Raw genomic sequence first — 46824 nt, 5'->3', positions numbered from 1 at the left:
AGTCGGTTCCGTACGGCCTAGCTGGCACTTAGTTCTAGGCCTAACTTCTGGCACTCAAATCGATATCCATAGTCCCCGAACATAGATCTCGACGCCGAGCGTCCCAGTACCTAGGAAGTGGGACGCACTTCCGAGGTCGATCAAGACTTCGATCACCTCGAGCCCGACTGCCCCGTCGAGCCGGATCGGACCGCGCTCTCGAGGCCGCCATTTTGCTCCGTCAGAACACCGCCACTTGTCGCTGCGGTTCACAGTCCGCATGTTTCCGCGGTTCGGGCTGTCTCGTAGCTATGTGCTTTATCCATGCCCCTAGAATCGGATACTCAACGTTAGTTGCGAGACAGATGAGGTGGACATGGGCAAGCTAATCGGGTATGCGCGAGTGTCGACGCGGCAGCAGGACGCGGACCGTCAAGTGTCTGATCTCCTGGCCGCCGGCGTGCGGCGCGATGACGTCTATGTCGACAGTGGAGTGTCGGGAGGTCGTGCATCACGTCCGGCCTTTGATAAGGCGGTGGCCGCGCTCGAGGAGGGTGACACGTTGGTGATCACCACGCTGGACCGGCTGGGGCGGTCGACGCAGAACATGCTGGCTTTCGCCGAAGCGCTGCGGGGGAGAGGCGCCGGTCTGCGGGTGCTGAACCTCGGTGGGGGAGACGTGGACACCGCGACCCCGATGGGGTCCATGGTCTTCACCGTGATGGCTGCTCTGGCGCAGATGGAGCTGGAGATTAAGCGGGAGCGGATCACCGACTCCGTGGCCAAGCGTCGGGCCGCCGGCAAAGATCTCGGCGGGCGCCGCCCGACTTTCACGGACAGCCAGATCCGCAGTGCGCTCCAACTCATCGAGGGTGGGGAGCCGGCCACTCAGGTGGCCCGGGATCTGGGCATGTCGCGGGCCACCTTGTACCGGCGCATCCGTGAGCTGCCCGTGCCGACCACCATCTGAGCAGATGCTGCCGACGGACGCACCATTAACCGTTCGGATGGTGTTCGCGGTCAGGGTTGGAGGCGTCATCGGCCCTGTCCTGTTGAGGACGAAGGTCGGAGGACTGGCGCACAAGACCTTCCGCCCTGGAGTGCGGTCAAAGGACTTGACTCGGAATGGAAGCCGAACCGATCAGGTCGGTCGTCGCTCCATCGGTGCATCACAGACCGCCCGCCCCCGAGCTTCTGACTGTGTTGGTCCTCGGTGTGGGGCGCATCGCTGCTGTCTTCGGCAGCAGGGTGCAACGCTGATCGAAGGGCTTTTTTGTCGGCTCCGGAGCCGAGCGTTGAGCTTAAGTAAAGGAAGTGTGTAGTTTCCATCAAGCATGGTCTTCAGCGGCTTCGAGGCCTATTTTTCGGGCTGGGGGCGACGTAGCTTTCCATTTGGGAACCCCCAGTTCTCATCGGCCGGTACCCCGAGGCAGTGCCTCGGGGTACCGCTGTGAGGGTGCCCTGGCGATCCCGTCACAGGGGTTGCTCTGGAGCGGCCGATTGGCCTTCACGGGTGATTTCCGGACAGCGAATACCGCAGCTATATCCGGGCTTGCTGATGTGAATTCTGCACTGGGGTCGTGTCCCGGTCCGACGGGCAGGGGGTCCGCCGGTGCAGCCCAGGGAGCAGAGCTCGTCATGACAGATTTTCACGAACGCCCGGCGCGCAGCGCCCCATGGACACGAAGCGGTCCACGGTCGGCCACCTCCGATGTCGCGGGCGAACCTGCGGCGAACGGTGCAAGCACCGCGGAGGCAGGCCCGCGCAAGCAGCGTCTGCTCGGGATCGACGCCGCCCGCGGGCTGGCGTTGATCGGGATGATCGCCGTCCACATCCTGCCCTCCTGGGACCCGGTGACCTTCGAGCCCACCGCGCAGTGGGCCGTCTTCGCCGGCCGTTCCGCGGCCCTGTTCGCCCTGCTGGCCGGGGTGGGCCTGGCCTTTTCCACCGGTGGCCGCACCCGGCACACCGGGCGGGCGATGACGGCTGACCGGGTAGGGGTGGCGGTGCGCGCGGTACTGATCGCGGGCCTGGGGCTGGCGATCAACGAAGCCCTCCCGGGGGAGAGTTTGGCCGAGGTCCCGGCGGTGAACATCTTGGTCTACTACGGGGTGTTCTTCCTGCTGGCGATCCCGTTCCTGTCCCTGTCCGCGCGGGCCCTGTTCGTCTGGGCGGGGTTCTTCGCTGTGGCCGGTCCGGTGTTGATGCACCTGCTGCGCGACGTCCTGCCCGCGATCGAGCGGTCCAACCCGACTTTCCTCGACCTGGTGGACAATCCCGGGGCCACGGCGACCCAGTTGGTGCTGACCGGGACCTTCCCCGCCCTGCCGTATCTGGCCTATTTGCTGGCCGGGTTGGCGATCGGCCGGCTGGATCTGGCCGACGTCCAGACCCAGACGTCGTTGTTGTTGCTGGGGGTGCTCTTGGCGGTGACGGCGTGGTTCGCTTATTGGGTCCTGATCCTCCAGGCCGGGGGCTACGCCCAGATGCTGGCCCGGACCCCCGCCCTGAACGAAGAACTGATCGACGACATCATCAATTTCGGCCCGGATCCCACCCTGCCCACCACGACCTGGTGGTGGCTGGCGATCACCGGCCCGTACACCAACACTCCGCTGGCCCTGCTGCTGGGCCTGGGCTCGGCGACGGCGGTGCTGGGGCTGTTCCTGCTGCTGGCCCGCGGGGCCGGGCGATGGTTGTTGCCGCTGTCGGCGATGGGCTCGATGACGCTGACCGTGTACTCCGCCCACCTGCTGGGCCTGTCCGCGGAGGTGCACTACGACCAGCCCCTGTGGTTCCTCATTCACGTCGGGGTCGCCCTGGTCTTCGCCCTGATCTGGCACCTGGTGTTCGGGCAGGGCCCCCTCGAGCGGGTCGTCGCCGGCATCGTGCGCGCCGTCCGCCGACTCGTGCTGGGCCGGCAAACTCAGACCTGAGCCCCGGTCCCGCACCCGCACCTTGGCTGTGTGCTCAGGGGCCGCCGCGGTCCGAGGCGGGGCTCACGGAGCCGTTGCCACCACGGTAGTGCTGGCGGGCAGGACGGGGTGCTCCGGTGGTGTCTGCTCGGCGGTGACGTGCAGATCCATCAGCATGGAACCGTCCAGCAACGTCAGCACCGTCCGTGTCAGCAGGGCCAGGGCCGCGCTGTAGGCGGCCTCCGGGGTCTTGGCTTCCAAGTGGAGCCGCACGGACACCCCGGGGACGCCCGTGCAGCGGGCCACCCCGTGACAGGAGGCGATGGACGCCCGCACCGCCGCGATCACGGACTCGTCCACCCGCTGGGTCGTCCGCACGGAGGCCTCCACGGCCCACCGGTTCGTTCCCCGGCCGCCGGCCCGACCCATGGTGAAATCGCTCATTGGTCCCCCAACCCCTGCCCTGTCAGGAGCGGACTGCTCCACCGGGTGCAACGGGCACCCTGTGGTCCCATCGTGAGGACCAGTGGTTCACGGAGCAATCTCTGGCCGTCCGAAAGATGCTTTTGCGGCCACTGTGACGCCCCGACAGGTGCTGGAGGGGCCCACCGGCGGAGAAATCCCGTCGGAATCTTGACGGAATCTTGAGGATCCCGCGAGGTGGGCGCCAAATGTGGACGAGACCCTGAAGTCAGATCGGCCCCGGACACCCCGGGGCCATGGACGCGGCCCTCACGGGTCGCACACTTCGCTGGCCCTGGAAGGGCCGGCACGATCAGGGGGAGTCATGAGCGCGATGTCACGAGCGGAGAGAACCGATCCAGGGGGACTCGACGATGCACTGATCCGGCCCACCCGCCGGCTGGTGGGGATCGACGCGGCGCGGGGCCTGGCGCTGATCGGGTTGATGGCCATCCACATCCTGCCGTCCTGGAACGAGGAGACCGGGGAGGCCAGCTTCACCTGGCGGGTGTTCTCCGGGGACTCCGCGGCCCTGTTCGCCCTGCTGGCCGGGGTCGGGCTGGCACTGACCTCCGGGGGCCGCCACCCGCACGAGGGCAAGACGATGACCGCCGACCGGATCGGGCTGGCCGTGCGTGCGCTGCTGATCGCGGTCGTGGGGCTGTGGATCGGCACCCTGATGCCCGAGGACCCGCCGGCTTACAGCATCCTGCTCTACTACGGGGTGTTCTTCCTGCTGGCGATCCCGTTCCTGCACGCCGGCCCGAAGATGCTGTTCATCTGTGCGGCGGTCTTCGGGCTCGTGGCCCCGCTGCTGATGCAGGGCCTGCTCGACCAGCTGCCCGCCTGGAGCTCCTACAACCCCACCCTCACCACCGTCCTCACCGAACCCGGCGCCACGGCCTCCCAGCTGCTGCTCACCGGGTCCTACCCGGCCCTGCCCTACATGACCTACCTGCTGGTCGGCATGGGGCTCGGACGGTTGAACCTGCGCAAGCAGGAGGTCCAGATCCGGCTGCTCGTCGTCGGCATCGGGATCGCGATCTTCGCCCAGGCCACCTCCTACTTCCTGCTCTACGCCTTCGGCGGCTACCAGCGGCTGCTGGAGGCCTCCTCGTTCGGTGAGGAGGAACTCGCCGAGGTCCTGATCTGGGGACCGGACTCGCTGCCGACCTCCACGGTGTGGTGGCTGGCGATCGCCACCCCGCACACCAACACCCCGCTGGCCATCGCGGCCAGTCTGGGGATCAGCCTGGCCGTGCTCGGAGCGCTGCTGCTGATTGCCCGCAAGGCCGAGGCCTGGCTGCTGCCGCTGGCCGCGATGGGGGTCATGACCCTGACCCTCTACACCGCCCACCTGGTGGCGCTGTCGTTTGAGGCCCACTACGACCAGCCCTACCTGTGGTACGTCATCCACCTGGTGGTCGCGGCACTGTTCGCGGTGGCCTGGCACCGGGCCCTGGGCCAGGGCCCGCTGGAACGGGTGATAGGGCTGTCCGTGAAGGGCACCCGCCGGGCCGTGCTCCACGGGAACTCCGGGTCCTCGCACGGGTAGCTGACGGTGCACCCCCTCACGGGCCGTGCCCGCCACCGCAGCCGAACAGCTGCGGTGGCGGGCACAGCCCGTCGTCGTTCCCAGACCTCGAGCTCGAGTGCTCCCTCGGGACTCAGTCGGTGGGCCGGGAGCGGGGCAGATGGATGCGGAAGCTGGCCCCGCGGCCGGGGCCGTCGCTGGTGGCCTCCAACGTTCCGCCCTGGGCCTCGACCAGGGCCTTGCTGATCGCCAGGCCCAGCCCGGAGCCTCCGCGGTGGGCCTCCCGGCCGGTGTTCGCGCGGTAGAAGCGCTCGAAGACGTGCGGAAGGTTCTCCGCGCTGATGCCTTCCCCGGAGTCGGTGACGGTGTAGGTGACCGCCTCCGGGGTGTGGTCGGTGCGCAAGATGATGGTGCCCCCGGGCGGGGTGTGCCGCAGGGCGTTCTCCAGCAGGTTGCTCAGCACCTGACCCATCCGCTCCGGATCCAAGGGGATCGGGGTGACCTCCATGCCGGTGCTCACCGAGGTGATCGACACGCCCTTGCCGATCGCGTCGGGCTCGATGGCCGCGACCGCCTGGTTCCCCAGGTGCTCGGGGTCCTGGGGGGTGAGCTGCAGCCGCGTCATGCCCTCCTCGGCGGTGGTGAGCTGGCGGATGTCGCGGGCCAGGCGCTCCAGTCGGGTGATCTGGGCGTTGAGGATCCCGGTGGTGTGCTCATCCAAGTCCACCACCCCGTCCTCGATGCCCTCCAGATAGCCTTTGAGACTGGCCAGCGGGGTGCGCATCTCGTGCGCGAGATCGGCCAGCATCTGGCGCCGGGTGGTGTCCACAGAGGCGAGCTTGGCGGCCATCTCGTTGAAAGAGGACGCCAGGGAGTCGAACTCCGGGCCCAGCTTCGCCGAGGTCACCCGCACCGCATAGTTGCCCGCGGCCACCTCACCGGCGGCGATGCTGAAAGCGGCCAGGGACCGTCTGATCGTGCGGTAGAGGTAGTAGGTGAGCATCCCGGCGATGTAGAGCGCCGGCAAACCGCCGATGGCCAGGGCGGTGAGGCTCACCGAGCGGAAGGCGTCCTCCAGGTGCACCAACCCGGTGGCCTCATCGGCGTGACCGGCGTCGATGAGCTCGTGGTAGAACATGTTCGGCCCGATCAGCACCGCGGTCACGACCACGATGAGCAACCCGATGGCCAGCACCGCGGTCTGGGCCATCATCAGCCGCACGGTCAGCGGCCCCCAGGCCCGGGTGCGGCCGGTGACGGCGGTGCTCATCGGCCGGTGCCCATCCGGTAGCCGACTCCGCGGATCGTGTGAATGAACCTCGGGCCGGCGGCCTCGTCGCCGAGCTTCTTGCGGATCCGCCCGATGTGCACGTCCACCAGGTGCGCGTCCCCGGTCCAGGCGGTGTCCCAGACCATCTCCACCAACTGCGCCCGCGAGAGCACCAGATTCGGATGGGCCGCCAAGGCGGCCAGCAGATCGAACTCGATCCGGGTCAACGCCACCGGCTCCCCGCCCAGGTGGACCTCCCGGGCGGCCTCGTCCACGACCAGGTCCCCGATCACCAGCCCCCGACCCTGACCCTGCCCCGCCAGCGGCGGGGTGGGTGTGGGCCGGGTGCGCGCCCGGCGCAGCATGGCCTGGACCCGGGCCACGAGTTCGCGCGGGCTGAACGGCTTGGTCACGTAGTCGTCGGCTCCCACCGACAGCCCCACGATCTTGTCGACCTCATCATCCCGGGCGGTGAGCATCAGCACGTGGCAGTCGGAGAAGGTCCGCACCTGACGGCACACCTCGATCCCGTCGATCCCCGGCAGCCCGAGATCGAGCACCAGCACGTCCGGGGTGAAGTCGCGCACCGCGGCAACCGCCTGGTTGCCGTCGTGGCGCACCGCGACCTCGAGTCCGGCCTTGCGCAGATATTCCGCGACCAGTTCCGCCAGGTCGACCTCGTCGTCGACCACCAGAACACGCCCGGTGAGCGGATCCGTCATCTGTTCTCCCTGTCCTGATCGCTGTGAGTGCTGTGGTGTGAGCCTCGGTGCCCCGGGTGGCCGTGTCGCAGGATCCGGGATGGCGGGCTAGTCGTGGACGGGTTCGCCGGTGAGCCGGTGGTCGGTGTGATTGACGATCTCGGTCACCAAGCGGTTCAAGTGACCGTCGGGCACGGAGTAGATCACGTGCCGGCCCTCCTTCCGCGAATCCACCAACCCGGACAACCGGAGCTTGGCCAGGTGCTGGGACACCACCGTGCGGGCGGCCCCGGTGGCCTCGACCAACTCGGTGACGGTGCGCGGCCCGTGGGCAAGCTGCCACAACAGGTGCAACCGGGTCGGTTCGGCCAGCATCCGCAGCGTGGCCGCCGCCGACTCCAGCAGCTCCGAGCCCGGGGCCACCGGGTGGACCAACGAGGGCGCCGCAAGGGCCGGGCCGGGGGTCTCAGGAGCGGTGTTCACGACACCCATCCTCTCCCACCACCCCCGCCGGCCGGAGCGACGCTGACCGGGCGCGGCCAGGACACCAAGGCCGCACCGGCGCCCACCACGGCGATCACGGTCAGAACAGTTGCGGCGGCCCCGAGTCCGGCCTGGGCCCCGACCCACCCGGCGACCGGGTAGGTGAGGATGAAGCAGGCGTGGGACAGCGAGAACTGGGCGGTGAACACGTAGGGGCGGGTGTCCTCGTCGGAGGCATCGCGCAGCACCCGCGCCGAAGGGGTGAGGATCGTCGAGGTCCCGGCCCCCAGCACCAGCCACAGGCCCAGCAGCGCTACCCACCCCGTACCGGGCCGGAAGGAGAACACGGTGGTAGCGACCATCGCCACCGGGAGCACGGCTGCTCCGGTGAGCATCACCGCCCGGGTCCCGAACCGCTCCAGCACCTTGGGGGCGGCCAGGGCCACGGCCATGGAGCCGATGCCGTAGGCGGCCAGGGCGATTGCCAGGTCCGTCCCGGGCCGGCCCAGCACGTCACGGACGTAGACCACCGTGTTCACCAGCACCAGAGCGGTGGGGGCGGCCACCACCAGATTCAGGGCCAGCACCGAGCGCAGCCGTGGGGTGGTGAAGAAGATCCGGGCACCGAGGGTGGTGCGGTGCCACACCGAACCCAGAGCCCCGCCCGCCGTGCGGGAGGCGGGCAGGACAGCGGTGGCCACCATCAACGCCGAGACCACGAACCCGGCCGCGGTGCCCAAGAACAACTCGTGGTAGCTGAGCACGCTCAGCGCCACCGCCGCTGCGGCCGGACTGACCAACGCCTCCAGGTCGTAGGCCAACCGGGACAGTGACAGCGCGTTCGTGTAGTCGCGCTCGGCCGGCAGCACGGAGGGGATCACCGACTGGAACGCCGGGGTGAAGGTCGCCGAGGCCGCCTGCAGCGCGAACACCACCAGGTAGATCTGCCACACCTGGTCGATGAACGGCAGGCACAACGCCATCGACGCCCGGAGCAGATCCGCTGCGATCAGCACCGGTTTCGGCGCGAGTCTGGCCACCACGGCGTTGACCACCGGGGCGAGCCCGACGTAGGCGAGCATCTTGATCGTCAGCGCCGTGCCCAGCACCGCCCCAGCGCCCGCCCCGGCCAGATCAAAGGCCAACAGCCCCAGGGCCACCGTCAGCAGACCGGTGCCCAGCAGCGCCACCACCTGGGCGGTGAACAGGTGCCGGTAGGTCCGGTTCCGCAAGACCGTGAGCATGCCCCACCCCTTCTAGTGCATAGGTGCGTAGATATGCACTTAAAAGATAGCGGGTGACACGCTAGTCGCCAAGCTCTGCACACAACGGAAAGTCCTGTGCACCCAGGGGGCGGGATCGCTCATGAGGGATCCCCTGGAAAGGAAGCGGGCGCCGGGGCCTGCGGTGTCCGAGGCGCAATGGCTACTGCCCGGGTCGCCGACGCCGACCATGCGAAGAGCGCGCATGAATCATGGTTTGCATGTGGCGGATTAAATGCCGGTCAAAGTAAGGGCCTTCCTGTGAGACGACGACAAACTAGTCATCACGTCGCTGGTCCGACGGGGGCTCACGCAGAAAGTGCTGGCCTCCGCCGCAGCGCTGGGGAGCAGAAACTGGGCGGGGTGTGTCGCCCCGGCCGGGGAGGCGTGGGCAAGCACCCCCTGATGCGTCGAGGAGCCGCACCGTTACGGCCGTCCTGGCAAAGGTGTAATTGAAGATCCAATGGGATCGGATGGCCAGCTCGGTGACCACACGCCGGACCGTCGGCAAGGATCTCGGCGGGCGGCGCCCTGCGTGCACCGACGGTCAGATCCGCAATGCGGTACGGCTGCTTGAAGCGGGCGAACCAGCCCACTCGCGTGGCACGAGATATAGGCGCGGCTAGGGCCATGCTCTGTCGGCGCATCCGGGGACTGCCGCCCTGAGCGTCTGATGGAATTTCCATGCGGTGCTGGCGCACCGCTGGCGGCACGCGCAGAGGGTCATACCGGCTATCCCCGGACTTTCCTTCGCCGGGGCCAGGCCCAATTGTTGAGCTTAAGTAAAGACGGGGTGTAGATACCATCAAGCCTAGTCAATACCGGCTTCAGCCCCTGTTCTCCGGGTTGAAGAAGACGTAGCTTTCAGCTTGAGAACCCCCAGTTCTCATCGGCCAATGACTCGGGCAGTCCCCTGGGTCAGTGGTGTGAGGGTGCCCTGCCTCGGCCTTCCCCGAAGTCAGGGCACCCTTTAGACCTGGTCTCATAACTCTTCTACCTGACGCAGTCGGCGGAAGTTGATGAGCGTGACGGCGAGCAAGAGCAGCGGGAGCAGCGTGGCTGCAGTGCGGTCGTAACGGATCCCGAGACGCTTGAACCGCAGGACCCAGGAGATGGTGCGCTCCACGACCCAGCGGTGCCGGCCCAGGTGGGTCTTGGCCTCGATTCCGCGCCGGGCGATCCGGACCTTGATGCCTCGCCGGTGCAGGTAGCGGCGGCACCTCGGGTAGTCGTAGCCCTTGTCCGCGTGCAGCTTCTCCGGCCGGCGGCGGGGCCGCCCCGGACGCCTTCGCCGGCCACGCACACTCGGGTTGGTCTCCAGCAACGGCTCGAAGAGTTTGCTGTCGTGGACGTTTGCGGCTGAGGCCAGCACATGCAGGGGCAGCCCGGCCGCGTCGGTGAGCAGGTGGTACTTCGTCCCCGGTTTCCCGCGGTCGGTGGGGTTCGGGCCGGTCAGCTCGCCCCCCTTTTGGCACGTACGGACACCGCGTCGATACTGGCCCGCGACCAGTCGAGGATCTCCTGCTCGGAGAGCTCCTCGAGCACTGCCCGGTGCAGCTTCTCCCACACCCCGGCCCCCTGCCACTGCCTGAGCCGGCGCCAGGCGGTGTGCCCGGACCCGCAGCCCAGGGCCGGGGGCAGGTCCCGCCAACGGCACCCGGTGTGCAGCACGAACAGGATCCCCTCCAGTGCCGCCCGGTCCTCGATCCGGGGTCGCCCACCGGGCCCTCGAGGTGGTGGCTGGGGTGGGATCAGCGGGGCGATCAGCTCCCACAGACGGTCATCGACCATCCACGACTGCGTCCTCGTCGTCATGCAGGCACTGTGGACCGTTCCCAGGCAGGTGGGCAACGACCGATCAGGTTTTGAGACCAGGTCTTAAAACTAGGCTGGCGCGACCTTGGAATGTTGTGGAACCAACAACCACCGGAGACGGCAGCAACGTGATGGGCCGTGCCCGCAACAGCGGGCACCTTGCCTCCAGCAAGCACAGTCCGCCGCCGTGGCACAACCACCTGGCGACAACGCCGGCGTCAGCCCGGGGACGTGTGACGCAGTAGGCGAATCCGGAAGCTGGTGCCGTGCCCGAGGCCGTCGCTGGTGGCCTCCAGGGTTCCGCCTTGGGCCTCGACCAGGGATTTGCTGATGGCCAGGCCCAGTCCAGAGCCAACGCGGCGGGCTTCTCGGCCGGCGTTGGCGCGGTAGAAGCGCTTGAACACGTGCGGAAGATGCTCGTCGCTGATGCCTTCCCCGGAATCGGTGACGGTGACAGTGACGGCTTCTGGGGCGTGGGCGGTGCGCACGGTGATGGACCCACCGGGTGGGGTGTGGCGCAGGGCGTTCTCCAGCAGGTTGCCCAGCACCTGTCCCATCCGCTCCCGATCCAGTAGCACCGGGATGACCTCCATGCCGGTGCTCACCGACGTGATCGACACGCCCTTGCCGATAGCGGCGGGTTCGATGGCCGCGGCCGCCTGGGCTGCCAGTCGGCCCGGGTCCTGGGGGGTCAGCTGCAGGTGGGTCATGCCCTCCTCGGCGGCAGTGAGCTGGTGGATGTCGCGGGCCAGGCGCTCCAGGCGGGCGATCTGGGCGTGCAGGATGCTGGTGGTCCGTTCATCCCACTCCACCACTCCGTCCTCGATGCCTTCCAGATGTCCTTTAAGGCTCGCCAGGGGGGTGCGCATCTCGTGGGCTAGATCGGCCAGCATCTGGCGCCGGGTGGTGTCCACGGCGTCGAGTTTGGCGGCCATGTTGTTGAAGGAGGAGGCCAGGGAGTCGAACTCCGGACCCAGCTTGGTGGAGGTGACGCGCACACCGTAGTTGCCCGCGGCCACCTCCTGGGCCGCGGTGCTGAAGGAGGCCAGGGACCGCCCGATCGCGCGGTAGAGGTAGAAGGTGAGCATCCCAGCGATGTAAAGAGCCGAAAGCCCTCCAATGGTCAGAGCGGTGAGACTCACCGAGCGGAAGGCGTGCTCGAGGTGCACCAGCCCGGAAGCTTCGTCGGCGTGGCCGGTCTCGACGAGCTCGTGGTAGAACATCTTCGGCCCGACCAGGACCGCAGTGACCACGACGATGATCAGTCCGACGGCCAGCACCGCAGTCTGGGCCAGCATCAACCGCGCCGTCAGCGGACTCCAGGACCAGCGTCGACCTGTCGCCGTGATGGTGCTCACCGCCCGGTGCCCATCCGGTAGCCGATCCCGCGGATGGTGTGGATGAACCGTGGGCTGGTGGCCTCGTCGCCGAGCTTTTTGCGGATCCGCCCGATGTGCACGTCCACCAGGTGCTCGTCCCCGGTCCAGTGCGTGTCCCAGACCATCTCCAGGAGCTGCCGGCGGGAGAGCACCAGGTGCGGCTTGGTTGCCAGGCGTAGGAGGAGGTCGAGCTCGATCCTCGTCAGCGCCACCGGCTCTCCGCCCAGATGCACCTGGCGGGAGTCCTTGTCCACCACCAGGTCTCCGATCACCAGCTTCTGCTCGCCGTGTTGTGAGATCGCAGCGGATTCGGTGCTTCGAGTCCGGGCCCGGCGCAGCATGGCCTGCACCCGGGCGACAAGCTCGCGTGGGCTGAAGGGCTTGGTCACGTAGTCGTCGGCTCCCACCGACAGGCCGACGATCTTGTTGGCCTCGTCGTCGCGGGCGGTGAGCATCAGGACGTGGCAGTCGGAGAAGGTCCGCACCTGACGGCACACCTCGATCCCGTCGATGCCGGGCAGCCCGAGGTCGAGCACCATCACATCCGGGGCGAAGTCGCTTACGGCGGTGACGGCCCCGACGCCCTCGTGGCGCACCGCCACCTCCAGCCCGGCCTGGCGCAGGTATCCCTCGATCAATTGCGCCAGATCGATCTCATCGTCGACCACCAGGATCCGTCCGGTCAGGGGCGGGGGCATGTGGGCTCCTTGTTCAGTGGCTGGGCTCCTACGTGCTGGCTGCGACACTGCACGACCGGTGATCGACCTGAAGCAGCAAAGCCGTGGTGAGAAGGCTGATGGGGGGAGTGTTTTGACGCCGTGCAGGTCAGTCGGTCATCGCCCACACGGCAGTGTCGACCAGACACGAGAGGGGGGCCGCCACCTGAGGAATCCTTTGCAAGTGTTTATCCATGCAAATAGTTGCACATTGGGGGACAGTCGAGCACGGAAGTGGGGGCATCCGGGGAAAGTCAAGGGTTGCTAACGTGAATACTGGCGAGTATTTGGGGGAACACGGGCTGGTGTCCCCAAATGCTGCGCCCACGGGACGGTGTCCCGTGCGCCAAACAGGATCTGGGGGATCCCACGGCGGGAGGCGAATGTGCCGACCGACAAACGATGAGGCAGCAACTGCCGAACCAGTGGGGGAACACATGCTTAAGTACCAGACTCAGACGGACAGGCTGAGCAAGATCGAGATCCCGGTCAGCGGCATCCAGGTGACACCGATGGACACCAATGAGCTGCACCGGTGGATTGCGGCCACGTGGGAGGAGCGGCGTAAGACCGTGATCCTCGGCCACAATCTGCACAGTCTCTACACATGGGAGGTCAACCCGACGTTCCGCGCCTTCTACGACAAGGCCGACGTGGTGCTGACGGACGGCTTTCCCATCCTGAAAATGGCCAAGTGGCAGTCCGGGCGCAAGCTCAGCGCCAGGCGGCACCGTATCGGCACCATGGACTGGCTGCCCGGTCTGATCCGGAGCACCCCGGTGCGGCGCGTGGCCGTCATCGGCGCGAGCCCCGAAAGCAACGCGCGCACGGTCGCCATGCTCCGTGCGCAGGACCCCGAGCGCACGGTCGAGGGCTGGCCCGGCGAAGGGTGGGGCCCCGCCCTCGAGGACCGCATCGTGCAGACCTTGCAGGAGTTCCGGCCGGACTTCGTCATCGTGGGCCTGGGCATGCCGCTGCAGGAGGAGTTCCTGAGCCGGCACTGGGAGGAGCTGCCCACGGCGATCTACGCCGCCGTCGGCGGGGTGATCGACCAATACTCCGGTATCCAGAAGTCAGCCCCGCGCTGGCTCGGGCCCATGGGCCTGGAATGGGCCTACCGGCTGGCCACCCAGCCGCGGCGGTTGGGCCACCGCTACCTCGTCGAGCCGTGGATCCTCGCCTATCTCCTGGCGGCCAAGGCCGCCCGGGCAGGCGCCACGGGGGCCAATGCCAGCTCGTGAGCCGGACGTGAGCGGCGGGGCCGGGACTTCCAGCCCGGGTCCACCGCCTTCTGCCGGCCCGCATCAACAACGCTGCGAGTCAGCGCAACCCGGCCGCGGACCGGAGCGGAAACCGGCCCCGGTCCGCGGTCGGCGCCTCTAAGGCGTCCAGCATCGCGTCCTCCTCGTCCTCCCACGTGGGGCGGGAACGCCGGCGCTGCGGCTTGGGACGCATGAGCGCCTTGAGGTGGGCCGGCATGTCGTCGGCCATCTCCATCTGCCGGACCACGAGTTCCTCGTCGCCCTCGCCGATGCAGTGACCGTCCTCGTCGTAGAACTGGGCCAGGTGGCGCTCCATTTCCTGGGCGAACTGGCGGTCCCAGGCGTCGTTGCGGGCCTGTTGGCGGGCGGCGTAGCCGTAGGCGACGAAGAACAGGGCCGCGAACGCGTACCACTGCAACGAGTAGGACAGATGCGGCCCGGAGTCGGTCTCCGGCTCCGGGGCCGGGGCCGGGGCTGCCGCGGGGGCCGGGTCCTCGGCGAAGACCTCGCCGTAGGCGCCCGTGCCGACCGGCCGGTTCCACCGCGCCTGCAGCTGCTCGAGTTCGATGGTGGCGATCTGCCCCTCGGGGGCGCCGCGGTCCACGGCCGGCTCCCCGGGCTGCAGGCGGGCCGAGACCGTCACGGTGCCCCCAGGCGGGGCCGGGACCTCGTCGGGCATGCCGTCGGAGGAGACACCCGTGGGAATCCAGCCGCGGTCCAGGACCACTACCTGCCCGGTGCCGGTGCGGAAGGGCACCAGGACCTCGTAGCCCACCCGTCCGCTCTGCGGCCGGTTGCGGACCAGAACCTGGTCTTCGGGCAGGTACTCGCCCGTGAGCTCGACGGGGCGCCAGGTGAGGGAGGGGTCGTGGGCGGCGAACTGCTCGACGGCGGCCACGCCGGTCAGGGGCTCGGCGCGGTAGTTCTGCGTGATCTTCGTGTTCTCGCCCACGAGATGGTCGTTACGGTCCATCTGTCAGCTGCCCAGGGACACGGAGACCGCGGCGGCGGCGCAGGCGAGGAGGAAAAAACCGAGCCACTTGCCGCTGAGCAGGAAACGGTAGGTACCCATGTCAGATCCCACCATCCGCCCGGCAGCCCTGGCAGGAAAGAAATGAGGAATCTGGCCCCGCCGGGGGAGCGGCGGCGCCGCGCGGTGACAGTGATCCGAGCAGGTCGAACTTCACAGCGGTCGTGCTCCTCAGGGTGTGCGGTGGGGCTTTCGGAACGGTCGGCGGCGGACCCAGGAGCACGGCTGTCGCCGCGCCCCTGGGATTTGTGCTGTAGAGCATCTGCCGGCCCGGCGTGGAGGATCAGCTCTTGCGGCGGCGACGGGACATCACGGCCAGGAGCCCGATCACGGCCAGGGCCACCACCACGGTGGCGGCGACGGCCCATCCGGTGAGACCCCCGGAGTTCTCCTGCGCGGCCGCATCCTGGGCTTGGGCGGAGCTGTCCGAGCTGTCGGCACCCTCACCGGCCGGGGCTACGGGCGGGGTGCTGCTGAGGCTGGGGGCCGTGGTGGTGGTGTCCGCGCCGTCGCCCACCTCGTAGGTGTAGGTGCCTTCGATGGGGTGACCGTCGCTGGAGACCACCCGCCAGACCACCTGGTAGGTCCCTTCCTCGGACCCGGCCTCGGCCAGGGGCTGGAGCACCTGGGAACCGTCGCGCTCGAGCGGGCCCTCGGTCACGGGTTGTCCGTCGGGGCCGGTCACCAGCACCTGGTGACCGATGTCCATGATCTCCCCGCTGTAGGAGAGCTCGATCTGTTCAGGGGCGCTCTCCAGCACGGCGCCCTGCTCGGGGGAGGTGCTCAGCACCTCGTCATGGGCTGCGGCGGGGGCCAGCCCCAGGGCGGTCAGGGCGCCTACCGCGCTCACGGTGGCGGCGGTACGGCGCAGAGCGGATGTGGTGGTCAGCATGGCAGAAGGGTCCCTTCGAGGGGCAATGAATGAGTGGGTCAGACAGAGCCGCCGAGCCGATGATCGGAGGCGGCTGTGAGGGAGTCGTCGAGCCTGCCGTCCGAACCCACGACCACGACCAACCCCGGCAGGGGTGGCGGTGTTCAGCCGGCGGGCAACCGGGTGAGCCCGGTCGGGAGCAAAAGATTCCGACGACGAGCTGCCGGCGGTCCGCGGTAGGAGCGCACCGGGCGCAGCAGCGACTGATCCGTCAGTGCGTACGGGCGCCCCTGCGGGACAGGTCGGGGTCGGTGCACCACGACCGGGGCGGACAGGACCCGCCACAGCCGGCGCACACGCAGTCGCAGGGCATCAAGCAGGCCTACGAGGGCCACCTCGCCGTGGCGCAGGAACCCGTAGGTGGCCGCGGCGGCCAGCACGTGGAAGACCAGCATGCCGGTGCCACCATGCACCGCGTGAGCCTGGGCCTGCAGCACCAGGGCCGGTCCGACGGGCGGTGAGCTCAGCGCCGCGTGGTGGGTGGCATCGACCACGGTCGTCACGGATCCGGTGACGGTGAAGAGCAGGTGGAAGATGCCCTGGCTGACCAGCACGCCGGCGAGCAACGAGGAGTGGGAGAGCACCCTCCCGGCCAGAGCCATGCACACCGGCCCGGACAGGGCCAGGGACAGCAACACCAACAGCACCGGAGGGACCTGGCCACCGGCGGCCAGGTGGGAGGCGGCGGCGAAGGCTGTGGCCATCGCGGCTCCGGCCCACCCGCGGGCAAGACGGTGCGCCCGTGTGCTCACGTCTCCACCACCTCAGTTCATCAGCCGCTCGAGGCGGCGATCCCATTATGTGCGGGCTCTCGAGAGCCCCACCAAATTGACTGGCCCTGGCGGCAGGTGCCGGTCGGGGCGACACCGCGGTGCGTCGTGTGTCCTCTGTTGTCAGGTCGCCGTGAAGGTCACGGCTTCCATACGTGGTCCTGGCTCAGGGGCGTCTCGTGGACTCGTCGCGCTCGGCGAGCCCGGCCATCATCTCGTTGTAGGCCTTGAGCTCGGCGTCGTCGGTGCGGTCGGCGGCCCGGTCCACGCGACGGTTCTCCTTCTTGCCTTCGATCGCCCACATGATCGCCACGACCACGGCGACGACGACGGTGGGGAACTCTCCGATTCCCCACATCAGCGCCCCGCCGAACTGCTGGTCCTCGATCGGACTACGGCCCCAATCCCGACCCATGTTCGCGAACCACCACGCCTGCAGCAGGGTGTCCGAGCCCATTAGGGCCACCCCGACGAAGGCGTGGTAGACCATCGTGGCCAGCAGCAGAATCAGGCGCATCATGTGGCCGGGACGGTACGGGATCGGGTCGATGCCGATCAGCACGAGCATGAACAGATACCCGGTGATCAAAAAGTGGGTGATCATGAACACGTGCCCCACGTGGTACTGCAGGGTGAACCCGAACAGTGGCGTGAAGTAGAAGATCACGATCGAGGCGGCGAAGTTCACCCCCGCGAAGATCGGATGCGTCACGATCTTGGAGAACGGGGAGTGCACCAGGGCCAGGATCCACTCGCGCGGCCCGCGGGAACCGTCCTGCCGGGGCTCCAGCGCCTTGAGCACCAGCGTCACCGGCGCACCCAGGACCAGGAAGATCGGCACCACCATGGTCAACATCATGTGCTCCACCATGTGCGCGGAGAACAGCACCAGGCCGTAGACGGCCACCCCACCGGAGGTGACGTAGAACAGCACCGCCAGCCCGATCAGCCAGGAAAGGCTGCGCAGCACCGACCAGGAGTCCCCGCGGCGGCGCACCTGTACGAACGCCCACAGGTAGACGGCGGCGAGGAAGACCACCAGCGCCAGCCACAGCGGATCCACCCGCCAGGTGGTGAACCAGGAGGCGGCGGTGGGCTCGGGGGGCAACGGGTACCAGGTGAGGATCTCGGCCGGGGTGGCATCCGGGGCGATCTCCTCGGGCACCGGTGGGGCGGTGCGGGACAGGGCTACGCCCACGCCCATGACCGCCCCCATCACCAGCACCTCCCCGGCCACCAGCTGCCACACCGCGCGCCGGGCGGCGAGACGGCCGGCCTCCACACCGGGGATCAACCAGCGGCGGTGGGCCAGCCCCGCCAGGCCCAGCCCCAGGGTCAGGGCGGCCTTGAGGAGCACCAACTGCCCGTAAGGGCTGAACAGCTGCTCCCAGGAGCCGATGCGCACCGCCGCATTGATGGTCCCGGAGAGGAACACCAACAAGAAGGCCCCGAAGGCGACCGCCGAGAAGCGGCGCAGCACCACCGCGGCCATCGGCACCCGGCCCCGGACGCCGGCGCCGCGGCCGGCCCCCGCGGGCAGCGTGCCGGTGCCCGCGTCAGACCCGCTCAGCTGCGGAGAGAGCCAGGCGAGCACCACCAGCCCACCGGTCCACAGGCACACGCCCAGCAGGTGCAGGCCCAAGGAGTTCACCGCCCCCATGTGGTCGGCGCCCCCGGCAGCGTGACCGGTGAGGGCCATCGCCACCAGGGCCGTGCACGCCAGGACAAAGGTGAGCAACAGCCCCATCAGGGCCCGGACGCCGAAGACCAGGGTGGTGACCACGGCAGCGGCCACCACGGTCGCCGCCTGAGACTGCCCCAGGGAAAGATCCGTGGCGTAGTACAGCAGCTGCTGCGCGTAGGCCTCGTCCCCGCCCACCGGCACCCCCGCCACATCGGAATAGGACAGCACCAGCACCACGACGGCAGCCACCGTCCACACCACCGACGCCACCTCGGCCAGACCCATGGTGGCCGTGAACAAGGGGTGCTCCGCTTCCTGGCCCCCGTTCCGCCCGTCTGTGCGGCGGCGGAGCCCGTCACGAGTTTTCGGTACGACGCCCAGAGCGAAGAGCAGGGAACCCATCACCACGACCAGGGCACTGTTGTGCACCACCTCGACCACGGGCAGACCCCAGCGCACCAGCGCCCCCGGGTCAGCCGCCAGACGAGCGGCCCCCGAGCCGCTGTAGAGCATCGCCAGAATCAACACCGCCAGAGCCACCACCAAGGCAGCAGCGAGCTGCCCCGGCCTCACCCTGTGACTACCGGGCTTCGCCTGCCCGGTGCGCGCCTGCCCGGTGTGCTCGGGCGTTCTCGTACTCATGAGTTGATCTCCTTCACCCGCCTCTGAAGGAGGGGACGGGTTGCCTCCATTGTCCTCGCCGGGCACCCCACCCCCGCCCCACATGATCGGCCGCGCCCCTCAGCAGATCTCAGCGACGGCCTCCTGGGCTGCGCCGGAACTCTCACCGCCCCGTACGCGGCGTCTGGGTGGCTCGGGGGTCAGTGGGGGTGGCCAGCAGCTTTTCCCTGTACTGGATCTCGGGCTGCTGGCTGATGAGGATCGACTGCGCCAAGAAGGTCACGGTCGGATCCTCCGTGCACCCCAGGATGGCGGCAACCATGCTGGGGCCGGCCTGGTGGTGGGGGATCATCAGCTACAGGTCCCATCTCCCCGGCCCCTGGCCCCTCAGCCTCCTCGAGTTTGGCGAGCTGCTGAGGAGATGCCCAGCATCGCCGCAACTTTTCGTGAGGCGGCCGGGGCGAACCCATGAGGCCCACCGTGGCCGCCGTCCTTATCCATCCATGCCACGACTGGCTGGATCGAGACTGAGGGTAGTTCCCACACCGAAAGCCACCCGTGCATCTGCCTGGCCTGTTGTTGGTGGGTGTCGGCAATAACGTACTGGACACACAAGAAGGGCATGCCCATCCACGAAAGGATGGTCACGCCCTCAGCTCAGGAACTCTCCGCCGCGCACAGTCTGCACTGCACACAGCGGTTTCCGCAGTGCCCCCTAGCTCCTGACATCGTCCCAGGTGGGGAGCAATGTCCATCGAGATGCTTCCCCGGTCCTTGGCGGGCCGAGCGCCAGTCTTGCCCCTCTATTTTACTTCTCCCTCCCGATCGCGAGCTAGGGCCATGCCCCTAACGGTTTGAACCGGCTCGTTCTAAAACCGACAGAGGTGGTTGCCACTCGGGTCTTCCGAATCCAAGGAAACTCGCATGACTCCACAGAACTTCGTACGCCAGCGTCAGGCCAACCACGCCTGGTGGTGCTGCGCCACGTGGAGGAGGTCTGGTCGGACGGAAGCCTGGACAAGCCCACACCGGACCCAGGGGGCTGAGACCGCGTCGCCAACCTGGTCGGTCCGTAAATTTCCTCGCGCCGTATGGCAGTCCTTCAGGTGGGTGCGGTGTGCACCCGTGGGTGTACCTGGGAAATCAACTCCGGGATGGATGCTGCGCAATGACCTGGCCGACATGCTTTAGATGTCGGCGCACCAAAAATTGCCTCCGCAACAGGGGTAGGGGCTCGGCAAAATAAATCCCCGCATCTCGCCAGGAGATCAAAATGTCATCCACACGCGCATTGTCCACGCATACCGCCAAGCCCAGCAGCCGGCGCTACTTCTCCAAGGCCGTATTGTCCATGGCCTCGCTCACTCTGGCCGCAGGCGGCCTCGCCACCCTCGGAGCACCGGCCCAAGCCGCGGCCACGCCGACCCCCCAGGTGCAGTCCGCCGCGGTGGAGACCCAGGGTCACCAGCAGCAGAAGGGCTGTGATGTGGATGCTTACAAGCCGCATTACAAGAAGTATCAGGGGAAGCATTACGCCGCGTTCCCCTTCAAGGTGAAGTGCGAGAAGGGCTACACCAAGGTGCAGGTGAAGCAGTACTACTACGCCGAGGACAAGTACGGGAATTCCCATGAGCACGGCAGCGACTACTACCAGTACAGCTTCAACCACCACGGCGGTGAAACCTGGGGCGGGGGGCAGTGGCGCCACTTCAATCACCACCAGGACAAGAAGGTGTACCACGTGGTCAAGTACCGCTACTGGGACGGTCACGGCTGGTCGGACTGGTACAAGGACGTGAGCCACAAGACCGGCCTCGGGCACTGATCGCACTTTGGTGGGGGCCAGCCAGCTTGTGGCTGGCCCCCACCCTTCGACATCGGTGAGGGCCCCATCCGCACGCCGTCGTGGCTGGTGACAGCACCCCGCAGCATTCCTCTTGCACCACTGGATGCAATTCTTGGGCAGCAGAACCGTGGCCTCCAGGTCCTCGACGGGGGCTCTCGACGTGCCGGGTATCGATGAACACTCCTCACTTGTCGCCCATCACCAAGACATTTCTGGGTGGGGCAGTGATCGGGTCGAACCAGGAACCCCAGATCGGACCGGGTCTGCTCCCCGGGATCACGGACCAGAAGGTCCGTGGGGGCGCTGTCATGAGAGGGTTGCAGCATGTCCCATCCTGCGTCCCCCGGCGTCTCCCTACCCGATGAACCCCGCAGCGCCCAGGGATCCTCCCCGGCCGGACCTGGGGCCGAGAACCTTCCCGCGAAGGCCGCCCCTGGGGCGGTCCTGTACGAGGAACGGTTGTCGGCCGCGTGGTGGATGTGGTTGCTCGTGCTCTTCGCGGGTCTGGTGGGTTTCATTGCCCTGGCCCCGATCAACATGTGGGCCGGGACGGCCGTCGGGGCCGTGGTCGCCGGCGGCACTGCGGTGGCGTTGATTGTTTCGAGCACCGGGATCGTGATCACCGGGGAGTCGTTGCAGGTGGGGCGGGCCCGTATCGAGCGTCGGTTTGTGGGCGAGGCCGAAGCGTTTCGCGGCAGCGCCGTGCAACGGGTGCGGGGCCCCGAGCTTGACGCCCGCGCCTACATGAACTTCCGCGTCTCCGTGGGCCCGGTGGTCCGCATCCAGATCACCGATCCCGTGGATCCCACCCCTTATTGGTTGACCTCGACCCGTCACCCGGAGCGCATCGTCGAGATCCTCTCCGCCGGCTGAGACCGGCGTCCTGTGAGGGGCTCGTCCGGTGACCAGCTCTCAGTGGCTCCGGAGAGTATTGAGGATGGGTGTGGGTGTCACCCAGATGGCCTCGGCTTCCACCGGTGCCAGATCGATCGCGGTGTGCTGGTTCCCCGGTACACCGGTGGTTCCGCTGGCTCCCTGGGCGATGACACGAAAAGGCCCGCCCGGCACGAGGCCGCAGGCGCGGAACCGGGTCAGGCGTTGCGGGTCGGCATCAGAGAGACGAACGATCTCGTATCGTCCCGGCCTCGCCCTGGTGAGCCGGGTGGTGTTGAGTGGGCGGCGGGTGCGTCCCTGCGCGGTGGGGATCGGGTCCCCGTGCGGATCGGCCGTAGGCTGTCCCAGCTGGGCGTCGATGCGCTCGATCATCGCGTCGGAGACGGCGTGCTCGAGACGTTCGGCCTCGTCGTGGACCTCCTCCCACGGATACCCCAGGGTGGTGACGAGGAAGGTCTCCAGCAGTCGGTGCCGGCGCACCATCGCGACCGCGTACGCGCGCCCCTGCGGGGTGAGGGTGACGGGTTTGTAGGGCTGGTACTCGACGAGCCCCTGGGCGGCCAGTCGCTTGACCGTGTCGGTGACGTTGGGGGCGGAGGTCCCCATCCGCGCCGCCAGGGCTGTGGTGGTGATCGGCGGGTCGCCCCATTCGGTGGCCGACCAGATCGCCTTGAGATAGTCCTGGGCGACCGGGGTGATCTCACTTAAGTCCATGGGATCCACGCTACCGAGTGCCGCGCCGGAGCTGCCGGGCCCACTCAATCGGCCCCGGTGGCGGTCAGGATGATCAGCGCCAGATTCAACGACACGATCAGGGCCACGACCACCCAGGCGGCGACAGTCAAGGCCACCTTGTTCACGAAGGCGCCCATCAGATCCCGGTTGCTGCTCAGTCGCACCAACGGGATCAGGGCGAAGGGGATACCCAGGCTCAGAAGCACCTGGGACAGCACCAGCGCCCAGGTCGGGTCCACCCCGACGGCGATAATGACCAGGGCCGGGATCAGGGTGATCAGCCGGCGGGTGAACACCGGGATGCGCACGTGCAGCAACCCGCCCATGATCGCTGATCCGGCGTAGGAGCCCACCGAGGTCGAGGCCAGCCCGGAGGCCAGCAATCCGATGCCGAAGGCGACCCCGACGGCCGGGCCCAGGGCGGCGGTGATCGCCGCATGGGCTCCTTCGATGCTGTCGGTGCCGGGCACCCCGGCGAGGTTACCCGCGGCCAAAAGCAGCATCGCGATGTTCACCGACCCGGCCACGAGCAGGGACAGCAGCACGTCCCACCGGGTGGCGGTCAGCAGCCGCGGCAGGGCCTCGGCGGGCACCGAGTGCCCGTGACGGTCCCGCGCCAGGGCGGAGTGGGCGTAGATGGCGTGGGGCATCACCGTGGCCCCGAGCATGCTCGCGGCCAGCAGGACCGTCGGGGTGCCCTCGAACCGTGGGACGATCCCGGCGACGGCCTCGTCCCACGACACGGGGCCGAAGAACAGGCCGGTGACGAAACCGGCGGTGACGATCGCCAGTAGGCCGGTCACGACGAACTCGAAGAACCGAGAGCCCCGCTGAGTCTGCAGGACCAGCAGCAGCATCGAGATCACCCCGACGATCACGCCCCCGGCCAGCAGCGGGATCCCGAAGAGGATGTGCAGGGCGATCGCCCCGCCGATCACCTCGGCCAGGTCAGTGGCCGCGGCCACCAGCTCGGCCTGGACCCAGTAGGCCAGCCGCCGGCCCCGGGGCAATCGGTCGCCCAGCAACTCGGGCAGGCTCGATCCGGTGACCAGCCCGACCTTCGCCGAGAGGTACTGGATGAGTACCGCCATGGCATTGGCGGCCACCAGCACCCACACCAACAGGTACCCGTACTGGGCGCCGGCGGTGAGGTTCGCCGCGACGTTGCCCGGGTCCACGTAGGCGACCGCGGCCACGAAGGCTGGACCCAACAACCAGGGCAGCGGTTGGCGGCGCACCCACCGCTCTCCTGGGGAAGTGGCGGCAACACCTGTTGAGCCGGTGCGCCCGGTCCCGGTCCTCATAGAAAGTTAAGCTATACGAACTTTCCGGCGCGGGGAATGGGGGCCCGGCCTCGAGGGCTTGGTCATGCCCCCAGACGTGCGCGCAGGAGGGGCTGGGCGCCTCGACAGCCGATCACAGGGGCATGGAACTCCGGACGGTGCTGGCCTCCTGGGGTGGGGGAACTGTCAGCCAGTGGGGGTGTCCTGGGTTCAGGAGATCTGCTCGCCCAGGGATATGCGGCGGAGTCGGCCGAGACCGGGCATAAACCGGCCGACATGAGCGGCGTAGGAGGCGTAGGCCTGTCGGTGGGTGCGCAGCAGGTAGGGCTCTTCGACGAGACGGACCTGCAGCTCCACGGCCACCAGCAGGCACAGCCACGCCGCTGCAGTGACCACGGTGGGCACCAGGAGGGTCAGGCCGCCCAGGGTGGTGAGCATCGCGGTGAAAATCGGGTTGCGGACCACGGCGAAGGCCCCGGTGGTGACCAGCTCGGTCCGCTCGGTGGCGTCGACACCCACCCGCCAGGAGGCGCCCATGCCGGCCTGGGCGGCCAGTACGCCGAGGAAACCCACCACGGTGACGATCAGGCCGGCCCAGGGGAAAACCTGCGGGAGCCGGGGTGCGGCCACGGTGCCGGTGAGGGCCAGGGCGGGCCCGGCCGCACCGAGGACCAGGGCGGCCGCGAACAGGATCCCGCCCCACCACTCGGGCGAGCCGGGTGCTCCGCTCACCCCGCGGAAGCCGGTAGACCCGGTGCGGCGCCGGTGGATCCATGACCGCACACCGAAGGCCGCCACCAAACCGGCCAGGTACAGGCCCAGCGCCAGAGCCGGGGCCACTTCCGTCATCATCACGGTCCTCCTCGATCGGACGAACGCAGTACGTCCCGGGTGACCCGCTGGTGCGCCCGAGGGGTGCCATTAGGCCACTCCTCAACAGTACACAGAAACCTGTACCGTAGGGGGATGACCACGGTGACCCACACCCACACTTCGGCCCTGTCCCGGCTGGGCCATGCCCTCTCCGACGGGACCCGGACCCGGATCCTGCTGGCCCTCCGAGACGCCCCGGCCCGGCCCTCGGAACTGGCGCAGACCCTCGGCGTGTCCAAACAGGTGATGTCCAACCAGCTGGCCTGCCTGCGCGGGTGCGGGCTGGTGACCTCCACCGCCGAGGGGCGCAGCACCTGGTACTCCCTGGCCGATCCCCGCCTCGGGGCCGCCCTGGGGGACCTGCTGGAGCTGGTGGTCACCGTGGACCCGACCTGCTGCTCCCCGGAAGGATGCACCTGCACATGACCTCCCTGACCCTGGACCCCAAGCCCATCACCGATGCACGCCGGGCGGTGCTGCACCGCAGGGTGCGCTGGATCGTGGCCGGCACCATCACCTACAACGTGCTCGAGGCGGTCATCGCCCTGACCGCCGGCACCATCGCCTCCTCCTCGGCGCTGATCGGCTTCGGCCTGGACTCGATCGTGGAGGTCCTCTCCGCGGCGGCGGTGGCGTGGCAGTTCGCCGCCCCGGACCCGCACCAACGGGAAAAGGTGGCGATGCGGGTGATCGCGTTCTCCTTCTTCGGCCTGGCCGCCTTCGTCACCGTCGATGCGATCCGCGCCCTGCTCGGGGCCGCCGAGCCGGAACACTCCCCGGTCGGCATCGGACTGGCCGCGGTGAGCCTGCTCATCATGCCGTTCCTGTCCTGGTTCGAACGCCGCACCGGCCGGGAACTGGGCTCCGCTTCTGCGGTGGCCGATTCCAAGCAGACCCTGCTGTGCACCTACCTCTCCGCCGTGCTGCTGGTAGGCCTGGTGCTCAACAGCACCCTGGGCTGGTCCTGGGCCGACCCGCTGGCTGCGCTGGTGATCGCCGCCGTGGCGGTCAAGGAGGGGCTGGAGGCCTGGCGCGGAGACGCCTGCTGCACTCCCGTTGCGGTCCTCACCGCCGAGGACGGTGCACACTGCGGTGGATGCGGTCCCAACTGCGCCCACTGAGCACGGTCGGCACGCGTCGGCGCCCCGAGACGAGGACGCCGGGGCGCACGGCTTCTCAGGAACCGAGGTAGACGGAGATCGCGGCGAACAGCGCAACTCCGCCGGTGAGCAGGATCGGTCCCGGCACGCTGGTGTCGCCTTCGTGGGCTTGGTCGGGCATCTCCTCGACCACAACGCTGGCTAACGTTCCGCCAGTCAGTGCGAGCATGGACAGAGCCCAAATTTCCGGGGCTTGATGCAGCGCGAAATATCCCAGGATGGCCGCGGGCTTCGCTCTCGATCCACCCGCCGCGCCTTTTGAAGTGGCTCCTGTCCCCACCGCTGTGTGGGCGACGACTCCCCGCGCAGCGCCCACGCACCAACAAGCCACCTCACTCAAAGCGCAGAGCGCCCCGCCTTTCTCGGGAAATTAACAGGAAAAAGCCGACAACAATTCAGGTCTTCATCAAGCCTTGACCACTTCTTTACGATCTCTATACATTCCCGAATCGGATTGTGATTGTTTCGTAATCTCCTTGTACTCTTCAGTGCGTGCCGACCACTGATCCTGTCGGCGCCCTCGTGGCACATCGCCGAGTTCTGCCGGTGCCCGGGGTTCCTGAAGAGAAATCGCTTGGCAGAAGCGGGGGAACCATTACCGGTCCCGGTGTACCGGGGCCTTGGGGTTAAGTCTCAGAGCGCGTGCGTTCTGCGACCGGGTGTCTCCCACCCGCATCCGACAGCTCACCTCGTAGGCAAAGGGAGGAATCCACCCATGTCGCTTTTCAAGCAGCACACTGCCCGTCACCGCGCCCAGACCTCCTCGCGCGCCGTGCGTACCACCACCGTCGTCGCCGCCGCCGGCGCCGCACTGGTGGGCTCCATCGCTCCGGCCCAGGCCTACGCCGAGATCCCCGCCGCCTCCGGGTCCTCCTATGCGGCTCCGGCATCGGCGACGGCCAACCTGGCCTCCTACACCACCCCGGCCCCGGTCGCCGCGCAGCCCGCCGCTCCGACCCCGGCCCCGCAGCAGAGCGCCGCCACCTCGAGCGTGAGCCCGCAGTCCACCGCCATCACCGAGATCGCCCCGGCCGCCGGCGGCATCGTGGGCACGGCCATGCAGGGCGTGGGCACCGGCTACGTCTGGGGCGGGACCTCCTTCGGGGCCTGGGACTGCTCCGGATTCACCGGCTGGGTCTACGCCCAGAACGGCATCGACATCCCCCGCACCAGCTTCCAGCAGATCGCCGCCGCCACCCCGACGTCCAACCCGCAGCCTGGTGACCTGGTGTCCCAGAACGGCGGCAACCACATCGGCATCTACATCGGTGGCGGCAAGATGGTCTCGGCGCTGAACCCGACCCAGGGCACCTTCGTCCACTCCGTCAACGCCATGCCCGTCGACGGGTACTACACCTACCGGTGAGTCTCGCCGATGTGGTGAAGGCCGGCCGGTGGGCTCATCCGTCAGGTGCGGAGTGCCCCGCCAGGATCATCGTCGATGGACCGCATGGGTGCACTCGGATGGACCGCATGGGTGCACTCCGCAGCTGTAGCCGCAGACTCGAACGATTGCCACGATCCTGTCGATGTGCACACGCCAGCGAATCGGCACACGGGGAGCAGTCCTGCGGAGAGGATCGGAGAGTGCTCATGGCCTTGCCCTGTCTTCCGCTGGACGCGGGCAGTGCTTATCCTGCTCCGCCTCGGCATTGGAGCGAGAGCCCTTAGGGTGCAGCGATGGCTCGGGGGACGGGGATGCCGCAGTGGCGGACGGCACCCCCGTCCGCCCTCACCGTATGAATACGAGCTGGACATTGCCCGATCATCAAGGGAAGCCCCTCATCTCCTTTGATACAGATTCTGCTGTACGGTTATTGGATGAGGATCTTGTCCCCGGTCGCGGTGATGTCCCGTTTCGGCAAAGCACTGGCCGATCCCACCCGGGCCGCGGTGCTGCTGCAGCTGCAGCAGGGCCCAGCGGTGCCCTCGGAACTGGCGGCCCGGATCGGGGTGAGCCGGCAGATCCTGTCCAACCACCTGGCCTGTCTGCGCGACTGCGGGTTGGTCGTGGGCGTGCCGGTGGGGCGCAACGTGCGCTATGAACTCTCGGACCCCAAGCTGGCCCACGCGTTGGAGGACCTGCTGGGCACTATCCTCACCGTCGAACCGGTGTGCCGGTGCGGGACACCCGAGTGCGCCGCCGAGGCCCTCGCCGATGACGCCACCACCCAGGAGATTCCGGTATGAGCGGCGAGCACGATCATTCCCACGCCGGCGCCGGGCGGAGGGGGAAACTGGCAGTGGTGTTCGCCATCACCGCCACGATTATGGTCGCCGAGATCATCGGTGCGGTGGTCTCGGGCAGCCTGGCGCTGCTGGCCGATGCCGGGCACATGTTCACCGACTCGGCCGGGCTGCTCATCGCCCTCACCGCCGCGACCCTGGCGCTGAAACCGGCCACGGACAAACGCACCTGGGGGTACCAGCGCGCCGAGATCGTCGCCGCGGCCGCCCAGGCCTCGGTGCTGCTGGCTGTGGGCGGGTTCATCGCCGTCGAAGGGGTGCGCCGGCTGTTGGAGCCCCCCGAGGTCGAGTCCACGGCCATGCTGTGGTTCGGGGTGGTCGGGCTGGTCGGCAACATCATCGGGCTGGTCATCCTCGCCTCGGGCCGGGGGGAGAACCTGAACATGAAGGCCGCGTTCCTGGAGGTGGCCAACGACGCCCTGGGCTCGGTAGCGGTGATCGTCTCCGCGATCGTCATCGCCACCACCGGGTGGACCCGGGCGGATGCGGTCGTGTCCTTGTTGATCGCCGCCCTGATCGTGCCGCGGGCTCTGATCCTGCTGCGCGACACCATCGAGGTCCTGATGGAAACCACCCCGAAGGGCCTGGACCTCGAGCAGGTCCGCACCCGCTTGGAAGCCCTGCCGCACGTGGTCGGTGTGCACGATCTGCACGCCTCGCGCATCGACTCCGACACCCCGGTGCTCTCGGCCCACGTCACCGTCCACGACGGCTGCCTGAACGCTGAGCACGCCGGGGTCGTCCTGGCGGATCTGCAGGCCTGCGTGGCCCGTGACTTCGACGTAGCCATCGAGCACTCCACCTTCCAGATCGAACCGGCCTCCCACCGCCACGATGAGACCCTCCACCCCTAGCCCCCTCCACCGGTACGCCCTGCTGCCGGAGACAGAACGGACACCCCTGTGAGTACTACCGCCAGCCCGCCCACCCCAAAGCAGAAGCCCTCCAAGGCCAAGATCATCGTGTGGGTCCTCCTGGTCGCCGTCGTGGCCGCCGTGGCCATCCCGATCCTCATCGCCCGTGCCAACTCCACCCCCGAAACGGTGCCCCAGGGCCAGGGGCAGGTCGTGCGGGAGAACAGCCGGGTGCTCTCCCAGGCACCGGACGAACAGGCCGTGCTGGTGGAGTTCCTGGACTATGAGTGCGAAGGGTGCCGGGCCGCCTACCCCGTCATCGAGGAGCTGCGGGCCGAGTACGCCGACACCGTCACCTTCGTCCACCGCTACTTCCCGCTGCCGGGCCACCGCAACTCCATGAACGCCGCCCTCGCGGTCGAAGCCGCCGCCCAGCAGGGACAGTACGAGGCGATGTACCAGCGTATGTTCGAGACCCAGGAACAGTGGGGGGAGTCGGCCGAGGACCAGAGCGCGGTCTTCCGCGGCTTTGCCGAAGACCTCGGCCTGGACATGGCCGCCTTCGACGCCGCGGTGGCTGATCCGGCCACCCAGGAGCGCATCGAGCTCGATGTCGCTGACGGTGAGGCTCTGGGGGTGGGTGGGACTCCCACGTTCTTCCTCGATGGGGAAGTGCTCAACCCCGAGTCCCTGGAAGGCTTCCGGGACGCCGTCGAAACCGCAGCCACCGACTGACCCAATGGTCACCCCACCCCACACGCCCACCCCGCCGGTGGTCCTCCCCCCGCCTCCCGGCCCGACGCCGACTGGACGGCGCCGGCGCGCCATGGCTGCCGTCTACATCGGTATCGGGGTGGGGACCTTGGCCGTGCTGTGGGTGGCCCTGGGATCCTCCGGGGCCACCGCGCCCCGGGAAGTGCTCGATCCCGGGGTCCTGGTGCGCTGGGGGTTGCCGCTGGCCACGACCGTGCATCACCTGGCCATGGGCATCACCTGGGCCGGGCTGGTCTTCGCCACCACCGTGGTGCCCCGGTCCACTCCGGTCCCCGGAGCGGGACAGACCAGGGCCGAGCACCCGGCCTTCGCCCGGGCCATGACGGTGGCTGCGGCCGCGGCCGCGGTGTGGACCCTGGCGGCGGTGGCGATCATCGTGCTCAGCTACGCCGACACCATCGGGGCTCCCGTGTCCGGCTCGGCCGAGTTCACCGGGCAACTGGGTTACTACGTGACCCGCCTGATCCCCGGCCAAGCATGGGCCGTCACCGCGGTGGCCGCGGCACTGACCACCACCCTGGCCGTGCTCGTTCGTTCCCCGGCGGCGGTGGCCGCCACCGCCCTGGTGGCCCTGGCCGCCGTCATCCCGCTGTCCCAACTGGGACACGTGGCCGGGGTCGATGATCACAACGGGGCCGTCAATGCTCTGGCCCTGCACCTGCTCGGTGCCGGGATCTGGACCGGCGGGATCATCGTGCTCGCCCTGCTCGCCCCGCTGCTGACCGCCCCCGCCACCGGCCACGGGTCAGCCCGGACCGTGCTGGAACGCTTCTCGGCCCTGGCCGGGGTGGCCTTCGTCCTGGTCGCCATCTCGGGGGTCATCAACACCGTCTACCGGATCGGTGGTTGGGACGGGCTGGACTCCGGCTACGGGGCGCTGGTGATCACCAAGACGATCGCCACCGTGGTCCTGGGCGTGCTGGGATACCTGAACCGCCGGGCGATCACCGCCGGCACCCCGACGCTAGGCCGGGTGTGGCGGCTGATCACCGTGGAGGTCTTCATCCTCTGCGCCGTGATGGCCCTGGGCGTGGCCCTGGCACGCACCCCCACCCCGGTGCCTCTGGAGAGACAACCTGACATCACCCCCGCGGAGATCCTCACCGGCTACCTCCTGCCCCCGCCCCTGAGCTTCTCCGGTTGGTTCACCCAGTGGCGCGTCGACTGGCTGTGGATCGCCGTGGCGATCCTCGCGGCTTGCCTCTACCTGGGCGGGGCCCGACACCTGCGCCGCACCGGCGCACCATGGCCGGTGGCACGCACGGCCGCATTCCTGGCCGGTCTGGTGCTGCTGGTCTACGTCACCTGCGGAGCGATGGCCCTCTACGCCCCGATCCTGTTCAGCGTCCACACCGCCGCCCACCTGCTGCTGAGCTTCCCGGTGCCGCTGCTGCTGATCGCCGGAGCGCCCGGCCGCCTGGCCGCGGCCCTGGTTCCGGTCCGCACTGACGGCAGCACCGGGTGGTGCGAGCTCGCCGCTGCATGGCGCACCTCCCGGGCCGGGGCCCTGCTGGCTCACCCGGCCCCGGCCGGGATCCTGATGCTGGCCGGGCTGGGCGTCTTCTACTACACCCCCGCCTTCGCCGTGGCCCTGCACACCCACGTCGGCCACGAGCTGATGAACACCACCGCCGTGGCCCTGGGCCTGATTTTCGCTACCGCCGCGCTGGCCGCCCCACCGGACCGCAGAGCGGTGCGCACGCAGGCCTTGGTGCTGCTCGCGGTGGCCACCGTGCTGGGGATCTGGGTGGTGTTCACGGCCCTGTCACCGACGGTGATCCAACCAGAGTGGTTCTCCGGACTCGGCCGAGACTGGGGGCCTTCTCCGCTGGCGGATCAACAATCCGCGGCCCATTCCATCCTCTTGGCCGGGGTCCTGCCCCTGTTGGCCGCGGCCCTGGCCGTCCTGGCTCGAAGACACCAGCACGGCACCACCGACGCCACCGTTGATCGAGGAACCCCCAAGGACATCCACCATGGCTGAAACCACCACCAGCGCCCACCGCCACCCAGGCGCCGGCCCGGTCGCCGAGGAGCACCTGCCCGGATTCGCCCGTCGCCGCCCCTTCGCCCTGGTCCTGTTGGTGACCGGGGTGATCGGGTGGGTCGCCTCGGCGATTCTGGTGCTCGAGCGCCTTCAGCTCTACAAGGACCCGGGCCACGTCACCAGTTGTGACATCAACCCCTGGGTGTCCTGCGGGCAAGTCATGGGCACCTGGCAGTCGGAGCTCTTCGGCTTCCCCAACCCGCTGATCGGCATCGTCGCCTTCGCGGTGGTGATCACCACCGCCATGACGATCCTGGCCGGGGCCCGCCTCGGGCGCTGGTACTGGGCGGGCCTGCAGGTCGGGGTCACTCTCGGGGCGGTGTTCGTGATCTGGCTGTGGTCCCAGGCCCTGTTCGCGATCTACATCCTGTGCCTGTACTGCATGATCGTGTGGGCGGCGATGATCCCGCTGTTCCTCCTGCTCACCGTGCGCAACCTCGCCCACGGCGTCATCCCCGCCCCGCCCCGGTTGGTGCGCTTCGCCACCGAGTGGGCCTGGACCCTGGTGGCCATCGCCTACGTGGCCGTGGCTGCCTCGGTGTTCTTCCGCTTCTTTTCTACCTTCACCGGCCTCTGACCCACCCCTGAACGATTCCGGCCATAGCGCCCCTTCAAAGATGCCATGGCCACGATGTCCAGCGACCCGACAACTGCCCCCTGGATCTTGCCGCAGCACCTGCTGTTGGATGTCCTCGAACAACAGCCAGAGGGCCCCTGCCATGGCAGGGGCCCTCTGGCTGTTCCCGACGGTGCCGCGCATCCGGTGACACGACGCGCTCCGTTTGAGGGATGGAAGCGACCACCATTAGTGGGACACCCACGCCAGTGCTGCCCCTGCTCATCGGAGGATGCCCGTATTGACTTCGAAGTCGTTTGTATAGCTTTCCTCAAGACGGCGTGAAGATTCCCCATAGCTTGCTCCCTGGCTGCTCTACGGGCTGTTCGTCCGAGCCAGTGAGGGCATAATTTGCAAGTGAGAACACCCCGTTCTCATCACCCCGTGCACGGGCGTTAGGGTGCCCCAGTCTTTGCTCCCCTTAGGCTGGGGCACCCGTCGATATTGTCGAAAAGCGACGTAGCCCGGACCGGAGAATCCGACGGGCACAGGACGGCCTCTCAGATCCTCAATGGGCAATCCGAAGGTGAGGCCCCCGAGGCTTCCCCAATGAGCACCATCATCCTGGTGCTCGCGCTGATCATCCTGTCGGTGCTGGCCGCGGCCAAGAAGCTCACCCACGGCATCATTCCCGCCCGATTGGTGCGCTTGGCCTCCGAGTGGGCCTGATCGATGACCAGTGCCCTTGGCAAGCACAAGCACATCGTCACTCAACGATCAATCGCCATTAAGCGATAACATCGACTCATGACGGACATCAGTTGTGTGGCCGACCTGGACCCGGCCGTGGCCCTGTTCCACTCCCTGTCCGATCCCACCCGCCTGACCATCGTGGCCCGCCTGGCCGCCGGTGAGGCCCGCGTGCGGGACCTCGTCGAGCAGACCGGTCTGGCCCAGTCCACCGTCTCGGCCCATGTGTCCTGCCTGCGCGAGTGCGGGCTGGTGGTCGGGCGCACCGAGGGCCGGCAGACCTTTTACACACTGGCCCGCCCGGAACTGATGGACCTGCTGGCCACCGCTGAGACACTGCTGGCGGCCACCGGGTCGAAGGTCGCGCTCTGCCCCACCTACGGCACGTCCACGGAAGGTGATCGATGAGCAACCCCACCACCACCTTGTCTCCTATGGAGACCGAAGCCCTCACCCGTCGCGGGCTGCGCTTGGCCCAGTTCACCGTCGGCTACAACGTCGTCGAAGGCGTCGTTGCCGTCACCGCCGGCCTGCTGGCCGGGCTGGTCTCCGTGGTCGGCTTCGGTATCGACTCGGGCATCGAGTCCATCGCCGCGGTGCTGGTCGCCTTGCGCCTGTCCGCGCGGCTGCGCCACGGTGTGACCGATGAGCGTAAGGAGAAGATCGCCCTGCGCCTGGTGGCGGTGACCTTCTTCGTCCTCGCCGCCTACGTCACTTACGAAGGGATCCGGTCCCTGCTCGCGGGGGAGACCCCGGAATCCTCCCCGGCGAGCATCATCGTCCTGGTGCTCTCACTGACCATCATGCCGATCCTGGCCGCGGCCAAGAAGAAGGTCGGCACGACCCTGGGGGACAATCTCATCCTCGCCGACGCGGCCGAGACCAGGATCTGCGTGCTGTTGTCGGTCTCCACTCTGGTCGGGCTGCTCATCTTCGCCCTCACCGGAGCGGCATGGGTGGATCCGGTGGCCGGGTTCGTCATCGCCGCCTTCGCGATCCATGAGGGCAAGGAAGCCTGGGAAGGCGAGCTCGTAGAGAACGACGGCTGATCGGCATCCCACGCCACGACGGTGGTCATGATCACCGCGCAACGCCGAGTGGCCCTGTGACAAGCAGTGCTCCTCAATCGTCCTCGACGAGGGTGCCCATTCGGGACATAACGTCCACCGCTTTACATATGGTCAGCTACCGGTTTTCCGTGAGGCGATGTTGCAGTGGGGGTTCCCCGGGTCTGGGGGCAGGTGCACCGCCAGGACGCCGGCGGCCCGGCCGGGTCAGTCCGGACGGCGCCCCGTCACGGCCGCGGCGTGCGGGCCCTCTGCGCCGTCGGAGGGGACCCTCCGGTCGGGCCGGTCGCGGGGATCGAGCCACGCCTTGGCCCGCAGGGCGGGCTTCTCGACGAGCGTCCACGACAGCAGCGCCAGGGGCAGCGTCAGCAGGACGACGAGCAGGGAGTTGACGGCGACGCCCCACGACGCCGTGCCGAGCAGCACGAGGAGCTGCTGCACCGGGTACGCGTAGATGTAGACGCCGTAGGAGAGGTCGGTGCGGGTGGTCCAGTTCCGGGACGGGCTGGCGCCGAGGCCGAGGAGCAGCACGGCGAGCGGCAGCTGCCCGTACAGGTCCGCCCAGCCCTGGTCCGTCAGCACGGCGTAGACGACGCCCGCCCCCACGACGTGCACCCAGGTGGGACGCCACCTTCCCGCCCAGGCCCAGACCGCCGCACCCGCCAGGAAGTAGCCCACCAGCCGGGCGCCACTGAGATAGATGCCGGTCGTGACCTCCAGCGGGCCCTCGACCAAGGGCCGGAGCACGAGCACGGCGAGGAACATCCCCGGGAGCACCCACCGGGCGTGCCGCGCCGCGACGGCGACGCTGAGGACCAGGCCGATCAGCACGTAGGCGAGGGCCTCGTAGAACAGCGTCCAGAGCGAGCCGTTCCAGGAGTCCGGAGCCGGAACCGCGGTCAGCGTCCCGTCGATGCCCCACTGCGACATTCTCAGGTCGGCGTTGCTCAGCACGAAGCCGGCCGCGGAAGCGAGGTCGAGCGGCCTGCCCTCGATGGCGGCCGCGAGCGGCGCGAAGACGACGGCCACCACGAGCAGGCTCACCAGGAAGGCCGGGTAGATGCGCAGGAACCGTCGCCACAGGTACGGCACCAGCGTGGTCCGCACCCTGCTCTCGGCGATGAGGTAGCCGCTGAGCACGAAGAAGCCGTTGACGGCCACGTCGGACAGGAAAACGAGGCTCGGGCCGTCCGCGCCGGTCAGCGGCCAGGCGTGGCCCAGGATGACCACAGACGCCAGGACCAGGCGAATGGCATTGAGGCGGTTGTGGCGGTCGCTCAAGCGTTCCTGGAGAGTCGTGGCCACGGCAGCTGCCTTCCGGAAGTGTGCGGGCAGCGCGGCCGGTGTGGTCTGCTGCAGGATGTGGGTCGGTCCGCCGGGTGCAGGAGCAGATGTGACGCCGGGCCACCACCCATCCGAGCACGAGTTTAGTTATGCAAATACATGGTGTGTGCTGTGCCGCACAAGTGGGGACGGAATCACTCCTGCGCACGGCCAGCATGAGGCCGTTTGATTTACATATGGCCGTTTAGCGGCGAATCCAAGCAAAGCCCTCAAGACGATGCCAGTCATGAGATCGGCATTGGCCAAGTTTGGCGCGCCGCGCTGCAGTGATGGTTCGACATGCAGGAACCATCAGCAGTTGGGGCAGACGCGAGCTGCGGCTTCAGGCCGATGCGCAACGTTAGTTTGAAGCGCTCTTCCCGCTCTTGCCTTGTTTCAAGGCGGTCTTGGCGGACGTGCTGGAGGAGGCCGAGGTCTTGGTGACGAATCGACCCGTCATCACGCTCCGCGCGCTCTTGCCGCTGACGCGATACACCCCAGAGCTCACCTGGCGAACTGAGGTGCTGGGGGTGGATTTCATCATGTGTTGCCTCCTGTATCCAGGCTAGCCCAGAGAGGGGCGGTCATGGTGTGTTCTCGGCGATCGTGCTGAGCCGGTCACCCCAGTGAGCGACGATTTCTACAAGGGTACTTCGCCAAGCGTCCAGGTCGTGGCTTTCCAGGGGGTCGGGGGTAGCGCTGCTCAACGCCGCGGCGGTGAAGACCGGTCCGCCCGGACGTTCCACCGTCACGGGAGCGGCCACGATGGAGCGCCACCGGCCTGTGGTTGATCGCTGCGTGAGCTCGCGGGCCATCACATCATCACGACCGAGGGCTTGTCCGACGATCCAGGGACTGTCGTATCCCCCGGGAATGTGCCGTAGCTCTCCGGGACGGCGTTGCACTCGATCATGGACAGCCCAGCGCACGAGCTCACCTTGGCCGTTGGCCAACCACAAGGTCAGATTGGCTTCGTTTCCCAAATGTGGCCGTAGCTGCTCCAGGTCTGCTTCCAGTTGCTCCGCATGGGCGGATTGCAGCGTCGCGAAGTTCTCGTACTGAGAATCCAGCAGCTCTTTCGCCCGGACCGCCGGCGCGCGGTAGCCAGGATCCGTCAGGTACGGCAACTCGCGCAGCGCCTGGGCGGCGTCACTGTGGTCATGCGTGAGAACAGCGTCTACACCGATGGCCGACCACTGCTCCACCAGGGCGCCCTGGACACGGGCGAATTGCTGAGCATCCAGATCGAGCCCCTGGCGTGCGATGAAGACTGTCGGCTTGCCGGGTAGCTCGGGGTCCTGGGTGATCTCGTGCAACCACTGCCGCAGGTCCTGATCTCGATATGAAGTGCCGGCCATCAATAAGGGCCCACGTTCCAGCACCTCGCGCAGAGCGGAGACCTGCCACGGGTGAGGCCGGGTCGCCAGCTCTGTGAAGTCGGAGAGTGTGAGGACAACGTTCTGGGACTCCCCCTGCAAGGGCCCGACGAGCCCGTGCAGGTGATGAACCTCCAAGTCATCTTTTTTGGCCCGCCGCGCCCCTGCGGCACGCGAGACGACGGTGCGCTCCTGGCCAACCTCCTCGAGGGCTTGTCCAAGAGCCTTTTCGAGAAGTTGGTCGAAGTTCATGGTGAGCAAGCGGACAGTGCGCTCCGGTTGCATAGCCAGAGCGGCGGCTGCCAGGTGAAGCACCGCAGGTTCCGGCTCTCCTTCAATCCCATACAGGGCAGATCGGACCAGTTCAGGCCAGTCATCAGTAGCTGCACGAGCTGCTTCAGCCAACAGCGCCGGATCCTGGCCAGCCAAGAGAGCCTGGGCGGTATCTCGATCATCGATCGCGCCGCTGTGGGTGAGCAGATCGAGAGCCAACGTGTTCCAGTCAGGTAGGCCAGCTGCCGCTGAAGCGCCTGCCCCGAGAAGTAAGCCCAGGTCCTCAGTCCGGGCTGCCTCTTGCAGCTGGGACATTGCTTCATGGTCGAGTTGTGCCGCGCTCACTGACCCATCCTGTCACCGACACGGTCTTGATCCGTTGCAGGCGCCGAGAGTGGCAGTAGGGGTGGCGCGCTGGCATGGGCAAGGGACTGGGACTTCAGTCAAATTGTTGACATATCAACATAATGGGTGTTGGCTGGTGCGTGTTATCGAAGATGGTCGTGGAGTGGCTGGGTAGCGTGTGAAGGAGATTCCCGATCGCAATCAGGAGATCCCCATGGCCCGAGCCCGTAAGAGGACACAAGTCGAGGGGCAGTTGAGCATTGATGCCTTTCTCTTCCCGGAACCCGAGGAGGTTCGTGATGAACACGTACGGCAAGTTCGCGCAGGAAGCGTGGAGGACGACCGCGCCGGCGGAGTACGCCCTGATCCCGGACCCGGATCAGTGGTTCGAGCAGCTGGGGGAGGAGGCCTCGATCAGGGTGGAGGACTTGACGACGGCGCTGGCCGGTCCGGACCCGGTGGGGGAGAGCTTCCTGGAGAAGTGGGGGCGGTTGAACGCGGCGAAGATGCAGGCCGAGGAGATCGTGCGCGCGGAGATGCTGACCCCGGATCCGTCGGTGCAGGAGGAACCGGAGGAGGAGGACGAGGAGGAGTCCGGGGTGGCGCGGATGCTTCAGGCGATCCAGGAGTCGAACCGGGAGGACCGGGAGTACTGGGAAGAGGTGAACCGGCTGGACGCGGAACAGGCGTAACTCCGGACGCTGCTGAGCCTGCGGGGCCGGGACGCTTCGTCCCCCGTGCCCAGGACGACCTGGCCCCGTCCGGGGCGCAGGCGAGGTTCCGGGCCAACCTCGCCGCGCTGCGGGTGCTGCGGACCCTGCAGGCCGGGGGACGGGTGGCCACCGAGGCCGAGCGCACCACGCTGGCCCGCTGGGGGTCTTGGGGCGCCAGCGGGGTCGCGGAGGTCTTCGACGAGTCCCGTCCCGAGTACGAGGCCGAGCGGGCCGAGCTGCACGAGCTGCTGAATGAGGCCGAGTACGCCGCCGCCCGGCGCACGGTGATCAACGCCCACTACACCGACCCGGCGATCGCAGCCGAGGTCTGGGGTGCACTCCAGAGTCTCGGGTTCCAGGGTGGTCGGGTGCTGGAGCCTGGCTCCGGTGCCGGCACCTTCATCGGCCTGGCACCCGAAGGCGCCCAGATGACCGGAGTGGAACTGGACCCGGTCACCGCGGCCATCTCCCAGGCCATCTACCCCGACGCCACGATCCGCATCGAGTCCTTCGCCGACACGCGGATGCCCGGCGGCACCTTCGACGCCGCGGTGGGCAACGTCCCCTTCTCGAAGAATTCCCTGCACGATCCCCGGCACAACGCGGCCGGGCACTCGATGCACAACCACTTCATCCTCAAGTCGCTGGCCCTGACCCGGCCCGGCGGGGTGGTCGGGGTGATCTCCTCGGCCTTCACCTTGGACGCGCAGAACCCCGCGGCCCGCCGGGAGATGGCCGAGACCACCGACCTGCTCGGTGCGGTGCGTCTGCCCACCGGTGCCCACCGCCGGGCGGCCGGCACGGACGCGCTGACCGATGTGCTGATCTTCCGGCGCCGCCTGCCCGGGGAGGAGCCGCTGGACCAGTCGTGGGTGGAGACCGCCCCGGTGGAGCTGGATGGTCAGCAGGGGCGGATGAACGCCTACTTCCTCGCCCACCCCGCCCGGGTGCTCGGTGAGCCGGTGATCGGCAATGGCATGTACGGCTCGGCCACCCTCACCGTGCGCGCGGGGGACCTGGCGGCGACCGGGGCCCGGCTGCACGAGCAGCTATCGGACATCACCGCTGAGGCCCTGGCGGCTGGATACGGAATGGTCGAGCGAACGAGTGAGCAGGAGCTCGAGGTGACGGCCCTGGTGCCGGCCACCGACCAGGAACAGGTCGGACACATCACGGCGCGAGGGGACGGGACGTTCACTCAGGTCACCCTCGAGGGGGTGCACGTGACGTTGCCGGTGCCGGCCACCCAGCAGGCCGAACTCCGTGCCCTGCTCGGGCTGCGTGACCAAGGACGGGCCGTGCTCACCTTGGAGGCCGCCAACGTCGAGGACACTCCGGAACTCGACGCCATGCGCGAGCAGCTGCGCGGCACCTACCTGAGCTACTACGACCGCTACGGGGCGATCAACCGGTTCACCGAACGCCGCACCGGCAAATACGACGAGGCGGGGGCGGACATCCTGGCCCGGGTCACCCCGCCGGCGGTGCGGCTGCTGCGCGGGGATCCCTTTGGGTCGTTGGTGAAAGCGTTGGAGCACTTCGACGAGGGCACCGGCACCGCCGCCCCGGCCGGTCTGCTCTCGGAGCGGCAGGTACAGCCACGCCGACCCGTGCTCGGGGTGGACACCCCGGATGAGGCCCTGGCCGTCACCCTCGACACTGTGGGGACCGTGGACCTGACCCACATCGCGGCCCTGCTGGGTACCGACGAAGAGTCCGCGCGCGAGACCTTGGGTGAGCTGGTCTACGAGGTGCCCGGCGAGGACGGGGTCTACGAGACCCGCGCGGAGTACCTGTCCGGGAACGTGCACGAGAAGCTGGACACGGCCCGAGCCGCAGCGGCCGCCGACGAGCGGTTCCAGACCAACGTGACCGCCCTGGAAGCCGTGTTGCCGGCCCCGTTGGGGGCCGATGAGATCGAGGCGAGGATCGGGGCGGTGTGGGTGTCCCCTCAGATCCATGAGCAGTTCTTGCGCCACATCATCAGGGACCCGGCGGCGCGGGTGGACCGGATCAGCGGGGCGAACTGGGATGTACGGGCGTCCCGGCATGTCTTCGCGGCCCGCAATGACTGGGGTACGGAGCGGATGGCGGCCGGGGACATCTTCAAGAAGCTGCTGGAGCAGCGCCGGGTGCAGGTCACCGACCCGGACCCCTCGGATCCGGAGGGCAACCGCCGGGTGGTCAACGCCACCGAGACCACCGCCGCCCAGGAAAAGGCGTCCCTGATGCAGGAGCGCTTCGGGGAGTGGGTGTGGGAGGACCCGGGGCGGGCTGCCGGGTTGGTGGATGAGTACAACCGGCGGTTCAACTCCATCGTGCTGCGCGATTACACGGTCGAGGGGGAGCGGCTGAGCTTCCCCGGGCTGGTGAAGAACTTCACCCCGCGCCCGCATCAGCGGGCGGCGGTGGCACGGATGCTCTCGGAGCCCTCGGTGGGGCTCTTCCACGAGGTAGGGGCGGGCAAGACCGCCGAGATGGTGATCGGGGCGATGGAGCTGCGCCGATTGGGCATGGCGCGCAAACCGGTGATCGTGGTGCCCAACCACATGCTCGATCAGTTCTCGCGGGAGTGGCTGCAGCTCTACCCCCAGGCGCAGATCCTGGCGGCGTCCTCGGAGGATTTGGCCGGGGACAGGCGGCGGGTGTTCGTGGCGAGGGCGGCGGCCAGTGATTGGGACGGGATCATCATGACCCGCACCGCGTTCGAGCGCATCGAGCTCTCCACGGACTCCCGGATGGCCTACCAGCTGGCGGAGGTCGAGCGTCAGCGTTCCGAGCTGCAAGCGGCCAACGAACGGGCCGCGGCCAGCGGGGCGGACACCATGTCGATCAAGCGCATGGAGGCCCGCCTGCAGGCGAGGGAGGAGAAGCTGAAGGAGAAGTCCGACCGGGCGACGGATCCGGGGATCACCTTCGAGCAGACCGGCATCGACTACCTGCTGGTCGATGAGCTGCACGAGTACAAGAACCTCGACACCGCCTCGAATATCCAGGACGCGGCGATCGACGGGTCCAAGCGAGCCAGCGACCTGCACTCCAAGGTCGAGTACCTACGGTCCAAGCACGGGGACCGGGTGATGACCGGGGCGACGGCGACACCGATCGCGAACTCGGTCACGGAGATGTACGTGATGCAGCGCTACCTGGGCCCGGAGTTGTTGGAGCGGGCCGGGATCCACGACTTCGACTCGTGGGCGGCGACCTTCGGTCAGGTGGTCTCCGAGATGGAACTGTCGGTGGCCGGCGGGGACAGCTTCAAGCTGAAGGAGCGCTTCGCGAAGTTCCAGAACGTCCCGGAGCTGTTGAAGATGTTCCACACTTTCGCCGATGTGAAGACCGCCGAGGACCTCAACCTCCCCACCCCGGAGCTCGAGGTGCGGGAGGACGGGAAGCGGCTGCCGCGCATGGTCCCGGTGGAGGCCTCAGCGGAGCTCGAGGCGTACATCGCGGAGATCGGGAGGCGGGCCGAGGCGATCCAGGCGCGGTTGGTGCCCCCGACCGAGGACAACATGCTCAAGATCAGCTCCGATGGGCGCAAAGCCGCCCTGGACCTGCGCCTGGTCGACCCTCAGCTGGGGTCGGTCGTGGCGGAGACCAAGATCAGTGCTGCCGCGGACCTGATGGCCCGCGTGTACGAGGACCACCGGGAGGACGTGTTCCTGGATCCCTCGACCGGGGAGGAGCACCCTACGAAGGGTGCGTTGCAGATCGTGTTCTGCGATCTGGGCACCCCCTCGGAGTCCTGGAACGTCTACGACGAACTGCGTGCCCAGTTGGCTGAGCGTGGGGTGCCGGTGGAGAAGATCCGGTTCATGCACGAGGCGCGCAATGATGCGGAGAAGGGCCGGCTGTTCTCGGCCGCGCGCACCGGGGAGGTGGCGGTGCTGATCGGCTCCACCCAGAAAATGGGGGTGGGCACCAACATTCAGGCCAGGGCGGTGCACCTGGTGGACCTGGACGCCCCGTGGCGCCCGGCCGATGTGGCCCAGCGCCACGGGCGGATCATCCGTCAGGGCAACCAGAACCCGGAGGTCGCCATCTCGCAGGTGGTGACGAAGGGGTCCTTCGACACCTTCATGTGGCAGACCCTGGAGCGGAAGTCGAAGTTCATCGACCAGATCATGCGCGGCCGCCTGGACGTTCGTGAGATCGAGGACGTCGGGGACAACACCCTGTCCTTCGCCGAGGTGAAAGCGATCTCCAGCGGCAACCCGTTGATCCTGGAGAAGTCGAAAGCCGATCAGGAGCTGGCTCGGTTGGAGCGGTTGAATCGGGCCTGGCACCGCAACCAGTCCTCGCTGGTGTTCCGCAAGGACGCCGCCCAGGTGCGCGCCGACGCACTCGAGCAGGAGATCCCCGTGCTGAGAGCGGCCGCGCAGCGGACCACCGATGAGTTGGGCGGTGAGAAGTTCCGGATGACGATCGACGGGTCCGCCTACGACAAGCGCGCCGACGCGGCGGAAGCGTGGCAACGGTGGGCCGGTGTCCACGCCACCGCACGCCCGCCGAGGGCCGGGGAGGCCGACCTGGGGGTCGCCGGCCGCATTGGTGGCCACGACATCCGGGTGGTGCAGCGTCCGGGGAATCTGGCCGATCTGGGCGCCTCGCCGGTGGAGCTGCGCATCGACGACGCCCCCGGTGTCACCGTGGAAGTCACCCGTGCGACGTCGTTGAATCCGAGCGTGGGCATGATCCAGCGACTCGAGAACCAGGTACGGGCACTGCCTGAGGAAGTCACCAAGCGCGAAGCGAGACTGGCCTCCGCACGGCAGGAAGCCGTCGACGCCCGGGAGGCACTGGAGGTGCCCTTCAAGCACCAGGACGCCCTGGAGACCGCGCGCTGGGAGGTCGAACGGATCGGGCGCGCGATGCGCGGAGAGGAGACGCCACAGCCGACCCTGGACCCGGAGCTGGAGGCGTTGAAGAAGAGGATGCGGATCAACTTCCCCGACGCTCCCACCGCGGGTCGCAGCAGTGCCAGCAGTGCCAGCAGTGGCGGCAACGGCTACGGGCGTCTGCACGAGGTGGCGCGGCGGCACGACGAGCAACGTCCCCAACAGGGCGGCTTGGAGCTGTAAATACCCGCTCTGCTTGGTCTGTTCAGACGGACGGTGCCCGCTCCCATTGGGGGAGCGGGCACCGTCGTTGCGTGGTGACCACGTGCGCGGGAAGCCGTCCACAGTCGGCGGAAGCGGAAGTGCCACGGTCGCGCGTGAGGTGACCTGCCGGCTGTGGTCGGGTGGTCGGATGGGGCCCCCGTGTCCATCATGGGTGCGGGAAAAGCCGCGAAGCGGTGGGAGCTTTTGCCGTGCCCATGTGGGCACGGGGCCAGTGCCTCAGTCACGGTTCACTCCGTCAGGAGGCAGTGTCAGCCGACTCCGCCAGCTGCTCCTGAGCACTGTCCGACGAAGGGCTGGCACCATTTCTGGCCGCCTTACGCCGCTGCACGCGCTGTACCTTTTCGGGTGCAGCCAGCCCGATCTTGCGTAGCTCCTCGGCGGTCCAGCCGCCGTTGTTCAGGGCGGCCTGGAACGCCTGGGCGTCGTTCTTCTCGGCCTCCTTGAGGGCTTCGCGGGCTTCGTCGAGGGCGCCGCGGGCGGTGATTGCACGGCGGATGTAGTCCATCCGGTCGTTGAGCAGCCGCTGGGCGGCTGCTTCTGCTTGCTGAGGGTCGGTGAGCTTCGCCATGCCCCAAGGTTAGCGGACGCACACGACCTGTTCCAGAACCACCATGTGCTCAGCCGGCGCTTCGCACCCTTGGTGCCCCAGCGGAGCAAAGCTATCTTTTATGGGCCATAAAAGGGCGCCGCTGCTGGCCTCGCGGCCTTTGCGGTGGCACACTGATCGTGTGGGGCCCACAAGTGGGGGCGCTGCGCTGGGCCGGGAAGAGAGGAGGTGCTGTGGTGGAGCAGGAGAATCCGCGTCGGGTGTGGAAGTCCCGTCGCAAGCGGATTGAGGGCAAGACTCAGTACGTCCGGGTGTCCATGTCCGAGTCGGAGCGTGCTCAATTGATGGTGCTGGAGCAGCAGACCGGGTTCTCGCCCTCGGCGCTGATGGTCGAGGCCGTGTTCGGTTCGGCGGATCCGGTGGCAGTGCAGCTGCGGCGGAATCAGTTGGCGGAATTGCTGGCGATGCGCCGGCTGATGGCCACCATCTCGAACAACGTGAACCAGATCGCCCGGCACGCCAACAGCACCGGCGAGGTGTTGCCGGAGGCGGCGGAGACGATACGTGAGGCCCGGCGGTTCGGTGAGGAAGTGCTGGCCAAGATCGAAGAGTTGATCCCGTGATTCCGAACATCACCAAGGGTGACAAGCCGGTCGGTTTGATGAAGTACCTCGTGGGTCCGGGCCGGGCCAACGAGCACGCTGACCCGCACCTGGTGGGCGGCTCCCCGCTCATCATGGCGTGGTACGACGATGTGCAGCTCAACGAGGAAGCCGCGGTGTCCATTGCCCGCGAGATCGACCTGAACCGGCGGTCTTTTGGGGTGGACGCTGACGCCAAGCACATTTGGCACTGCTCGTTGTCGATCCCGTACCAGGACCGGGAGGTCACTGATCAGGAATGGTCGGACATTGCTCAGCGGTTCATGGACGAGATGGACTTCACCGACGCTGGGGCCAAGGCTCCGTGTCAGTGGGTTGCGGTGCACCACGGGCGCTCAACGAAGGGCAACGACCACATCCACATCGTGGCCTCCACCATCCGGGAGGACGGCACCAAGTGGAACTGGGGTAACGACTACTCCCGGGCGCAGAAGGCTGCGCGTGGGATCGAGAAGGACTTCAATCTCATCCAGCTCGGCAACCACTCCGAACGCTGGTTGCAGCAAGGCGAGGTGCGGCGGGACAGCACCCGGGAGCCGGCCCGGTTCGCGCTGGAGCGCACCGTGCGCGCGTGCGCGGTGGCCGCCGATACCGAGGCGCAGTTCGTGCGGCAGATGCGTCGGGCAAACATGCTTGTGCACCCGAGGTTCGCTGCTGGCACTGATTCGGTGGTGACCGGGTACTCCGTGGCGGAGCGTCCGCCGAAGGGGATGCGGCCGTTGTGGTTCGGTGGCGGCAAGCTCGCCCAGGACCTCACGCTCCCGTCCCTGCGGACCCGCTGGCCCGACACCCCCGAGTCCGCCCAAGAGGCGTCGGAGGAGTGGATGGCGGCCAAGCGGCACCGCCGCATCGTTCACCCCGACGCCCCTGGTGCGGTACTGGACGAGGTGACCGCCCGGCGGTTGGCGGATGAACTAAAAGAGGTTCGCCGGCGCCTGGTCAAGCTCGCGCCGGACGATCACCAGGCGTGGGCGCACGCGGCTCGTGAAGCTTCCGGGGTGTTCGCGGCGTGGTCGCACGCGACCGAGGACGGGCAAGGACCCTTGGGGCGCACCGCGAGGACGCTGGCACGCTCGGCGCACCGGTCGGGGCTGAAGATCACCACCCCGTTGAAAGCCCCACTGCGTACCAGTGGCACCACGGCGTTCCTGCTGGCGGTCACGAAAGCGCCCTCCCCGATGGCCCAGGCATTGATCATGAACCAGATGCTGCGGATGACCCGAGCGTTCCAGGACATGCATCAGGCCAACAAAGAACTGCGCGAGACCCAGTTGATCGTGGACACCTTCCGGCAGCACCTCTCGGTGGTGGCGGAGCCGCTACCGGAAGTCGAGCCTTCTTCTCCTAAGCGCAGTGCCTCCCACGCCGGACCCGCCCGTGCCCGTGGTGCGCTGCGCGAGACCCAGGGGCCCACGGTTGAGCACCCTTACGTAGATCACACCCCCCGCACGGACTACGGAATGGAGCTGTAGAGATGAGCACACAACCCGATGGCGTGAACGATCTGATCGGCCGTGACCTTCAGGCAGCGATGGCCGTCGCCGGGCGCTGGGGCGAGATGATGGCCCGTCAGCGCGCCGAGCAAGTGCGCCAACGCCTGATGGAGCAGCAGCAGCGGCGACGGGAGTTGGAAGACCGGTTCGAAGCCGAACGAGCAGTGATGCGCACTGAGCTCGCCCCGGTGGACCAGGACCGTTTCTGGGAGTCCGCCAAACCGGAGGACATCGCTGCCCACTACGGGCTGGCCCGGCAGTGGGAGCAGCACGACGAGGTCGCACTGGCCGCGCGAGGACGGATCGAGTCGGAGGTAAAGGACCGCTACGGGCTGGCCGTGGAGGACTACCTGGAAGAGCGCGTCCCGCAGCAACAGCGCACTGAGACCGTCGAGCAGGGAACTGCGGCTCGCGAAGCCGTGGACGCCCAACGTGACCACGCTGAGGCCGCCCTCAACGCCGCAGAGGCCAGCCGGGGGGATCTGCAAAACGACGCCGACACCCGTCACTCGGCTGCCGAAGCCGAGGAACTCTGGGACTCCGGAGACCGGCGGGCGAACTTGGCCAAGAAGCTCATGGCGGCCTTTGGTGGCACCGAGGAGGGCCGCGATGGGGTACGGGCACGCCTGGCTGCCGACCGGGACCAGGGCACGCCTCCCATCGAGGCCGTGCGCTCCACCAAGCGTGGCCCCAAGGCCCGTAAGAACACTGGGCGCCCAGCAGGACGAGAAAGAGGCTTGGAACTCGGCTGATGCCATGAGGGCAACAGCGAGAGGGGCGCAACCCGTCACGGGTTGCGCCCCTCTCGCTCTGAGGTTCAGTCGAACAGGCCCTCTGGAGGTGGCTCCAAAGTCAGTGGAACTCCCTTGGGGCGGTGCTCCCTGGGAGTGCAGCCGTGGAAAGGACCCTTCTCCTCAAAGAGGACCCGCATGGTCGGGTCGGCGTAGTTCTGCCACCACACCGCCAGCCCGGTAGTGGGATCTAGGCGCAGGTTTTCCCACGCCCTCCACCGCCCCGTCAGACGGCTCACCGCTTCATCATGCCGCCACCCATGGGCACACCAGGTGA

Annotated in this window: 42 protein-coding genes and 1 riboswitch; of the genes, 21 read left to right on the top strand and 21 right to left on the bottom strand. The window is 68.0% G+C overall.

Features of this window, described 5'->3' with window-relative positions:
* Positions 1–355 precede the first annotated feature (355 nt).
* Together QYM41_RS15910 and QYM41_RS15905 are read left to right on the top strand one after the other, a co-directional pair.
* Positions 356–949 (top strand): recombinase family protein, encoded by a 594-nt coding sequence (locus tag QYM41_RS15910; protein ID WP_368800750.1) that lies wholly within the window; start codon positions 356–358, stop codon positions 947–949.
* 668 nt (positions 950–1617) lie between these two features.
* On the top strand, positions 1618–2916 hold the full coding sequence (locus tag QYM41_RS15905; RefSeq protein ID WP_438612609.1) for a heparan-alpha-glucosaminide N-acetyltransferase domain-containing protein: 1299 nt from the start codon (positions 1618–1620) through the stop codon (positions 2914–2916).
* A gap of 63 nt (positions 2917–2979) precedes the next feature.
* Here the strand turns inward: QYM41_RS15905 and QYM41_RS15900 are convergent, their stop codons facing one another.
* Positions 2980–3339, bottom strand: coding sequence for a hypothetical protein (locus tag QYM41_RS15900; RefSeq protein ID WP_368800749.1), 360 nt, complete (start codon positions 3337–3339; stop codon positions 2980–2982).
* A gap of 343 nt (positions 3340–3682) precedes the next feature.
* On the opposite strand from QYM41_RS15900, the gene QYM41_RS15895 reads away from it, so the two are divergent.
* A complete protein-coding gene (locus QYM41_RS15895; protein WP_368800748.1) occupies positions 3683–4912 on the top strand; it encodes a heparan-alpha-glucosaminide N-acetyltransferase domain-containing protein in 1230 nt (409 codons plus the stop codon).
* 112 nt (positions 4913–5024) lie between these two features.
* On the opposite strand, the gene QYM41_RS15890 is transcribed toward QYM41_RS15895, so the two are convergent.
* The 7 genes from QYM41_RS15890 to QYM41_RS15860 all read right to left on the bottom strand — a co-directional run bounded on the left by QYM41_RS15890 (position 5025) and on the right by QYM41_RS15860 (position 12499).
* Entirely contained in the window at positions 5025–6161 is a 1137-nt protein-coding gene (locus tag QYM41_RS15890) for a sensor histidine kinase (RefSeq protein ID WP_368800747.1), read from the bottom strand.
* Positions 6158–6883 (bottom strand): response regulator, encoded by a 726-nt coding sequence (locus QYM41_RS15885; RefSeq protein WP_368800746.1) that lies wholly within the window; start codon positions 6881–6883, stop codon positions 6158–6160. The genes QYM41_RS15890 and QYM41_RS15885 overlap by 4 nt, the downstream gene beginning before the upstream one ends.
* Before the next feature lie 87 nt (positions 6884–6970).
* Positions 6971–7345, bottom strand: a complete 375-nt coding sequence (locus QYM41_RS15880) for an ArsR/SmtB family transcription factor (RefSeq protein ID WP_368800745.1) — start codon at positions 7343–7345, stop codon at positions 6971–6973.
* Positions 7342–8589 (bottom strand): MFS transporter, encoded by a 1248-nt coding sequence (locus tag QYM41_RS15875; RefSeq protein WP_368800744.1) that lies wholly within the window; start codon positions 8587–8589, stop codon positions 7342–7344. Before QYM41_RS15875 ends, QYM41_RS15880 begins: the two co-directional genes overlap by 4 nt.
* Before the next feature lie 1000 nt (positions 8590–9589).
* Positions 9590–10398, bottom strand: a protein-coding gene (locus tag QYM41_RS15870) for an IS5 family transposase (RefSeq protein ID WP_371212492.1) whose coding sequence is annotated in 2 segments (ribosomal slippage) — positions 9590–10077 and positions 10077–10398 — 810 coding nt in all. Because the reading frame shifts where the segments join, the coding sequence is not laid out codon by codon here.
* A 242-nt stretch (positions 10399–10640) separates the two neighbouring features.
* Positions 10641–11720 carry a sensor histidine kinase gene (locus QYM41_RS15865; RefSeq protein WP_368800742.1) on the bottom strand — a complete coding sequence of 360 codons (1080 nt, stop codon included), beginning with the start codon at positions 11718–11720 and terminating at the stop codon, positions 10641–10643.
* Positions 11721–11776: 56 nt separating this feature from the next.
* Complete coding sequence (locus tag QYM41_RS15860) at positions 11777–12499, bottom strand: response regulator (RefSeq protein WP_368800741.1); 723 nt, start codon at positions 12497–12499, stop codon at positions 11777–11779.
* Positions 12500–12954: 455 nt separating this feature from the next.
* Here QYM41_RS15860 and QYM41_RS15855 point away from each other — a divergent pair, with 455 nt between their 5' ends.
* Positions 12955–13758, top strand: coding sequence for a WecB/TagA/CpsF family glycosyltransferase (locus QYM41_RS15855; RefSeq protein WP_368800740.1), 804 nt, complete (start codon positions 12955–12957; stop codon positions 13756–13758).
* 79 nt (positions 13759–13837) lie between these two features.
* Here QYM41_RS15855 and QYM41_RS15850 read toward each other — a convergent pair whose 3' ends face one another.
* The 5 genes from QYM41_RS15850 to QYM41_RS15830 form a co-directional block, all read right to left on the bottom strand.
* Complete coding sequence (locus tag QYM41_RS15850) at positions 13838–14752, bottom strand: SURF1 family cytochrome oxidase biogenesis protein (protein WP_368800739.1); 915 nt, start codon at positions 14750–14752, stop codon at positions 13838–13840.
* Between the two features lie 340 nt (positions 14753–15092).
* Positions 15093–15701, bottom strand: coding sequence for a copper resistance CopC family protein (locus QYM41_RS15845; protein ID WP_368800738.1), 609 nt, complete (start codon positions 15699–15701; stop codon positions 15093–15095).
* Positions 15702–15844: 143 nt separating this feature from the next.
* Positions 15845–16444: a hypothetical protein gene (locus QYM41_RS15840; RefSeq protein ID WP_368800737.1), complete on the bottom strand. Its 600-nt coding sequence runs from the start codon at positions 16442–16444 to the stop codon at positions 15845–15847.
* Between the two features lie 232 nt (positions 16445–16676).
* On the bottom strand, positions 16677–18836 hold the full coding sequence (locus QYM41_RS15835; RefSeq protein WP_368800736.1) for a bifunctional copper resistance protein CopD/cytochrome c oxidase assembly protein: 2160 nt from the start codon (positions 18834–18836) through the stop codon (positions 16677–16679).
* Positions 18837–18978: 142 nt separating this feature from the next.
* The gene (locus QYM41_RS15830) at positions 18979–19167 is read right to left on the bottom strand and encodes a DUF305 domain-containing protein (protein WP_368800735.1); all 189 of its coding nucleotides are present in this window, start codon (positions 19165–19167) and stop codon (positions 18979–18981) included.
* Positions 19168–20088: 921 nt separating this feature from the next.
* Here QYM41_RS15830 and QYM41_RS15825 point away from each other — a divergent pair.
* Positions 20089–20640 (top strand): hypothetical protein, encoded by a 552-nt coding sequence (locus QYM41_RS15825; RefSeq protein ID WP_368800734.1) that lies wholly within the window; start codon positions 20089–20091, stop codon positions 20638–20640.
* Between the two features lie 480 nt (positions 20641–21120).
* Positions 21121–21534 carry a DUF3093 domain-containing protein gene (locus QYM41_RS15820; RefSeq protein WP_047692612.1) on the top strand — a complete coding sequence of 138 codons (414 nt, stop codon included), beginning with the start codon at positions 21121–21123 and terminating at the stop codon, positions 21532–21534.
* 39 nt (positions 21535–21573) lie between these two features.
* On the opposite strand, the gene QYM41_RS15815 is transcribed toward QYM41_RS15820, so the two are convergent.
* The 3 genes from QYM41_RS15815 to QYM41_RS15805 form a co-directional block, all read right to left on the bottom strand.
* On the bottom strand, positions 21574–22269 hold the full coding sequence (locus QYM41_RS15815) for a metal-dependent transcriptional regulator (protein ID WP_368800752.1): 696 nt from the start codon (positions 22267–22269) through the stop codon (positions 21574–21576).
* Positions 22270–22313: 44 nt separating this feature from the next.
* The gene (locus QYM41_RS15810) at positions 22314–23594 is read right to left on the bottom strand and encodes an Nramp family divalent metal transporter (RefSeq protein ID WP_438612608.1); all 1281 of its coding nucleotides are present in this window, start codon (positions 23592–23594) and stop codon (positions 22314–22316) included.
* Positions 23595–23783: 189 nt separating this feature from the next.
* A complete protein-coding gene (locus QYM41_RS15805; protein WP_368800751.1) occupies positions 23784–24425 on the bottom strand; it encodes a methyltransferase family protein in 642 nt (213 codons plus the stop codon).
* Between the two features lie 114 nt (positions 24426–24539).
* On the opposite strand from QYM41_RS15805, the gene QYM41_RS15800 reads away from it, so the two are divergent.
* Both QYM41_RS15800 and QYM41_RS15795 read left to right on the top strand, forming a co-directional pair.
* A complete protein-coding gene (locus QYM41_RS15800) occupies positions 24540–24872 on the top strand; it encodes an ArsR/SmtB family transcription factor (RefSeq protein WP_368800732.1) in 333 nt (110 codons plus the stop codon).
* The gene (locus tag QYM41_RS15795; protein ID WP_368800731.1) at positions 24869–25567 is read left to right on the top strand and encodes a cation efflux transmembrane domain-containing protein; all 699 of its coding nucleotides are present in this window, start codon (positions 24869–24871) and stop codon (positions 25565–25567) included. Before QYM41_RS15800 ends, QYM41_RS15795 begins: the two co-directional genes overlap by 4 nt.
* Positions 25568–25622: 55 nt before the next feature.
* On the opposite strand, the gene QYM41_RS15790 is transcribed toward QYM41_RS15795, so the two are convergent.
* On the bottom strand, positions 25623–25775 hold the full coding sequence (locus QYM41_RS15790; RefSeq protein ID WP_156125410.1) for a hypothetical protein: 153 nt from the start codon (positions 25773–25775) through the stop codon (positions 25623–25625).
* A gap of 387 nt (positions 25776–26162) precedes the next feature.
* A riboswitch (cyclic di-AMP (ydaO/yuaA leader) is annotated at positions 26163–26316 on the top strand.
* A gap of 5 nt (positions 26317–26321) precedes the next feature.
* On the opposite strand from QYM41_RS15790, the gene QYM41_RS15785 reads away from it, so the two are divergent.
* The 8 genes from QYM41_RS15785 (at position 26322) to QYM41_RS15750 (ending at position 33883) form a co-directional block, all read left to right on the top strand.
* The gene (locus QYM41_RS15785; RefSeq protein WP_284563861.1) at positions 26322–26972 is read left to right on the top strand and encodes a C40 family peptidase; all 651 of its coding nucleotides are present in this window, start codon (positions 26322–26324) and stop codon (positions 26970–26972) included.
* A gap of 455 nt (positions 26973–27427) precedes the next feature.
* Positions 27428–27796: an ArsR/SmtB family transcription factor gene (locus QYM41_RS15780; RefSeq protein WP_284563862.1), complete on the top strand. Its 369-nt coding sequence runs from the start codon at positions 27428–27430 to the stop codon at positions 27794–27796.
* Positions 27793–28707, top strand: a complete 915-nt coding sequence (locus tag QYM41_RS15775) for a cation diffusion facilitator family transporter (RefSeq protein WP_019311266.1) — start codon at positions 27793–27795, stop codon at positions 28705–28707. The genes QYM41_RS15780 and QYM41_RS15775 overlap by 4 nt, the downstream gene beginning before the upstream one ends.
* 48 nt (positions 28708–28755) lie before the next feature.
* Entirely contained in the window at positions 28756–29442 is a 687-nt protein-coding gene (locus tag QYM41_RS15770) for a DsbA family protein (RefSeq protein WP_019311267.1), read from the top strand.
* Positions 29443–29533: 91 nt separating this feature from the next.
* Positions 29534–31465, top strand: a complete 1932-nt coding sequence (locus tag QYM41_RS15765; protein WP_180814633.1) for a bifunctional copper resistance protein CopD/cytochrome c oxidase assembly protein — start codon at positions 29534–29536, stop codon at positions 31463–31465.
* The gene (locus QYM41_RS15760; protein WP_019311269.1) at positions 31458–32105 is read left to right on the top strand and encodes a vitamin K epoxide reductase family protein; all 648 of its coding nucleotides are present in this window, start codon (positions 31458–31460) and stop codon (positions 32103–32105) included. The genes QYM41_RS15765 and QYM41_RS15760 overlap by 8 nt, the downstream gene beginning before the upstream one ends.
* 786 nt (positions 32106–32891) lie before the next feature.
* On the top strand, positions 32892–33242 hold the full coding sequence (locus QYM41_RS15755; RefSeq protein WP_101851596.1) for an ArsR/SmtB family transcription factor: 351 nt from the start codon (positions 32892–32894) through the stop codon (positions 33240–33242).
* Positions 33239–33883: a cation diffusion facilitator family transporter gene (locus QYM41_RS15750; protein ID WP_101851597.1), complete on the top strand. Its 645-nt coding sequence runs from the start codon at positions 33239–33241 to the stop codon at positions 33881–33883. The genes QYM41_RS15755 and QYM41_RS15750 overlap by 4 nt, the downstream gene beginning before the upstream one ends.
* Before the next feature lie 225 nt (positions 33884–34108).
* Here QYM41_RS15750 and QYM41_RS15745 read toward each other — a convergent pair whose 3' ends face one another.
* Both QYM41_RS15745 and QYM41_RS15740 read right to left on the bottom strand, forming a co-directional pair.
* Positions 34109–35182, bottom strand: coding sequence for an acyltransferase family protein (locus QYM41_RS15745; protein ID WP_180814634.1), 1074 nt, complete (start codon positions 35180–35182; stop codon positions 34109–34111).
* 626 nt (positions 35183–35808) lie between these two features.
* Positions 35809–37188 (bottom strand): SIR2 family protein, encoded by a 1380-nt coding sequence (locus QYM41_RS15740; protein ID WP_368800730.1) that lies wholly within the window; start codon positions 37186–37188, stop codon positions 35809–35811.
* Positions 37189–37517: 329 nt separating this feature from the next.
* Here QYM41_RS15740 and QYM41_RS15735 point away from each other — a divergent pair, with 329 nt between their 5' ends.
* Both QYM41_RS15735 and QYM41_RS15730 read left to right on the top strand, forming a co-directional pair.
* Positions 37518–37910: a TnpV protein gene (locus QYM41_RS15735; protein ID WP_242630365.1), complete on the top strand. Its 393-nt coding sequence runs from the start codon at positions 37518–37520 to the stop codon at positions 37908–37910.
* Positions 37911–38023: 113 nt separating this feature from the next.
* A complete protein-coding gene (locus QYM41_RS15730; protein ID WP_368800729.1) occupies positions 38024–43012 on the top strand; it encodes a helicase-like domain-containing protein in 4989 nt (1662 codons plus the stop codon).
* A gap of 277 nt (positions 43013–43289) precedes the next feature.
* On the opposite strand, the gene QYM41_RS15725 is transcribed toward QYM41_RS15730, so the two are convergent.
* A complete protein-coding gene (locus tag QYM41_RS15725; protein WP_368800728.1) occupies positions 43290–43622 on the bottom strand; it encodes a hypothetical protein in 333 nt (110 codons plus the stop codon).
* 212 nt (positions 43623–43834) lie between these two features.
* Here QYM41_RS15725 and QYM41_RS15720 point away from each other — a divergent pair, with 212 nt between their 5' ends.
* The 3 genes from QYM41_RS15720 to QYM41_RS15710 are packed head-to-tail and all read left to right on the top strand — an operon-like array spanning position 43835 to position 46508.
* Entirely contained in the window at positions 43835–44224 is a 390-nt protein-coding gene (locus tag QYM41_RS15720; protein ID WP_368800727.1) for a MobC family plasmid mobilization relaxosome protein, read from the top strand.
* Complete coding sequence (locus QYM41_RS15715; RefSeq protein WP_368800726.1) at positions 44221–45735, top strand: relaxase/mobilization nuclease domain-containing protein; 1515 nt, start codon at positions 44221–44223, stop codon at positions 45733–45735. Before QYM41_RS15720 ends, QYM41_RS15715 begins: the two co-directional genes overlap by 4 nt.
* Before the next feature lie 2 nt (positions 45736–45737).
* A complete protein-coding gene (locus tag QYM41_RS15710; RefSeq protein WP_368800725.1) occupies positions 45738–46508 on the top strand; it encodes a hypothetical protein in 771 nt (256 codons plus the stop codon).
* Between the two features lie 65 nt (positions 46509–46573).
* On the opposite strand, the gene QYM41_RS15705 is transcribed toward QYM41_RS15710, so the two are convergent.
* Positions 46574–46824: DUF4913 domain-containing protein (locus QYM41_RS15705; protein WP_368800724.1), on the bottom strand; the 251-nt coding region annotated here is incomplete at its 5' end.

This window comes from Kocuria oxytropis, from assembly GCF_040981195.1.
GTDB classification, from domain to species: Bacteria; Actinomycetota; Actinomycetes; order Actinomycetales; family Micrococcaceae; genus Kocuria; species Kocuria oxytropis.
The sequence above is the reverse complement of the archived record's forward strand: the minus strand, read 5'-3'. Positions and strand labels throughout refer to the sequence as shown.

What these genes read in the sequence shown, in the direction of transcription:
- QYM41_RS15910 (WP_368800750.1), top strand. Translation starts at nt 356, where the DNA reads ATGGGCAAGCTAATCGGGTATGCGCGAGTGTCGACGCGGCAGCAGGAC.
- QYM41_RS15905 (WP_438612609.1), top strand. Translation starts at nt 1,618, where the DNA reads ATGACAGATTTTCACGAACGCCCGGCGCGCAGCGCCCCATGGACACGA.
- QYM41_RS15900 (WP_368800749.1), bottom strand. Translation starts at nt 3,339, where the DNA reads ATGAGCGATTTCACCATGGGTCGGGCCGGCGGCCGGGGAACGAACCGG.
- QYM41_RS15895 (WP_368800748.1), top strand. Translation starts at nt 3,683, where the DNA reads ATGAGCGCGATGTCACGAGCGGAGAGAACCGATCCAGGGGGACTCGAC.
- QYM41_RS15890 (WP_368800747.1), bottom strand. Translation starts at nt 6,161, where the DNA reads ATGAGCACCGCCGTCACCGGCCGCACCCGGGCCTGGGGGCCGCTGACC.
- QYM41_RS15885 (WP_368800746.1), bottom strand. Translation starts at nt 6,883, where the DNA reads ATGACGGATCCGCTCACCGGGCGTGTTCTGGTGGTCGACGACGAGGTC.
- QYM41_RS15875 (WP_368800744.1), bottom strand. Translation starts at nt 8,589, where the DNA reads ATGCTCACGGTCTTGCGGAACCGGACCTACCGGCACCTGTTCACCGCC.
- QYM41_RS15865 (WP_368800742.1), bottom strand. Translation starts at nt 11,720, where the DNA reads ATGCTGGCCCAGACTGCGGTGCTGGCCGTCGGACTGATCATCGTCGTG.
- QYM41_RS15860 (WP_368800741.1), bottom strand. Translation starts at nt 12,499, where the DNA reads ATGCCCCCGCCCCTGACCGGACGGATCCTGGTGGTCGACGATGAGATC.
- QYM41_RS15855 (WP_368800740.1), top strand. Translation starts at nt 12,955, where the DNA reads ATGCTTAAGTACCAGACTCAGACGGACAGGCTGAGCAAGATCGAGATC.
- QYM41_RS15850 (WP_368800739.1), bottom strand. Translation starts at nt 14,752, where the DNA reads ATGGACCGTAACGACCATCTCGTGGGCGAGAACACGAAGATCACGCAG.
- QYM41_RS15845 (WP_368800738.1), bottom strand. Translation starts at nt 15,701, where the DNA reads ATGCTGACCACCACATCCGCTCTGCGCCGTACCGCCGCCACCGTGAGC.
- QYM41_RS15840 (WP_368800737.1), bottom strand. Translation starts at nt 16,444, where the DNA reads ATGGCCACAGCCTTCGCCGCCGCCTCCCACCTGGCCGCCGGTGGCCAG.
- QYM41_RS15835 (WP_368800736.1), bottom strand. Translation starts at nt 18,836, where the DNA reads ATGAGTACGAGAACGCCCGAGCACACCGGGCAGGCGCGCACCGGGCAG.
- QYM41_RS15830 (WP_368800735.1), bottom strand. Translation starts at nt 19,167, where the DNA reads ATGATCCCCCACCACCAGGCCGGCCCCAGCATGGTTGCCGCCATCCTG.
- QYM41_RS15825 (WP_368800734.1), top strand. Translation starts at nt 20,089, where the DNA reads ATGTCATCCACACGCGCATTGTCCACGCATACCGCCAAGCCCAGCAGC.
- QYM41_RS15815 (WP_368800752.1), bottom strand. Translation starts at nt 22,269, where the DNA reads ATGGACTTAAGTGAGATCACCCCGGTCGCCCAGGACTATCTCAAGGCG.
- QYM41_RS15810 (WP_438612608.1), bottom strand. Translation starts at nt 23,594, where the DNA reads ATGAGGACCGGGACCGGGCGCACCGGCTCAACAGGTGTTGCCGCCACT.
- QYM41_RS15805 (WP_368800751.1), bottom strand. Translation starts at nt 24,425, where the DNA reads ATGATGACGGAAGTGGCCCCGGCTCTGGCGCTGGGCCTGTACCTGGCC.
- QYM41_RS15800 (WP_368800732.1), top strand. Translation starts at nt 24,540, where the DNA reads ATGACCACGGTGACCCACACCCACACTTCGGCCCTGTCCCGGCTGGGC.
- QYM41_RS15795 (WP_368800731.1), top strand. Translation starts at nt 24,869, where the DNA reads ATGACCTCCCTGACCCTGGACCCCAAGCCCATCACCGATGCACGCCGG.
- QYM41_RS15790 (WP_156125410.1), bottom strand. Translation starts at nt 25,775, where the DNA reads ATGCTCGCACTGACTGGCGGAACGTTAGCCAGCGTTGTGGTCGAGGAG.
- QYM41_RS15785 (WP_284563861.1), top strand. Translation starts at nt 26,322, where the DNA reads ATGTCGCTTTTCAAGCAGCACACTGCCCGTCACCGCGCCCAGACCTCC.
- QYM41_RS15780 (WP_284563862.1), top strand. Translation starts at nt 27,428, where the DNA reads ATGAGGATCTTGTCCCCGGTCGCGGTGATGTCCCGTTTCGGCAAAGCA.
- QYM41_RS15775 (WP_019311266.1), top strand. Translation starts at nt 27,793, where the DNA reads ATGAGCGGCGAGCACGATCATTCCCACGCCGGCGCCGGGCGGAGGGGG.
- QYM41_RS15765 (WP_180814633.1), top strand. Translation starts at nt 29,534, where the DNA reads ATGGCTGCCGTCTACATCGGTATCGGGGTGGGGACCTTGGCCGTGCTG.
- QYM41_RS15760 (WP_019311269.1), top strand. Translation starts at nt 31,458, where the DNA reads ATGGCTGAAACCACCACCAGCGCCCACCGCCACCCAGGCGCCGGCCCG.
- QYM41_RS15755 (WP_101851596.1), top strand. Translation starts at nt 32,892, where the DNA reads ATGACGGACATCAGTTGTGTGGCCGACCTGGACCCGGCCGTGGCCCTG.
- QYM41_RS15750 (WP_101851597.1), top strand. Translation starts at nt 33,239, where the DNA reads ATGAGCAACCCCACCACCACCTTGTCTCCTATGGAGACCGAAGCCCTC.
- QYM41_RS15740 (WP_368800730.1), bottom strand. Translation starts at nt 37,188, where the DNA reads ATGTCCCAGCTGCAAGAGGCAGCCCGGACTGAGGACCTGGGCTTACTT.
- QYM41_RS15735 (WP_242630365.1), top strand. Translation starts at nt 37,518, where the DNA reads ATGAACACGTACGGCAAGTTCGCGCAGGAAGCGTGGAGGACGACCGCG.
- QYM41_RS15725 (WP_368800728.1), bottom strand. Translation starts at nt 43,622, where the DNA reads ATGGCGAAGCTCACCGACCCTCAGCAAGCAGAAGCAGCCGCCCAGCGG.
- QYM41_RS15710 (WP_368800725.1), top strand. Translation starts at nt 45,738, where the DNA reads ATGAGCACACAACCCGATGGCGTGAACGATCTGATCGGCCGTGACCTT.